The sequence below is a fragment of the Chryseobacterium pyrolae genome (assembly GCF_025153485.1).
Lineage (GTDB): Bacteria > Bacteroidota > Bacteroidia > Flavobacteriales > Weeksellaceae > Chryseobacterium > Chryseobacterium antibioticum.
The window spans coordinates 345,674-402,901 of sequence record NZ_JANZQH010000004.1 but is presented as its reverse complement, the minus strand read 5'-3'; the positions used below and the strand labels follow the sequence as shown (position 1 = coordinate 402,901).

At 37.4% G+C, this 57,228-nt stretch carries 57 protein-coding genes and 1 tRNA gene (1 of these 58 running past the window's edge); 16 read left to right on the top strand and 42 right to left on the bottom strand.

The genetic code is table 11. The features are described 5' to 3' along the window. Positions 1-466 precede the first annotated feature (466 nt). The 9 genes from NZD88_RS11560 to NZD88_RS11525 all read right to left on the bottom strand — a co-directional run bounded on the left by NZD88_RS11560 (position 467) and on the right by NZD88_RS11525 (position 13,916). Positions 467-877, bottom strand: a complete 411-nt coding sequence (locus NZD88_RS11560) for a VanZ family protein (protein ID WP_259829277.1) — start codon at positions 875-877, stop codon at positions 467-469. Next, on the bottom strand, positions 819-1,196 hold the full coding sequence (gene gcvH, locus NZD88_RS11555; protein WP_169236838.1) for a glycine cleavage system protein GcvH: 378 nt from the start codon (positions 1,194-1,196) through the stop codon (positions 819-821). The genes NZD88_RS11560 and gcvH overlap by 59 nt, the downstream gene beginning before the upstream one ends. Before the next feature lie 130 nt (positions 1,197-1,326). Beyond that, entirely contained in the window at positions 1,327-2,154 is an 828-nt protein-coding gene (locus tag NZD88_RS11550; RefSeq protein ID WP_259829276.1) for a cell wall anchor protein, read from the bottom strand. Positions 2,155-2,285: 131 nt separating this feature from the next. Continuing rightward, positions 2,286-9,254, bottom strand: coding sequence for a T9SS outer membrane translocon Sov/SprA (gene sov / locus NZD88_RS11545; protein WP_259829282.1), 6,969 nt, complete (start codon positions 9,252-9,254; stop codon positions 2,286-2,288). Between the two features lie 57 nt (positions 9,255-9,311). Next, the gene (ruvA, locus tag NZD88_RS11540) at positions 9,312-9,896 is read right to left on the bottom strand and encodes a Holliday junction branch migration protein RuvA (RefSeq protein ID WP_259829275.1); all 585 of its coding nucleotides are present in this window, start codon (positions 9,894-9,896) and stop codon (positions 9,312-9,314) included. 180 nt (positions 9,897-10,076) lie between these two features. Beyond that, entirely contained in the window at positions 10,077-10,274 is a 198-nt protein-coding gene (locus NZD88_RS21365; RefSeq protein WP_423738663.1) for a bacteriocin-like protein, read from the bottom strand. Positions 10,275-10,420: 146 nt separating this feature from the next. Next, positions 10,421-12,709, bottom strand: coding sequence for an NADP-dependent malic enzyme (locus tag NZD88_RS11535; protein WP_259829274.1), 2,289 nt, complete (start codon positions 12,707-12,709; stop codon positions 10,421-10,423). 16 nt (positions 12,710-12,725) lie between these two features. Next, positions 12,726-13,577, bottom strand: a complete 852-nt coding sequence (locus tag NZD88_RS11530; protein WP_259829273.1) for a BadF/BadG/BcrA/BcrD ATPase family protein — start codon at positions 13,575-13,577, stop codon at positions 12,726-12,728. Between the two features lie 75 nt (positions 13,578-13,652). After that, on the bottom strand, positions 13,653-13,916 hold the full coding sequence (locus NZD88_RS11525; RefSeq protein ID WP_259829272.1) for a hypothetical protein: 264 nt from the start codon (positions 13,914-13,916) through the stop codon (positions 13,653-13,655). A gap of 504 nt (positions 13,917-14,420) precedes the next feature. On the opposite strand from NZD88_RS11525, the gene NZD88_RS11520 reads away from it, so the two are divergent. From NZD88_RS11520 to NZD88_RS11480, 9 genes are all read left to right on the top strand, one after another. Further along, positions 14,421-14,879, top strand: a complete 459-nt coding sequence (locus tag NZD88_RS11520; RefSeq protein WP_259829271.1) for a GtrA family protein — start codon at positions 14,421-14,423, stop codon at positions 14,877-14,879. Between the two features lie 3 nt (positions 14,880-14,882). Beyond that, entirely contained in the window at positions 14,883-15,611 is a 729-nt protein-coding gene (locus NZD88_RS11515; RefSeq protein ID WP_259829270.1) for a lysophospholipid acyltransferase family protein, read from the top strand. Between the two features lie 39 nt (positions 15,612-15,650). Further along, positions 15,651-17,096 (top strand): MFS transporter, encoded by a 1,446-nt coding sequence (locus NZD88_RS11510; protein ID WP_259829269.1) that lies wholly within the window; start codon positions 15,651-15,653, stop codon positions 17,094-17,096. 91 nt (positions 17,097-17,187) lie between these two features. Then, positions 17,188-18,144 (top strand): DUF3810 domain-containing protein, encoded by a 957-nt coding sequence (locus tag NZD88_RS11505; protein WP_259829268.1) that lies wholly within the window; start codon positions 17,188-17,190, stop codon positions 18,142-18,144. A 628-nt stretch (positions 18,145-18,772) separates the two neighbouring features. After that, positions 18,773-19,054 carry a hypothetical protein gene (locus NZD88_RS11500; RefSeq protein WP_259829267.1) on the top strand — a complete coding sequence of 94 codons (282 nt, stop codon included), beginning with the start codon at positions 18,773-18,775 and terminating at the stop codon, positions 19,052-19,054. A 171-nt stretch (positions 19,055-19,225) separates the two neighbouring features. Next, positions 19,226-20,770 carry a vitamin K epoxide reductase family protein gene (locus tag NZD88_RS11495; RefSeq protein WP_259829266.1) on the top strand — a complete coding sequence of 515 codons (1,545 nt, stop codon included), beginning with the start codon at positions 19,226-19,228 and terminating at the stop codon, positions 20,768-20,770. A 66-nt stretch (positions 20,771-20,836) separates the two neighbouring features. Then, positions 20,837-21,028 (top strand): bacteriocin-like protein, encoded by a 192-nt coding sequence (locus NZD88_RS11490; RefSeq protein ID WP_259829265.1) that lies wholly within the window; start codon positions 20,837-20,839, stop codon positions 21,026-21,028. Positions 21,029-21,187: 159 nt separating this feature from the next. Continuing rightward, positions 21,188-23,380 (top strand): peptidase domain-containing ABC transporter, encoded by a 2,193-nt coding sequence (locus NZD88_RS11485; protein ID WP_169234771.1) that lies wholly within the window; start codon positions 21,188-21,190, stop codon positions 23,378-23,380. 43 nt (positions 23,381-23,423) lie between these two features. After that, positions 23,424-24,722: an HlyD family secretion protein gene (locus tag NZD88_RS11480; RefSeq protein ID WP_259829264.1), complete on the top strand. Its 1,299-nt coding sequence runs from the start codon at positions 23,424-23,426 to the stop codon at positions 24,720-24,722. Positions 24,723-25,391: 669 nt separating this feature from the next. Here the strand turns inward: NZD88_RS11480 and NZD88_RS11475 are convergent. The 7 genes from NZD88_RS11475 to greA all read right to left on the bottom strand — a co-directional run bounded on the left by NZD88_RS11475 (position 25,392) and on the right by greA (position 31,254). Next, positions 25,392-25,465 (bottom strand) — tRNA-Met (locus NZD88_RS11475). A gap of 44 nt (positions 25,466-25,509) precedes the next feature. Then, positions 25,510-26,802 carry a peroxiredoxin family protein gene (locus NZD88_RS11470; RefSeq protein WP_259829263.1) on the bottom strand — a complete coding sequence of 431 codons (1,293 nt, stop codon included), beginning with the start codon at positions 26,800-26,802 and terminating at the stop codon, positions 25,510-25,512. A 61-nt stretch (positions 26,803-26,863) separates the two neighbouring features. Continuing rightward, positions 26,864-27,085 carry a signal peptidase gene (locus tag NZD88_RS11465; RefSeq protein WP_259829262.1) on the bottom strand — a complete coding sequence of 74 codons (222 nt, stop codon included), beginning with the start codon at positions 27,083-27,085 and terminating at the stop codon, positions 26,864-26,866. 5 nt (positions 27,086-27,090) lie between these two features. After that, complete coding sequence (locus NZD88_RS11460; RefSeq protein WP_259829261.1) at positions 27,091-29,031, bottom strand: T9SS type A sorting domain-containing protein; 1,941 nt, start codon at positions 29,029-29,031, stop codon at positions 27,091-27,093. Positions 29,032-29,106: 75 nt separating this feature from the next. Next, positions 29,107-30,297, bottom strand: coding sequence for an ATP-dependent Clp protease ATP-binding subunit ClpX (gene clpX / locus NZD88_RS11455; RefSeq protein ID WP_259829260.1), 1,191 nt, complete (start codon positions 30,295-30,297; stop codon positions 29,107-29,109). A gap of 60 nt (positions 30,298-30,357) precedes the next feature. Further along, complete coding sequence (locus NZD88_RS11450) at positions 30,358-30,747, bottom strand: HIT family protein (RefSeq protein ID WP_259829259.1); 390 nt, start codon at positions 30,745-30,747, stop codon at positions 30,358-30,360. 36 nt (positions 30,748-30,783) lie between these two features. After that, entirely contained in the window at positions 30,784-31,254 is a 471-nt protein-coding gene (greA, locus tag NZD88_RS11445) for a transcription elongation factor GreA (protein ID WP_169234777.1), read from the bottom strand. 109 nt (positions 31,255-31,363) lie between these two features. On the opposite strand from greA, the gene NZD88_RS11440 reads away from it, so the two are divergent. The 5 genes from NZD88_RS11440 (at position 31,364) to NZD88_RS11420 (ending at position 35,469) form a co-directional block, all read left to right on the top strand. Further along, positions 31,364-31,819, top strand: a complete 456-nt coding sequence (locus NZD88_RS11440; RefSeq protein ID WP_259829258.1) for a Rieske (2Fe-2S) protein — start codon at positions 31,364-31,366, stop codon at positions 31,817-31,819. A gap of 1 nt (position 31,820) precedes the next feature. Continuing rightward, the gene (gene dtd, locus NZD88_RS11435; protein WP_259829257.1) at positions 31,821-32,270 is read left to right on the top strand and encodes a D-aminoacyl-tRNA deacylase; all 450 of its coding nucleotides are present in this window, start codon (positions 31,821-31,823) and stop codon (positions 32,268-32,270) included. Positions 32,271-32,283: 13 nt separating this feature from the next. Next, positions 32,284-32,862 (top strand): hypothetical protein, encoded by a 579-nt coding sequence (locus NZD88_RS11430; RefSeq protein ID WP_259829256.1) that lies wholly within the window; start codon positions 32,284-32,286, stop codon positions 32,860-32,862. 437 nt (positions 32,863-33,299) lie between these two features. Continuing rightward, positions 33,300-34,955 carry a S8 family peptidase gene (locus NZD88_RS11425; RefSeq protein ID WP_259829255.1) on the top strand — a complete coding sequence of 552 codons (1,656 nt, stop codon included), beginning with the start codon at positions 33,300-33,302 and terminating at the stop codon, positions 34,953-34,955. Positions 34,956-35,076: 121 nt separating this feature from the next. Next, positions 35,077-35,469 carry an ACT domain-containing protein gene (locus NZD88_RS11420; RefSeq protein ID WP_259829254.1) on the top strand — a complete coding sequence of 131 codons (393 nt, stop codon included), beginning with the start codon at positions 35,077-35,079 and terminating at the stop codon, positions 35,467-35,469. 90 nt (positions 35,470-35,559) lie between these two features. Here NZD88_RS11420 and NZD88_RS11415 read toward each other — a convergent pair whose 3' ends face one another. The 13 genes from NZD88_RS11415 to NZD88_RS11355 all read right to left on the bottom strand — a co-directional run bounded on the left by NZD88_RS11415 (position 35,560) and on the right by NZD88_RS11355 (position 42,940). After that, positions 35,560-36,072, bottom strand: coding sequence for a hypothetical protein (locus NZD88_RS11415; RefSeq protein ID WP_259829253.1), 513 nt, complete (start codon positions 36,070-36,072; stop codon positions 35,560-35,562). 53 nt (positions 36,073-36,125) lie between these two features. Then, positions 36,126-36,665 (bottom strand): hypothetical protein, encoded by a 540-nt coding sequence (locus tag NZD88_RS11410; RefSeq protein WP_259829252.1) that lies wholly within the window; start codon positions 36,663-36,665, stop codon positions 36,126-36,128. Between the two features lie 5 nt (positions 36,666-36,670). Then, positions 36,671-38,044, bottom strand: a complete 1,374-nt coding sequence (locus tag NZD88_RS11405; protein WP_259829251.1) for a DUF4153 domain-containing protein — start codon at positions 38,042-38,044, stop codon at positions 36,671-36,673. A gap of 108 nt (positions 38,045-38,152) precedes the next feature. Next, complete coding sequence (locus NZD88_RS11400; protein WP_259829250.1) at positions 38,153-38,449, bottom strand: hypothetical protein; 297 nt, start codon at positions 38,447-38,449, stop codon at positions 38,153-38,155. Positions 38,450-38,458: 9 nt separating this feature from the next. Then, positions 38,459-38,944 carry a ubiquinone biosynthesis protein COQ4 gene (locus NZD88_RS11395; protein WP_259829249.1) on the bottom strand — a complete coding sequence of 162 codons (486 nt, stop codon included), beginning with the start codon at positions 38,942-38,944 and terminating at the stop codon, positions 38,459-38,461. A 6-nt stretch (positions 38,945-38,950) separates the two neighbouring features. Continuing rightward, on the bottom strand, positions 38,951-39,250 hold the full coding sequence (locus NZD88_RS11390) for a hypothetical protein (RefSeq protein WP_259829248.1): 300 nt from the start codon (positions 39,248-39,250) through the stop codon (positions 38,951-38,953). Continuing rightward, entirely contained in the window at positions 39,247-39,546 is a 300-nt protein-coding gene (locus tag NZD88_RS11385; RefSeq protein WP_259829247.1) for a hypothetical protein, read from the bottom strand. The genes NZD88_RS11390 and NZD88_RS11385 overlap by 4 nt, the downstream gene beginning before the upstream one ends. 11 nt (positions 39,547-39,557) lie before the next feature. Next, entirely contained in the window at positions 39,558-40,397 is an 840-nt protein-coding gene (locus tag NZD88_RS11380; protein WP_259829246.1) for a metallophosphoesterase, read from the bottom strand. A 31-nt stretch (positions 40,398-40,428) separates the two neighbouring features. Next, positions 40,429-40,719: a hypothetical protein gene (locus NZD88_RS11375; RefSeq protein WP_259829245.1), complete on the bottom strand. Its 291-nt coding sequence runs from the start codon at positions 40,717-40,719 to the stop codon at positions 40,429-40,431. A 66-nt stretch (positions 40,720-40,785) separates the two neighbouring features. Then, a complete protein-coding gene (locus NZD88_RS11370; RefSeq protein WP_259829244.1) occupies positions 40,786-41,076 on the bottom strand; it encodes a winged helix-turn-helix domain-containing protein in 291 nt (96 codons plus the stop codon). Then, positions 41,073-41,261 carry a hypothetical protein gene (locus NZD88_RS11365; protein ID WP_259829243.1) on the bottom strand — a complete coding sequence of 63 codons (189 nt, stop codon included), beginning with the start codon at positions 41,259-41,261 and terminating at the stop codon, positions 41,073-41,075. Before NZD88_RS11365 ends, NZD88_RS11370 begins: the two co-directional genes overlap by 4 nt. Before the next feature lie 19 nt (positions 41,262-41,280). Next, the gene (locus tag NZD88_RS11360; RefSeq protein WP_259829242.1) at positions 41,281-41,898 is read right to left on the bottom strand and encodes a hypothetical protein; all 618 of its coding nucleotides are present in this window, start codon (positions 41,896-41,898) and stop codon (positions 41,281-41,283) included. A 277-nt stretch (positions 41,899-42,175) separates the two neighbouring features. Beyond that, entirely contained in the window at positions 42,176-42,940 is a 765-nt protein-coding gene (locus NZD88_RS11355; RefSeq protein ID WP_169234793.1) for an enoyl-CoA hydratase/isomerase family protein, read from the bottom strand. Between the two features lie 311 nt (positions 42,941-43,251). On the opposite strand from NZD88_RS11355, the gene NZD88_RS11350 reads away from it, so the two are divergent. Both NZD88_RS11350 and NZD88_RS11345 read left to right on the top strand, forming a co-directional pair. Further along, a complete protein-coding gene (locus NZD88_RS11350; RefSeq protein ID WP_259829241.1) occupies positions 43,252-43,800 on the top strand; it encodes a phage tail protein in 549 nt (182 codons plus the stop codon). Positions 43,801-43,826: 26 nt separating this feature from the next. Then, the gene (locus tag NZD88_RS11345; protein ID WP_259829240.1) at positions 43,827-44,648 is read left to right on the top strand and encodes a T9SS type A sorting domain-containing protein; all 822 of its coding nucleotides are present in this window, start codon (positions 43,827-43,829) and stop codon (positions 44,646-44,648) included. Positions 44,649-44,755: 107 nt separating this feature from the next. Here the strand turns inward: NZD88_RS11345 and NZD88_RS11340 are convergent, their stop codons facing one another. The 13 genes from NZD88_RS11340 to NZD88_RS11280 form a co-directional block, all read right to left on the bottom strand. Then, on the bottom strand, positions 44,756-45,442 hold the full coding sequence (locus NZD88_RS11340) for an SMUG2 DNA glycosylase family protein (RefSeq protein ID WP_259829239.1): 687 nt from the start codon (positions 45,440-45,442) through the stop codon (positions 44,756-44,758). A 2-nt stretch (positions 45,443-45,444) separates the two neighbouring features. Continuing rightward, on the bottom strand, positions 45,445-46,218 hold the full coding sequence (locus NZD88_RS11335; protein ID WP_259829238.1) for a DUF4241 domain-containing protein: 774 nt from the start codon (positions 46,216-46,218) through the stop codon (positions 45,445-45,447). 45 nt (positions 46,219-46,263) lie between these two features. Next, positions 46,264-46,800, bottom strand: a complete 537-nt coding sequence (locus NZD88_RS11330) for an SMI1/KNR4 family protein (protein WP_259829237.1) — start codon at positions 46,798-46,800, stop codon at positions 46,264-46,266. 173 nt (positions 46,801-46,973) lie between these two features. Further along, complete coding sequence (gene paaZ, locus NZD88_RS11325) at positions 46,974-49,469, bottom strand: phenylacetic acid degradation bifunctional protein PaaZ (protein WP_259829236.1); 2,496 nt, start codon at positions 49,467-49,469, stop codon at positions 46,974-46,976. Positions 49,470-49,495: 26 nt separating this feature from the next. Then, positions 49,496-49,759: a hypothetical protein gene (locus tag NZD88_RS11320; RefSeq protein ID WP_259829235.1), complete on the bottom strand. Its 264-nt coding sequence runs from the start codon at positions 49,757-49,759 to the stop codon at positions 49,496-49,498. Next, on the bottom strand, positions 49,759-51,081 hold the full coding sequence (locus NZD88_RS11315; RefSeq protein WP_259829234.1) for a DUF6624 domain-containing protein: 1,323 nt from the start codon (positions 51,079-51,081) through the stop codon (positions 49,759-49,761). The genes NZD88_RS11320 and NZD88_RS11315 overlap by 1 nt, the downstream gene beginning before the upstream one ends. A gap of 19 nt (positions 51,082-51,100) precedes the next feature. Continuing rightward, positions 51,101-51,952 (bottom strand): alpha/beta hydrolase, encoded by an 852-nt coding sequence (locus tag NZD88_RS11310; protein WP_259829233.1) that lies wholly within the window; start codon positions 51,950-51,952, stop codon positions 51,101-51,103. A gap of 34 nt (positions 51,953-51,986) precedes the next feature. Then, positions 51,987-52,580 (bottom strand): acyltransferase, encoded by a 594-nt coding sequence (locus tag NZD88_RS11305; RefSeq protein WP_259829232.1) that lies wholly within the window; start codon positions 52,578-52,580, stop codon positions 51,987-51,989. A gap of 132 nt (positions 52,581-52,712) precedes the next feature. Beyond that, on the bottom strand, positions 52,713-53,918 hold the full coding sequence (gene pcaF / locus NZD88_RS11300; protein WP_259829231.1) for a 3-oxoadipyl-CoA thiolase: 1,206 nt from the start codon (positions 53,916-53,918) through the stop codon (positions 52,713-52,715). An 82-nt stretch (positions 53,919-54,000) separates the two neighbouring features. After that, the gene (locus NZD88_RS11295; protein WP_169234805.1) at positions 54,001-54,414 is read right to left on the bottom strand and encodes a PaaI family thioesterase; all 414 of its coding nucleotides are present in this window, start codon (positions 54,412-54,414) and stop codon (positions 54,001-54,003) included. Between the two features lie 72 nt (positions 54,415-54,486). Next, on the bottom strand, positions 54,487-55,620 hold the full coding sequence (locus NZD88_RS11290; RefSeq protein ID WP_259829230.1) for a 3-hydroxyacyl-CoA dehydrogenase NAD-binding domain-containing protein: 1,134 nt from the start codon (positions 55,618-55,620) through the stop codon (positions 54,487-54,489). Between the two features lie 89 nt (positions 55,621-55,709). Then, positions 55,710-56,510 (bottom strand): enoyl-CoA hydratase/isomerase family protein, encoded by an 801-nt coding sequence (locus NZD88_RS11285; protein WP_169234807.1) that lies wholly within the window; start codon positions 56,508-56,510, stop codon positions 55,710-55,712. A 310-nt stretch (positions 56,511-56,820) separates the two neighbouring features. Beyond that, positions 56,821-57,228, bottom strand: the 3' end of a protein-coding gene (locus tag NZD88_RS11280; RefSeq protein WP_259829229.1) for a hypothetical protein. Its footprint extends 1,341 nt past the window's final position; the window shows 408 of its 1,749 coding nt (coding positions 1,342-1,749); the start codon falls outside the window, past its right edge; it ends in the stop codon at positions 56,821-56,823.

Sequence of the window (57,228 nt, the reverse complement as noted above, 5' to 3'; positions counted from 1 at the left end):
GTCGTTCTGTTCCCTATTTGCGGTTGCAAAAGTAATTATTTATTTCTAAATGACCAAATGTTTTTTGAAGAAAATTTATAAGTTTTTAACCAACCTTAAACCCCTTCTATAACCTCAATCTTTACTGCTTCTGCGCTCCGTTTAACCGGACTGCAAAGATACAAAATTTTTTAACTCCCGCAACTTTTATCTCTAAAAATTGTAAAAGCTTTTTCTATATATCCAAAAGCATTTTCTTAAATAGTATCGCTTATCTAAAAGCTCTTCTGTGCTACCAAATAACTTGCGTTTTTCAGTGGGGCAAAGATAACAACTTATCACAACGCAAAACAAACTTATTTAACATAAAGTTTACACCAATTTAATAATGGGGATAACTATCATCATAAACTTTTAATTTATAAAACGTTAGAAGGATTTTGTAGTTATCCACAAGGAACCAATGCGGAATAGTAAGAGTTCTGAGTTAGAAAAAACGCTTGATTAACGTCTTATATATATAGTATCCAATTAAACATCCTATAGTATCTGCTACGATATCTAGAGATTCCATGGATCTGCCTAAGCCCATCTCCTCCTGAAGGATTTCGGTAAGGAAAGCATATATAAGAATAATCTGAAAGAAATAAGAAAATTTGATTCTGGGGAAAGTGGCAATGAAGCAGAAACCTAACATTGCAAATATGCTCAGATGTAAAACCTTGTCAATACCATTGAACATAAACCAATACTCTTGGTTCTCTTCACCGGGCTTGAGGAGCATAAAAGTAAGAAATGCCCAATAGATGGGCAAAATCTTACTAAATATTTTTGAAATCTTATCCAATGATTGCCTGGTATTCTTCTGCCGTAAGCAGTTCTGAATGATCTGCACCATCAGCAAGTTCTAATTTAATGATCCATCCGTTTCCGTAAGGGTCTGTATTTAACAGCTCCGGCTGATCTTCCAATTGTGAATTAAATTCAATAACTTTTCCAGCAATAGGCAAGAATAAATCTGAAACAGTTTTCACCGCTTCTACACTTCCGAAAACAGCCGCTCCTTCAAGATCATCATCTACCGTATCTACATCTACGTATACAATATCGCCAAGTTCTCCCTGTGCGAAGTCTGTAATACCGATTGTAGCAACATTACCTTCAATCTTGATCCATTCGTGATCTTTCGTGTACTTTAATTCTGATGGTGTATTCATTTTAATTTTTATTTTGTACAAATGTATTCAAAATAATAAAAGGTTCAAAGAGGTAATGAATATCTTGAACGAATTTTAGAGTCAAAATAAAAAATCACTGCCGAAGCAGCGATTGGATCTATGATAATCATTATTTTTTTATTGCTTTTAGCTTGTCTATTTCATTCATGAGCTTGTCATTATTTTCCTGAAGCTTTTTCAGCTGTTTATTTTGCTCAATGGTATATAATGTAAGTTCTTCAATCTTCTGCAGAAGCTTGATCTGAAACTCTCCAATATTAACGCCTTCTTTTTCCATCTGTGCTGCTGATGCAATCTCCGGAAGGTGTTTTTTCTCCTTTATATGTTTTTCTACCTCTTCCAGTTTTGGTAAGTTATAATTTTCATTAAAAACAAAATCTGCTGTAGGAGTAAGAGTTACCTTTACTTCTTTTGCTTCAAATTTACCATTTAACAAAGCATTTCCATTCTCACCATTAATTACAAATGATTTCCCCCAATCCCAACCGTTGTTAGCAGTATTTCTTGGGGCAATATGTAAGGACCTTCTAGTATCATCTGGCGTGTGGAAAATCCAGGAATTAATTCCTCCACTTATAAAGTCACTAAATTTGGCATCTACATTCATATCTGTCATTAATAGTTGACTCCAACTGCCCCATTGACTATCCGCCTGAGAGGCGTTTCTATAGAAGATGCCCCCATCATTAAAATTAAGTTGGTGTATTTTATTACCAGAATTATCAACCCAAGGTGCTAGAGTAAGCATCGATGAGTAGTTCCCTATTCCTGGTACTTGTACTATATCTCTTAACTTAAATTCAACTTTTGCTATCTGGCTATAAGTAGATGGAAGAGAATTAACATCTCTTGTATCTGCAACACTTAAACTTGTAGCCTGCTGTGCATAGGTTATGCTTGAGAATATCAATCCAGAAATCAATAGTGTTTTTTTCATATTTTAAAAATTCTATTTTGCAAAAGTACTATATAGAATTGAAAACCTCTTTAATTTGTGAATTAAAACTAAAATCCCCTTCTTGTTCAGAAAGGGATTTTAGTTTTAGCAATTATATGTTAATTTTTTTCTTAGAAACCACCACCTGAGTCTCCAAATGTAAACGTTGCGGACAGACCTGCTCTAATAGTAGACAGCGGGAACGCCGTTGATATTTTATACTTGGAAGTCATTTGCTCGTAGAATACTCTCAGGTTCAGATTTTCAGAGACGTTGTAATCTGCGGAAATCTTTATATTCATGAGTTTCTGCCCTCCGGTGATCTGTGAGTCATTTAACAGGATATTCATGATAGAGGTTTTGCTATCTCTCAGTGAGATATCTCCCCTGATGTTAAGGTCGCTGCCTTTTCCTCTGGATCCTCTTGTATTGGCCATTCCTAATCTGAAGTTTTTCACAATATATCCAAGCCTTACTACATATTCTGAATTGGAATCTTCGGTAAGGGTATGGTTAACCAATCCTAACAACATCATTCTATTTCTGTTATACTGAAGTCCGAACTGCATATTGTTTCTCATGGTAACATCTATCCCGATAAGTGGTGAGAATGATTCTACATAACCTACCTGTGAGAATGTAAACGGATTGATATAATCATTATTCACATCAAATGCATTTCCTCCTGAAAGTCTGTTAAAATAATCAATACTTGACTGGATTCCGGTGGCTGTATACGTTGCCGTATATCCATGCAGTAAATCAAATTTCGAGAACTGACCATTAATAATCGGAATATTTCTTAAACCAGAGTAGGTGATCTTCCAGTTTGGAATCGGAATTCCAGCTTTCTTCGCATTTCCAATCTGCTTAACGGATTTCCCTTCTACGGCAGCTCTGAATGCCGGGATCAGTACATAAGCGTTGGCAATACTATAATGTTCAGCAAAGCCATCAGCTGTCAATATTTCCCCAATACCCAATTGCTGTGAAAGTATCATTGCATTTTGTCTGATCGCCTGATAAACGGCTTGCGTTTCTTTGAATGATGTTTTAAGAAGCATCACAGAGTTGGAATATGTCACCTGGTCATTGGCGAATGCATAATCGTGATTCGCGGTTCCAAGATTATTACGGTTATTAAATCCAGACTGTGAAAAGTTTCTATTGTAGTTATGGAGTGCGCTAAGGTCAATCCTGAAATCATTCATTGGAACGATCTGTAAATTGGCCCTTAATTCCCTGGTCGACATCTTCACATAAGGATCGGTCATATAAGGTGAGTCACTTACCCATCCATTTTCCAATACTGTTCTTCTGATATCAGCCTGAGATCCAAAAAGGAATCCCATGGTAGGACCTCCCAGCGTCTGGCCATACCCATACATATTCGGTGCTGAAAGCAATCCAGGAATTACTGTTCCGTTATTTTCAGTGTAGTTAATGTCTAACTGTTTAAATGATGTCAATACAAACGCTGCGCTCTGAAGTATTGTGAGTTTATTCTTGAATTTATAGCTCTTATATTTATATCTTTTTTTCTCCCACTGCTGCGTATACGCATTATTCAGTGAATCAATTTCCTGCTTACGTTTCTGCAGTTTTGCTGAAATATTCTTGAAGTACTTAAACTGTCCAAAGAATTTCGGAATATCTGCAGTAGCTGTAGCCTGAATCACATTTGTATTCTGTCCTACGGAACCTAAGCTACCTTCCGGACTTGAAAGAAGTGCGGTAGATCTGGCATTCCAGTTGTACGTAAGTCCATAGCCTACTTCTGCATCAATGAAATCTAAGTATGGAAGGTACTGGAATGGCAGTTTGTAGTTCAGCTGTACTCTGTGGTTGTACAATACCGGTCTACCTGCTCTGAATACATTTCCAAAAATGGATTTATCATTCATTCCATTCACATCTACATTATCGTTAAGAGTTCTTGTTGCAGAATTGATTTCAAGTTTTAATGATTTGGTGAAGTTGAATCCTAAACCGTACTGCCATCCGAAGAAGAAGTTTCTGTTCCTGATTGCAGCAAAACTGTCCCCTGTATTTCCACTTAAGATCGCTTCAACATTTCTAAATTCGAGCTCGTTGTAATTTCTGTCTACTTCAGTTCTGAAAGATAGTCTTGTAGGAACCGGATTGAAATTAAATTCTTTAACCCATTTCAGATATTTTGTAGATTTTGCCGTATCACTGATCATTTTATTGAAAGGCTTAATTACCCACGGCTTGAAGGTATAGTTATAATCAACATAACCTCTCAGATACTGTCTGTAGTTTCTTGAAGTGTAGATATCTCTGAAATAATCATCGTTATACACCGCAGTTACGGAAACGTTTTCAATATCGTAGAACTTAGGTTTTTTATTTGGATTTACCCTTTCTTTATGCATATTGACAACGCCAATACTTCTTTGCTGTGTATAAGTTCTTGCTACCTTTTTCAGCTGTTCTTTATTGGCAGCCTTACTGAATTCCACATCAGTATCAAGCGGATTGTATTTCGGATCCTCGATTGTCTGTGAATAGGAATAGTTTAATGGAATTTTAACCCCACTTTTTTCAGGAAGGAATTTATCTACATTAATAGCGGTATTGATACTGAAGGCTGATTGTGTAGACTGATTTCTTTCTGCTGGTTTTGAATCTATATTACCAAAACCTACTGAAGTATAAGAAGCACTTGTATTTACAGTTGCAAAATCTCCAAGGTTAAAGTTTAAGCTTGCATTACCTGCATACCCGCCATCATTTTCAATTTCTGAAAGACGGATCTCATTCACCCAAAGAATTCTGGTTATGGAGTTGGAACGGTTTGTATTTCTTACCCCAATCATAATAGTCGTGATATTCCCTAAACTCGGGCGTCCTTTGATATAAATTCTTTTGGAATTATCTCCAAAAACATTATCCATTATTCTATCAACAATATTCGAGGAGCTTTTATCTCTTCTGATCTTCGCATCTACAAAATTCTGGATTTCAAAATCAACGTTGTTTTCAACAGGCCATATTTCTAAGGGAGTGGTTGCGGTGCTCTGAGTCAGCATCATTTCAGATTCATACTCATAATAGTTATCTGTAGCATCACTTCCGAAACGGATAAAGAATTTAGATTCCTTATCAATACCCTGATCTCTACTGATTGGATCCTGAGCATGTACAAAAAGTTTAAGCTTTTTATATCTTCTCATGTCCAGTGTTGTATTTTTGAACACCCCTCTTGCTTCTCCGGCAAGTCCTTCTACTTTCATATAAAGTGAAGCTTCATTCTGTCTCTGTGCACCAGCATTTCCACTCAACACCTGTCTGTCGATTCCCGGAGGAAGTACGTACGGAGGCTGGTTTAAGGCATTCTCTTCAATGTTTACACTTCCTACTTCGAAGTTATTATTTTGAGCTAATCCTGCACCTTCCTGTTGTGAACTCACTGATGGACTGGCAATCTGATTTGGATATCTTCTCCAGTCAGATCTTACAAGGTCCATCGTACCGAATCTTAACGTGGAAGTATTCTCAAAGCCTGCAAGCATTAATCTGGCAAATCTTACGTTGTTCAGTACAGAGGCGCTTCTCTCTCCTTCTGCATCAGTTTCAGCATATTTTGAAACCGGGATTCTGAACAGGTACCATTTCACATCTGAGCTCTGTCCGTTCTGGAAAGTAGCTTTTACCGTTTTCACATCTACGATATTATTCTGTCCTAATGCAAGGCTCGGTTTATCTAACTTTACAACATATTCATTATAGCTTTCTGTCTGGTCCAGGTTATAATCTTTGTTGATATCTTCTGCATCCGGAGTCTGTGAAGCCACTTCTAAAGAGTTGGCCTGAGAGTTTCCTTCCGGGTTTCTGAAGTATTTATATCTCTGAACAAGAGATGCCGCCTGGTTACCTGTGAATTTATCGGACATAAAAAACACAAAATCATCTACCGCAGGGTCAACGAAGTTGGTTACCGGGTTAACGAATGTATTTCCGAATCTCATAGATTCCTGATCGGAGCTTAAACCGTCATATCCTAAATCCTGGGATCTTCTGTCGTCACCTTCGCTTGAGAATGCATAAAGGATAGGTGGTTGCTTCGGCTGTACTCCCCAATTTGAGGTAGAGGTAGTAGAAGGTGCTCCAGGTGTAGGAAGACCATTTTCATACTGCATCTTGCCGTCTTTCAGGATATCTTCGGAAACGTTTCCTAACTGAAGTAAAAGCCTTGCTCTGCCTCCCAGCGTCGTTCCATCCGCATACGGATCCATCATCCAGAATTCAACATATTCAATATTTGAATTAACGAAGTTGGAAACACTGATAGGCCTCATAATTCCCGCCCATCTTGCTGCTGCTGTTTCGGATCCCGGGTTGACGTTGTAAGGTCCTTTTTCCTGAGGATAGTAAGATATATCTAAGGTATTTGTGAAGGTCTGTTCACCTGCCACAAAATCTCTGTTATTGTAAATTTCGGAATACTGAACTCTTCTAGATGCGTGGTTGGAAACTGACTGTGCCGTAATTCCTGCAGGTGCTCTTCCTCCTACTCCCCAAAATCTCGGATCAATATTATACCAGGATAAGAGTCCTCTTCCGTAACCACTTGTCAGGGCGTCATCAGCCGGTGCTCCGTTAAATGGAGCTGCAAGATTTTTTTCAGGTCTTGAGGCAAGACTCCATGCTGTAGGCTCTTTTAAGGAAATTTTAGAAGTCGTCTGTTCGAAGTCATCTACATAAGACTGGTCATTTGTCCCTTTATTAAGTCCCGGAAGCAAATAAGCGGCTTCCATTTTGAAGTTCAGGTTTGACGGAGCTTCTGTATTGACAAATGGGATCTTATCTGTCAGTCTGGTCAGGAAAGGAACCTGATTGTTGTACATCATATTGATCCCGGCCATTGTATTATTAACAGCCTCCTGCCCATAATTTACTTTCTGGGTAAGCGGAGATTCTGAATAGTTTACAACGGTTCCACCTAATATAAAGTTTTCGTTGAATCTTCTTTCTAAGTTTAGACCCAAGAATCTTTTTCTCTGTGTATTAAATGTAAGCTGATTTTCCAATGAGATGTTGATAGCCTGTCCTGACTGTTTCACATTCTCGTTGATCACCGTTACTGTACCGAGCATGTAGTCTACGGTATAGTCTACTCCTTCTGTCAGCTGAACACCGTTTGCAGAAACTTTTACAGATCCCTGCGGAACGTTTACGGCTCCAAGAGAAATCCCTTGTCCTTGTGTTCCTTTGTAACGACCTTCTATCGTGTAACGCTGTGCAAGATTACTTGAAGAAGCTACCTGCTTTTGTTGTTTGTAAAGGTCCGTAAAGACAAATTGAGGATCGTTTCCGACCTGATTCTGCATAAAACTTCCGAAAGGCTGTACCTTGGTGAAAATAATCCTACCTGTTTCCGGCCGTATCGTGATTCCATTAACAAAGTCAAAAATACCATCTCCCAGTATCCCACTACTAGCCTGAATGTCACCATTCATGTTAAGGCGGTCCCAGTTAAGTAATTTTAGTAAATTTTTGTCCTGAACACTGGTTCCCGGAAGGTAGTTTACTTTACCTCCGGTTTTTGGATCTCTATAGAAAACATTAAGGATAAACCCGTCCTGTGCTACCTGTCCTGCATCCAGAGAATAGATGTTCTTCATCATCAGGTCCCACATTGGAGACGCTGTATTCACTTTATTGTTTACTCTAAGAACTTTGGTTACCAACACCGGACTTTCTTCGGAGAATTCTCCTACTTTATACACCTTATTGGTACCGTCCGTATAGGAATATGAAACGGCTAAAAGCTGATTTTCGTTCAGCTTCTGGTTCAGTGAAACATATCCTAACTGAGGCTGTAATGTATATTCATTAGAATTCAGTCTTCTTGCTTTTGTATTGAAAATGAACTGCTCTCCGTTATCATAGGGCTGTAAGCTTCCTGGAAAACTTTGCCCCTGAAAAGTTGTTGCATAGTTTTTACCGGCTTCTCTTGGTCCTATCGCTGCATTAATAGATGGATACAATCCATTCTGGGAATTGTCCGGCAATCCTGAAACTCCTTCTCCCAAATCTCTAATACCAATAATACTTTTCTGGTAAGCCAGATTACTGTTCCCCTGATCGAGTACCCAGACTTCTAATCTGGTAATGTTTACTCTAGAATTGATCTGTGGATAATTGGCCAATGACTGGTCATAATTATTCAGGAAGTAATGCCCCAGGAAGAAGTGTTGATTGTCTTCATAATCAATCGCGTTGACTTTAAAGTTATTCATAACACCTCCACCCTGTACTACGATATTTCGGGCTTCTCCCTGCTGTTGGGAAAGAACTACAGTTCCGTAAGTTTTTCCAAGCTGGAATTCTGTCTTAACCCCGAATAATGACTGCGAACCACGGATAAGACTTGTGGAAAGCGGCATATTAACGTTACCGAACTCTACTCTTTTTATGATTTTATCTTCTCCTCCGGCACTGGGTTTATCCAGATCTCCAAGACCTTTGGACTGAAGATCTTTCCAGTTTCCTTTTGCCTGCCACACGAGGTTCATTCTATTTTCAAATGCAAAACCACTCTGGGTATCGTAATTGGCTTTCAACTGTAAGTTTTCTCCTACTTTACCTAATAACCCCAACTGTATCCTCTGATCAATATCAAAAGTAAAACTGGTCCTGTTTTGAGGCAGAATCAGTGGGTTATCAATTTTTTGGTAGAGTCCTGCAAAGTCTAAAGAGGCATATCCTGAAGGAATGATCTCAATTTTATTGCTTCCGAAAATAGTTTCAAACAGCTTGTTGTTGATCATCAGAGACGGGATGAGCCCTTGTTTCCGGGCATCTGTTCTGTCTCTTCTGAAAAGAAGGCTGTATTTATCAGATTTCTCTTTGTAGTAAGCTTTTGTCTGGGTGGCGAGCATAAATTCTTTATACTCTTCAGGAGACATCGCTGTGGGAGGGCCGGTATAGGTATTTCCAATTTTAGGATATACATAATACATTCCGGTTTTTATGTCGTAAAAGGCCTCATACCTTGTGGGGTCGGCCAGTTGATAATCTTTCTTTATGATCGCAGTATCCCGTACCTGTTGTGCAAAAGCACTTACTGACATGCACAGGAACGACAGGAACAAAAATATGTTGAGATGCTTATTATTCGCCACCAAATGTTAAATGTTTTTTAAAATTTGTTTTATCAATTCTTCTACAGTGATCTCCGGATTCTGCTTCATCATTCGGTCTGCTATCTTCTCGCTCATACGTTTCGGGATCCCTAAAACTTCTAATGCAGATAACGATTCTTCTTTGACTTTATTATCTACGAACGCAGAAATATTTTCCGCGTCAATGCCGAATTTCTGGACTTTATCCTTCAAATCTACAATGATTCTTTCTGCGGTTTTGGCCCCTATCCCTTTGGCTTTTTGGATCAGTGCACTGTTCTTGGAAAGGATGGCTGTAGCAATCTCTTCCAGGGTTAAAGTGGAAAGAAGTATAAGGGCAGAAACAGCCCCTACTCCGTTAACGCTTATTAACAGATTGAACATTTCTTTTTCTGAACGAGTGTTAAATCCAAAGAGAAGATGTGCATCTTCCCGTATGATCTGCTGAATATATAAAAATGCCGGCTTATTCAGGGCCAGTGCCTGGGAGGTCATCAAACTGATACCTACATAGTAACCAACTCCTTGTACGTTGATCACTGCGTAAGTGGGTGTAAGTTCTTGAACGCTGCCTTGTAAGGAAAATATCATTATTAATTTTTAAAACTCCCAAATATAGTAATTTAAACTAATTAATATTTTCATTTCAGGCACGAATGGCTTTTAACTTAAATTTTGACTGTAAATTCAATGAATTCAAATAAATAGAGTAAATACAAAAAACCTATCTGAACAGATAGGTTTCATCATTAAATGAACTTAATAAATATTCTAAGGGTTTATATCCAAACACATACTTATATTACATGCACCATTCACGCAAGTTGGTGTGCAGCCTACTAAGCACAGTTGCCCCTGAGATGGAAGGCAATAATACCCTCCTTCCGGAGATTGGATAGGTTGACTTCTTGGTCCACCTCCATTGATTTGTTTCAAATTTTCTCTTGAAAGTCTTGTGATGTTTTTCATAGTAAATAGTTTTTTTGATTTGTATAAATATATTTATTTTTCTATAAAATCATCATACCTATTTAAAATTTACTACAAATAATAATAAAAAAGCAGTACACAAGGTTTAGTGTCCTGCTTTTTATTCACAAAAGATAGATTCTTTATTATTTTTTGTTTTCTCTTCTTTGGGCATCAAGCACTGCTACTGTCGCTAAGTTTACGATTTCGTCTACGCTTGAACGCATCTGTAAAACGTGTACCGGTTGTTTCAGACCCATTAAGATTGGTCCGATCACCTGAGCGACTTTCATTCCTCTGATAATCTTGTAAGAAAGATTGGCACTTTCAAGATTTGGGAAAACGAATGTATTGGCAGGAGTTGTTCCCAATTTTGAGAATGGATAATCACTTAAATGATCTGCGTTCATTGCAAAATCCGGCTGAATTTCACCATCAACCACCATTTTAGGGTATTTCTCGTGAAGGATGCTCACTGCTTTCGCTACTTTTTTGGAAGTCTCAGAGATTGCTGCAAAGTTTTCGAAACCAAGCATGGCGATTCTAGGTTCTATCGCGAAAGATTTCACTGTAATTTCTGCCATTTTAGCAATATTTACAAGATCTTCTGCTGTAGGATTCTGATTGATAGACGTATCGGCAAAGAAAATAGGTTTCTTTTCTGAAAGGATCATCATCATAGCCGCTACTTTATCTACTCCCTTATCTTTCTCGATCACTTCTAAAACAGGGCGAAGCACTGAGGTATAGTTTTTAGAGAAACCAACGATAAGACCGTCTGTATCTCCATGTCTCAGCATTAAAGGACCAAAATAATCTCTCTGACGTACATATCTTTTCGCTTTGTACTCGTTCATTCCTTTTCTCTGACGAAGTTTCCAAAGTGTTTCTCTGTATCTTTTTCTGTTTTCCTTCTGATCGTCATCGCTAGGATCAATAATCGGGATATCCAGATTGATACCGAAACGTTCCATCTGTTCTTTGATGTATTTTTTATCTCCTAAAAGACTTGGGAAAGCAATTCCTTCTTCGTAAAGAATCTGTGCTGCTTTCAGTACGTTGTATTCTTCAGCATTTCCTAAAGTGATTCTCTTAGGATTCGATTTTGCACGGCTCTGCATCATTCTTACCAGCTTCTCGTCTCTACCCATTCTGTCCAGCAGCTGGTTTTCGTATTCTTCGAAGTCTTCAATGGTTTTTCTGGCAATACCGCTTTCGATAGCTGCTTTTGCTACCGCGCTGGATACTTTGGTGATTAGTCTGTTATCAAACGGTTTTGGAATGAAATATTCTCTTCCAAACTGTAAATTCTGAACATTATAAGCCAGGATTACCGCTTCAGGTACCGGTTCTTTTGCAAGATCTGCGATGGCGTGTACGGCAGCCAGTTTCATTTCTTCATTGATTCCTTTTGCCTGAACGTCTAGTGCACCACGGAAGATGTAAGGGAATCCCAATACATTGTTCACCTGGTTAGGATAGTCACTTCTTCCTGTTGCCATAATCACGTCTTTACGTGTTGCAAGGGCAAGGTCGTAAGCGATCTCAGGATCCGGATTAGCCAAAGCAAAAACGATAGGATTCTCCTTCATGCTGGAAAGCATTTCCGGAGTCATTACATTTCCTTTTGACAGACCGATGAAAACATCTGAACCTTTTACGGCATCTTCCAGTGTTTCAATATCTGTATGGGCAATAAAGTCTATTTTTTCAGACGTAAGGTTTTCTCTTTTGTGATTGATCACTCCTTTACTGTCGCACATCAAAACATTTTCTCTTTTCAGACCTAAAGAAATATATAAATTGGTACAGGCAATAGCAGCTGCTCCAGCTCCATTGACTACCATTCTTACTTCTTCGATCTTTTTATTAGCGATCTGAAGTGAGTTGATCAATGCAGCAGCCGAAATAATGGCCGTTCCGTGCTGATCATCATGCATTAAAGGAATATCTAGCTCTTCTTTTAGTTTCTGCTCAATATAGAAAGCTTCAGGCGCTTTAATATCTTCAAGGTTGATTCCTCCGAATGTAGGAGCAATCCCTTTTACAATCTGAATAAATTTATCCGGATCTTTTTCATCAATTTCGATATCAAAAACATTGATATCTGCAAAGATCTTGAATAAAAGACCTTTCCCTTCCATTACCGGTTTTGAAGCTTCTGCTCCGATATCACCAAGTCCAAGCACTGCGGTTCCGTTAGAAATTACAGCTACTAGGTTTCCTTTCCCGGTGTAGTCGTAAACCGTTTCCGGCTTATCGTGGATCTCCATACAAGGAACTGCCACCCCTGGTGAGTATGCCAATGATAAATCTCTTTGAGAAGAGTGAGGCTTCGAAGGAATAACTTCGATCTTTCCTTTAGGTTCGGCTTTATGATAATCTAACGCGGCCTGATTAAAGTTCTTTTCGTCGCGGTGGGTTTTACTTGACATAGAATTTTGGTTTTTATTAAAGTATATACTTAATATGGTAGTCTACTAAACTTTCGATTGGTTTCTGGACCACATGTCCAACATTTAAATGAAATTCTTCCGCAACAGAGCGTAGAATATCTTCATAATAATAAGCGATAGAGCCGATGAAATTGATCTCGGCATCTTTTGATTCTTCGTAGGGAATCACCTGATATTCAAAGAAATCTTTCATCTCTTTGTATACCATATCTTTAAAGTAAGGATGATCCTTTCTTTCGATGACAAATTTGTTGAAATCAGCCAGATAGGCGTTTGGTCTCGGGCTGTGATACATGTTTTGCAATGCGTCTTCCACAGTCAGTGTATAATTCTGCTCAAATTCTGCAAGAAGATCTGCCGGCAGTTTTTGCATAAAATATCTGCGCACCAGTTGTTTTCCAATAGCACTTCCGCTTCCCTCATCTCCTATGAGAAAACCAAGGGAAGGCAGTTTTATTTTAAGGTTTTCACCGTCGAAATAGCATGAATTTGAGCCTGTTCCTAAAATGCATACTACAGCAGGTTTCCCACCATATGCGGCATATGCTGCGGCCATAAGATCTTCTTTCACAACTATTTCAGCTTTTGTGAATATCTTCTTCAGTTCTTCTTCAATGGTTTCGCAGTTTTTTTTCACACCACATCCTGAACCATAGAAGAAAATCTTCGTTATGGAATTTTTGACCAATATAAGGCTGCTGTTCTTTTCTATTTCAGGAACAATAAGTTCCCTGTTGATAAAGTTTGGATTAAAGCCGATAGTTTCTGTTTTTAAAAACACTTTTTTGAAGTCATCAAGTATCACCCAATCTGATTTGGTAGAACCACTATCAACAATAGCAACCATATTTTACATTTTAGTTTAAGGATGCTAAATTATGAATTTATCTTTACATAGCGTTTAAAAACAGACTGGAAGCTTCTAATGTTTTATATCAGCTTTTTGATTATTGAACTTTATTAACCAATCTTCAATTTCGTCCTCAAGATAAGAGCTCTGAAGCATGATGGCATTAATAAAATCATCTGGTACAGGTTGGTCTGTAGAATTTTCAAGGTTCCACAATTCGTCCTCCATATTTTCATATTCTGAATACACTCTTTTGAAGCGGGAATTTTCTCTCTCAAGAGCCTCAATATTTTTTTGCTGAAGCTGGAATTTTCTGTATTTGTTTTGACTTTTCATACAAATATTGTTATAAATTGGGTCGTAAAAATTAAGGTAGTATGCGGTATAGCACGCATTACAAGATAGAAAAAACCATCAACACAAGAAGTTGAAAATGAATTTATTATCAGGTTATAATTACATCATTCTGAATACTAAATTTAGAAATTATTTTGATTCAAAAAAAAAAATTAACAACTTTTTTCATTGTTTAACATATGTTTATCACCATAGTGTTGAGCTAAAATTTTCGCACTGTTGGTAATCCCTTTAGCCTACAACGATTGTCATTATGTTTGATCAAGTTCTAAAATAATCATAAAGTAATTTTTCATTATTATCAGAAACTGTTCAAAAGACAAAATCTACATGTACCTCATAGAAAATTACCCTATCCACTCCTAAAAAGCAGACGTATCTAACTAAAAACCAATAAAATAAATTGAATTTTCATTTTAAAATAATCTTTTATTCTTACATTATTAACATATAGTTATAAATTTGCACCTTCATATCTATTGAATGAGAGAATTACTAATACGCCAGAAACAGGTTTTGTTCTTCATTATAGCCGGAGGACTCAGTGCTGTTGTAGAAATTGGAAGCTTCAAGGCATTCAGTACTTACCTGCCCCATTTTTTTGCCAGAGAAACTAATTTCCATGGCATCCACTATCCCTTGAGTAATATTTTCTCCACCAGCTGTGGGATCATCACCAATTACTTTTTAAGCATCTGGTTTGTTTTTGAAAGAGGAAAGCATTCCAAAAAAAGGGAATTTGCTTACTTCATGGGCGTTTCATTCGTTTCCACTTTATTAAGCTTAGGCTTTTTCCAGATTTTTTACAGCTTTATATTTAAGGACAATATCAATTTAATTTTTTATACCTTAAGCCCTGAAATGATCAGTAAGATCGCTGCGATCCTGCTGGTTTCCATTCTTAATTATTCAGTGAAAAAGAAAGTAATTTTTAACGGTTAAGCTGTGAGAAAAATTTTAAATTATCTCTGGAGATTCTGGCTGCTGCTACTGGCATTTGTCTTAACTGTTACATTGGGAATCCCTGTCTATATTTTATCCTTCAATAAAAAGCACTACAAATACGCTTACCAATTTATCCGCATCTGGTGTTTCGGAATGTTTTACGGGATGGGCTTAAGATACGATCTCGTTAATCTTTCCGACCAGAAAAAAGACAAGAACAAGCCCTATGTTTTCATTTCGAATCATACATCTATTATGGACATCATGCTTACCTGTATCCTTATGCCTGATCACCCGATCTGTTTTGTAGGTAAAAAAGAGCTTATGAAAATCCCCATTTTTGGGACCATATATAAAAGGATATGTGTAATGGTAGACCGGAGCAGTGCCAGAAGCCGTGCAGATGTCTACAGAAGATGTGCAGAAAAAATGGAAGAAGGTAATAGTATTGCCATATTTCCCGAAGGTGGTGTACCGGACGACACGACGATTATTCTCGATGAATTTAAAGACGGAGCATTTACTTTATCTTCCAAACACCAATCCCCTATTGCTGTTTATACCTTTGTGGGTCTTAAGGAAATTTTTCCCTTCGACAGTTCAAAAGGCTACCCCGGACGTGTCAAGGTATATTTCAACGGAATCATGCAACCATCAGGTTCTCCGAAAGATTTAAAAATAGAAGCTTATCAGGAGATAAAAAAAACGCTGCTGGAACATTCTATATAAAAGAAATAGTTATATTTGTTTGCGAAATTTTTAACAAACATGTCAAATTATTCTAAACAAACCAATTGGGGACAGTTTATTCCTCTGGTTACTGTGTTCTTTTTCTGGGGATTCGTTGCTGCAAGTAACGATATTCTGATCCCGGTTTTCCAAAAAGCCTTTAAATTATCCCAAACTGAAAGTATGCTCGTACAGATCTGTTTCTACGTAGCTTACACCGTTGGGTCTTTGATTTACATGGCCGTTTCAAAAGGTTTGAAACAGGATTTGATCAATAAAATAGGGTACAAAAATGGCTTAATCATTGGCCTTCTTATTTCTGCAGCGGGAACTTTACTGTTCTATCCGGCAGCAAATATGGCTTCGTTTCCATTAATGATCTCCGGACTGTTTATTGTAGGACTCGGGTTCTCTTTACAACAGATTGTTGCCAATCCGCTAGCGATTGAAGTAGGGCCTAGCGAAACAGGGTCCCAAAGACTGACTATGGCTGGAGGGATTAATAACCTGGGAACCACCATTGGCCCCCTTATCGTATCATTTGCTATTTTTGGCGCCGCCTCTGCGAATAATACAGAAGCAAGTATTGAGAGTGTGAAGATTCCTTATCTGATGCTTGGAGCTGCGTTTGTGCTTGTAGCGATTATGCTTAAGTTCTCCTCTCTCCCTGCCATCACTCCTACCAATACGAAGGATACAGACGATGCGATTCCCGGAGATCACAAAACTTCCGCTTTTCAATATCCTCAATTGGTAATGGGTATGATTGCCATCTTTGTCTATGTAGGTGTAGAAGTATCTACAGCCAGTAACCTTCCTGCTTATATGGAAAAAAGCTTAGGTTTTGAAACCAAAGATGTAGCTCCTTATATTTCATTATACTGGGCATCTCTTATGATTGGCCGTTGGACAGGTGCTGTAGATGCATTTGACGTCAATGCCGGGTTTAAAAAGATCTTACGATTCCTTGCCCCTTACTTAGCATTCGGTGTGTTCTTATTGGTGAATGCCATTGCAAAACATGATCTTTCTCCTTTCTATGTTTACGGTGTTGTCATCATTGTAATGATCATCTGCGACATTATGAGTAAAGGAAATCCTGCAAGAATGCTTTTAATCTTCTCTGTGGCTGGTATTGTATCATTACTTACAGGGATGTCTACAACAGGGATGGTTTCTGTGTATGCGTTTACCAGTGTAGGACTGTTCTGTTCAACGCTATGGCCATGTATTTTCGCTCTTGCGATCAACGGTCTGGGGAAACATACCAATCAGGGATCAGGATATTTGATCATGATGATCATGGGTGGTGGAATTGTAAGTTTTATTCAGGGATATATTGCAGATAAAACAAATATTCACTTCAGCTATATCGTAGGTGTTGTGTGTTTTGCTTATCTTGCATTCTATGCAATCCGTGTCACCGGAATCTTAAAATCTCAGGGTATTGACTTGGATAAAATCTCTAAAGGCAGTGGTCACTAACAGTACAAAAACAATATATAAAAAAAGATTTTGGGCAGGTATTTTACTTGTCCAATTTCTTTTGTTCTATGTTTTCTCTAAATCGAAAACAATGATCTCTTTTTTTGATTGGTTCTTTGAATTTCAGAAAAAGACTCATCAACTCCTTTTCAGCTGGATCCCATTTTCTTTCGGGGACCTTATCTATATTCTTCTGGGCATTTTTATTCTCTACTGCCTTATTCTATGTTTTAAAAAGAAAAGCAGAAACAAGGCTATTTTACAGCTTCTGACTGTCATTAATATCTTCTACTTCATCTACCAGATCTGTTGGGGAATGCTGTACTTCCAAACTCCAATCATTAAGAAGCTTTCCAGCCAGAAAGATCCGGAAATCGGTAAAGCAAAGATCTTAGCACTCCGTTATCTGGAAAAATGCAAAACGACCAGACAATGTGTACGGGAAGATAAAAACGGAATTTTTATTATAACTGACCTGAACTTTGTACAGACTGAAATTCTCCGCCAACAGGCTCAACTTCCAAAGTATATTTCCAACAAAGAGGCACCGCAGATTAATGCTTTCAAGCCCAGTCTTTTTAAAAGTGTGATGAATTTCACCGGAATATTAGGTTACTACAACCCTTTTACGGCAGAAGCACAGTATAATGCTGAACTTCCTCACACCTTTATTCCATTCACTTCAGCTCATGAAAGTTCACACCAGCTTGGCTTTGCCAGAGAACAGGAAGCTAATTTTATAGGTTATCTGATCGGGGTGAATGCTAAAAATAATGATCTGAGATACAGCACTGAATATTTTACGTTAAAAAGCCTTTTAAGGTTTATTGTTGAGGAAGATCCGGAGTTTGTCAAAAACATTCTTAGTGAATACTCTCCAGCGATGAAAAGAGACAGAAGGTATGAAAGAAGTTTCATCTTCAGACATCAGGGCTGGCTTGATGATTTCTTTGGGTTTACGAATAACCTGTTTTTAAAGAGCAACCAGCAGGAAGGTGCGGTTACTTATTCTTACTTTATTGATCTCCTTTTGAACTACGAAAAGTAGTAAACAAAAAAAAGAATCGTATCAGGCGATACGATTCTAAAAACACAAATGATGAAAAAAAATTTATTACCTTGACTTGTTCCCTCATTCAAGGCGATGTAAAAGTACAACATATTTTATAAATACAAAAACATTTCCCTCCTTTTTTAAAACTTTAAGAAAACTTTATGATTTTATAAGTTTTTTTGAGTTCATATCCGAAAATTACAATTTCAGAAAAACAAATGATTGAGTAGCAATTCATCACTTAAACACTACACAAGCCATTAAAATTATATAAAATTAAACAATTGTTTAATGATATACCATTCCAATTCACCCCTATTTATTCGAATTAAAAAATTAGAGTTATTATCTTTTAAGGAACAAAAATGACTTGAAAAAAGGATCGCGTTTCGTCCATTAGAATATTTTCCTCTACCCTATTTAGATGATTTTTTCTTACTTTTAACTTCACACAACTAAAAAGCAATATTCTATGTCTATGTATTCAGAAAATAGTCAAAGCTATATTTCCTTTTCTTCCTTTTTTAAATTAAAAACATTTTGGATTAAAGCGATCATCTTGCTTTTACTTATACTCAACTTTAATATGCTGCAAAGCCAAAAATATAGGGGCACCTACTCTATGAAGTACAAGGAAGATTCTACAAAATCTGATTTGACCTCAAAAGAAATGCTTCTTGACATAGATGGGACAAGCTCCCGCTTTTATTCATACAAATTATTTAAAAGTGATTCTACCATTATAGCTAATGAAAAATCAGGACAGGCCAAAATGAAAGTAGCAGACCAGGACGGAAAGGAAATTACCCCAAACTTCCAGCAACTCACCAAGATCAGGCAGGAATCTTTAAGGAAAACCAATAATCCTATTGAACTTTCTGAAGCAATACGGTATCCACACTAGGGATGATCCAGATCAAATTTGATTGTGAAATCAGCTTTATTTTTTACTAAATAAAGTAAAAAATACAATAATATTTACACGTAATCAATCATTTAACAATGGTATATCACTAACAAAAGAAAAATATTTGTTTTTTTAAAACATCTGCGTATTTTAGTTAAAAATATTAACATGATTTTCGACAAACTCATTAACTATCTAAAACTCGATAAACAGGAATTTTCTTTCCAGTTCAATTCTCATCCAAACTACCCTTCTGCATTGGCTTTTAGTGATACGCTTAACTTTATGGGCGTAAAAAATGATGCTTATGAACTTGATAAGGAATATTGGGATGAGCTGCCGGAAGAATTTATCGCAATTGTGGATAATTCTTTTTCTCTGGTAAAGAAATCGGGAGCTAGTTATTCAGTTTACTCTGAAAAAGCTAAAACACTTAATAAAGAAGAGCTTCATCAAAAATCTACAGATTTTGTACTGCTGTTTGAAAAAAGTGAAAATGCAGAAAGCAAACTTGCCTTCAATTTTACACCTATTCTTTATGTTGTTTTTGCCATCATCACTGTTTATTCTTTTTTCACCCAAAATTTATACGAAGCTTTTTTTAATGTCCTTTCCCTGGCAGGAGTTTATATTTCTATGGAGATTTTCAATCAGAAATTCGGAAATACATCTACGGTAATTGGAAGTATTTGTGGGGATACCTCTGCCAAACAGACTACCAACTCATGTGATAAAATCATTAAGCAGGATAAAACAAGTATTTTTGGTTTAAAGTTTTCAGACTTTTCTCTGATTTATTTTGCCGGGCTTGCCATACTGGGACTTTTCCTTCCAGCCACAGCGTATATCGTCAAAGGATTTACTTTGGTTTCTATACTTGCCATTGGGTATTCATTATACATCCAGGCTTTCGTAGAAAAAGCGTTCTGTAGAGTTTGTCTTCTGATCATTTCAATCCTTATCGGTCAGTTGGTCCTCAGCATCTTCTTTTTCCAGAATACACCACTCAGTATAGGAATGTTATTATTAACAGCTCTTTTGTGGATCCTTGTTTTCTCTGCCGTTTTATATTTCAGCAACATTCTTTCTCAGAAAGAAAGCCTTCAGAAATCAAATGCTAAAAACCTCAGATTTAAAAGAAATTATGAACTTTTCAAAAGTCAGCTTTTGGAAAATGAAAAGATAGAATTCCAGAATACCGAAACTTTTTCATTAGGAAATAAGGATGCTAAACTTCGCCTTTCCATTGTATCCAATCCTTATTGTGGCTTTTGTAAAGATGGTCATAAAATCATGGAGGGACTTCTTGAAAAATACCCTGACGATATTTCCGTACAGATCCGTTTCAATTATTCACCGGAAAGAGCTGATGAAAAGTACACCAAATTACTTTCAGCTTTTAAACATATTTACGATAATAAGCCACAGAAAGAGTTCCTGAAATCTGTAGAAGAGTGGTTTGAAACCAGAGACGAAAGTAAGATCGTGGCTTTGTCCGGATCATCTGCACCGGAAGATCTGACACCATTTGTTGAAATGTCAAAAGATAACAGCAACTCAGGACTGAACTTCACGCCTATTTTTATTCTTAACGGACATCAGTTCCCGGACAAGTATGATCGTGATGATATTTGGTTTTTCGTAGACGAATTAATGGAAGACGAGGACTTTCAACAAGAAAATGTTCACGAATTGAAAAATTCACTATCTTAGGAAAAAATATAAGCGGATTCCGAAAAGCTTTAAAAGAGTAGGAAAACAGAAAAACTAAATCACGCTATGAAAAACTTAAAAAAAATTTCAAGAGAAAGTTTAAAAACGATTAAAGGAGGGCTAAGACAATGTCCGCTGGATGGTGAATGTGGTGGTGACCAGTGCTGTGCCAACGGTGTATGCAGACCTATAGCAGGAGCAGGACCGAATACATATTATTGCACTCCTCCTCCAATGATTGATTTTACGCCTTTATAGGTTTACACTTTCTAAAATATTAAGCTAAGCTCACTTTTCAGAGAAAACGTAATCGAGCTTAAAGAGGTGCTATTATTAGCTAATGATCATTTAAGTACAACAATGAATAAAGTAAAAATGTCGTCATCTATTGGCGACATTTTATAATGAGTATAAATTTTGAAGAAATTTCCCTTTTATAAACAGCCGGATGCTAAAGACTGCGGCCCTACCTGCCTAAGAATTGTAAGTAAGTACTACGGCAGAAGTATCTCCCTGCAGCAGATCCGTACCCTTTCTGAAACGACACGTGAAGGAAGTAGTCTTTTAGGACTAAGTGATGCATCAGAAGACTTAGGATTCCGTTCCCTTGGAGTCCAGATCGATTTTAATACCCTTGCAGAAGAAGTCCCCTTCCCCTGCATCGTACACTGGAACAAGAACCACTTTGTTGTTGTTTATAAAATTGATAAAAACAATAAAGTTTATATTTCAGATCCCAGTTATGGGCTGATCACCTATACCCGTGAGGAATTTATCAAATTATGGATCGGAGAAAACGCCAACGAAAATACAGAAGAAGGAATTGCCCTTATTCTTGAAACTACGCCCGCGTTTTTTCAGACTGAATTTGATACGGCGGAAAGTAAAGCCAGTTTCTCTTTCCTATCCAAATATTTGCTTAAATACAAGTCTCTTGTTATACAGCTTGCAGTAGGTCTTTTGGCTGGAAGTTTACTTTCGCTTATTTTCCCGTTTCTTACCCAGAGTATTGTAGACGTCGGGATACAGAACCAGGATCTTAATTTTATTTATGTAGTCCTTCTTGCCCAGATCATGTTGTTCCTGGGAAGAATGGGTATTGAAGTGATCCGGAGCTGGATTCTTCTTCACCTTTCAGCAAGGATCAATATCTCTATCATCTCGGATTTCTTCATCAAACTGATGAAGCTTCCTATAAGCTTTTTCGATACCAGAATGACAGGTGATATCATGCAGAGAATCAATGACCACCACAGAATCGAACAGTTGTTGACGAGTTCCTCGTTAAACACCCTGTTTTCTTTGGTCAACCTGATTATCTTCAGTATTGTTCTATTGTTTTATGATTATAGACTGTTCGTCGTTTATCTTATAGGAGCAGCCCTGTACATCGGATGGATCAGCTTTTTCCTTAGTAAGAGAAAAGAATTGGATTATAAAAGATTCTCTCAGGTTTCGCAGGAGCAAAGCAAGGTAATCGAGCTTATCAATGGTATGCAGGAGATCAAAATGCATAATGCCGAGAAGCAGAAGCGTTGGGACTGGGAATTCCTGCAGGTAAAACTATTTAAAATAAGAATAAAATCTCTTTCTCTTGAACAGTGGCAGTCTGTAGGAGGAAATTTCATTAACCAGATGAAAGATATTCTGGTAAGTTTCCTTTCAGCTAAACTTGTATTAGAGGGAAATCTGACTTTAGGGATGATGCTTTCGGTACAGTATATTATCGGACAGTTGAACAGCCCGCTGTTACAACTTATCGATTTTATCAAGCAGACTCAGGATGCCAAGATCTCCCTTGAAAGATTGGGTGAAATCCATGATAAAGAAGACGAAGAAGACAAAAATGAACAGTATGCGGGTGAAATTCCGCAGAAAGACATTGATGTCAGCAATATATCATTCAGATACATTGGATCGGATGTTCCTGTATTTGAAGATCTCAGCCTTACGATACCTTATCAGAAAACAACGGCCATTGTAGGGGCCAGCGGAAGTGGAAAAACGACTCTTTTAAAACTTCTGATGAAATTTTACGAACCGACTTCCGGAGATATCAGACTTGGAAATACCCAGTTGAAAAATATTTCGCCCAGATTCTGGAGAGATCATTGCGGAGTGGTGATGCAGGAAGGATATGTATTTAATGATACGATAGCCAATAATGTAGCGGTAGGAGAAGATTATGTTGATAAACAAAAACTGAGACGTGCCGTGGAAATCGCCAATATTAAAGATTTCATTGAAAGTCTTCCGTTAAGCTATAATACGAAGATCGGAAACGAGGGTGTAGGCGTGAGTGGTGGTCAGAAGCAAAGACTTTTCATCGCCAGAGCAGTTTATAAATCTCCGGACTTTATATTTTTTGACGAAGCGACTTCAGCTTTAGATGCAAATAATGAAAAGGTCATTATGGAAAATCTGGAACAATTCTTTAAAGGTAAAACAGCCATTGTTATTGCTCACAGGTTATCAACAGTAAAACATGCCGATAAAATTATAGTTCTGGATAAAGGTAAAGTAGTAGAGGAAGGCAGCCATGCTGACCTGGTTGCTTTAAAAGGAGAATATTACAGGCTGGTGAAAAATCAACTGGAATTAGGAAATTAATTTGACTCCCTCTGAAACATGGGGGAAATTTTATCTTAGAAACATGAAAGAAGACATCTTAGACAATATTGAACTCCGCTCGGAAAGTGTTCAGGACATTCTTACCCAGCCTCCACATTGGATGATACGCTGGGGAAACAGCATTATATTAGTTATACTTTTGCTTATCCTTGCGATGAGCTACATCATTAAATATCCGGAATTTATTTCTGCTCCGGTGATCGTTACTTCACAAAATCCACCTGAGAAAATAGAAGCCAGAATGAACTCAAAAATTGAAAAGATCTTCATCAAAGATCACCAGGAGGTAAAGAAAAATGATGTCCTTATGGTCATGCAATCTGCGGCCAATTATAAAGATGTTTTGGAACTGAAAAAGCTGGTGGATTCTATTTCTCCGCAACAGCTTCAAAATTTTCCGATTGCACAGACCTCAAGATTCAAACTTGGTGAACTGCAGGGAGATTATAACAGTTTTGCCAAAGCTTTTCAGGATGAAGAACTTTTCACAAGACTTCAGCCGTATGCACCGGAAAATATCGCGGCCAATCAGAGTATTTCAGAATACAGAGTAAGAATCGCTACTTTAAGACAGCAAAAAAATCTGGAATTGGCGAAATACGAATTATCAAAGAAAAGTTATCAGAGATCTCAGGAACTGTTCAATCAGGGAGTGATTGCTTCCGTGGAACTTGAAAATGAAAAAATAAAATTTCTTCAGGCTCAGCAGAATCTTGAAAATCTCAATATTTCTATCTCCCAGATGGGTGAAGGGATTTCCAATTTAAATAAAACGAAAAGTGGAACTGCCATTAATACGGAAAAAGATAAAATCACTTATTCCTCTCAAACTTTACAGCTTTTCGAACAGCTTCGTAAATCTTTAAAACAATGGGAACAGAATTATCTGGTGATTTCTTCTACAGATGGTATGGCCAGTTTTCAGCAGTTTTTCGGTGAAAATCAGTTTGTAAAAGCGGCAGAGCCAATCCTTTCCATACTTCCGACAAACAAAGAAAAGCTGGTAGGCAGAATGTCTGTCCCTACCGTTAATTCAGGAAAGGTCCTTACAGGCCAAAAGGTATTGATCAAACTTGATAACTACCGTTTCCAGGAATATGGTATTGTAGAAGGAAAAGTACAGAATATTTCTCTTATTCCCGATGATAAAGGAAACTATTATGTAGATATAACTCTTCCTAAAGGATTAAAAACCAGTTACAATAAAAAGCTTGTTTTTGACAAAGAACTCAGAGGTAATGCAGAGATCGTAACACAGGATTTACGACTTATTGAAAGATTCTTCTATCAGATCAGAAAACTATTGGGATACCAGAGTTAACGTATTCCTTACAGATATCAAAAACCGCGGCTCTTATAAGCCACGGTTTTGCTTTTTATAACATGAATGTACTGTAAATAGATGTATTTTACATTTTATTTCCCAGGTTTAACCTTTAAGAATATAAAGCTGTAGTCCGTCGGATACTTCTGTGCTCCTACCGAAGTATTCTTATGGCGGTCCATGCCCTGTTTCTCCTTGATATAGGTTCCATGGTAACACTTACTATTTATTAGGAGTGATACCCCCATCCATAAGCGGCACTGTCTTATTATTGTTTCCGTCCTGAATCGGGTTTTCCGATCATTGTACATTAATCGACTAATAATATTGCTATCCAGATTTAGATCATATTGCTGATCTTCTTATTTAGATTTTGTATTTCCGGCGTAATGGCATTATTAGCTATAAGAAATACTCCGATATATGAAAAAGAGCATTCACCTTGTCTATGATCATGCTTAAAATTGCAGAGAAATAGATGTTGTTAATCAACAATTCATTTCTTCCTTGTCCTTAATTTGCTTAAAGGCTTGGCATCAAAATACGTAAGTAAAATCCCCAAGTTTCTCTGCCGGTTCTTTTTTAATTCATTATTTTAATCTCTGTACTGTAAGAATCCTTTAAATAAAAAAGGGAAAGTAATATGTATTACTTTCCCTCTTATTGTAGCGAAGACGGGAATTGAACCCGTGACCTCAGGGTTATGAATCCTGCGCTCTAACCAACTGAGCTACCTCGCCGTTTTGGTGGTGCAAATATAGAAAATATTTGTTTACCACCAAAATTATTTTAACTTAAAATATTCTAAAACATCTCCCACGTGGTCTGGTTTATTGATTATCTTATTGTTAGCATCTAAAATAAAATACGTCGGAGTTGCATGAACATTGTAGGTATCTACATAACTACTGTTCCATCCTCTTAATTCTGAATCATTGATCCAAGGAAATGCAGCAATCTTTTGAGTATATGAAGTCTTATCTGTATCTAAAGACAGACCAATAACCTGAATGTTTTTCGCTTTTAAATCACTGTATTTTGCTAAAATCTGTGGCAACTCTGTCTCACAGTGTGAACACGTAGATGACCAAAAAACAACCACTTTTTTATCTGCTTTCACATCATAAAGAGACTTAGCAGATGTATTGGTCGCGGACTGAAATTTAACGTTCGGAAATGCTGCTCCCATTTCAACATTCGCATTGGATTTTAAAGTCGTAGCAAGCCTGTCAGTGATAGTACATTTAAGATTCTTGGCAAGGGTCAGATACTTAGTCTTAAACTCTTCCATGTCATAGGCATCAAAAATGTCGATAAGTTCTGACAGAACAGTCTGCCCTCTCGGAGTTTCTACCTTTAAACGGTCTAATAGAGTATCTACTGAACCTGCAACATTAGTATTTCCTCCTGAATTAAGATATGAAACCAAAACAGGTCTCAAAAGAGATGAAGACTCAAGCATATCGTTAGACTTATCCAGGAAGTTGACAATATCGTCCTGAGTCACTTTTTTAGCAGGATCTGTAGAATTAGACAGGAACTTACTATAATTGGTATTATAATAAGAAACAAACGGATGTTGTACTGCATCAACACTATTACCCGTCCCTGAAAGTCTGCTTATTTCTGTTTTCAACGCTTTCCCGAATTCTGTATTGTCCTTATAATATTCTTTGATCTGTGCTAATGCCGGAAGAATAAGTTCTTTTTTCTGAGAACCTTCCTGCTGCTTGCTCATAAGATCATTAGCTTCATCAAGGTATGTTACGTCCTTGATCTTATTATTCTGAACATCAAGTTTTACACTTACATTTTTATTCTCAGAGATAAAGCTTACTGCATTATTTGAAGTAGGAAAATACACTTTCATCATTCCCATATAATGGCCTGGGTATTTGAAAGTCCATGTATTATTCTTGCTCTGTTCTTTGGTAACGATTATATCTTTCGACCCGTTTAATGTATATAGAATAGCATCTTGATCTTTAAATTCGGCAGGAGCCTGTACTGTAACTGTAAACTGGGCCTGCAGAGAAAATGCAGCTAATACTGCAGATAATATATATATCTTTTTCATAGAGTAAAAATAAAAAAACTCTCTGATTAATCAGAGAGTTTAATGCTATTTTAATAAAATTTTAGGCTTTTAGGCTTTTCAATTTCTTTGTATAGAATAAAATAAGTGCAATTGCAACTACAGACAGTACGTAAACATACATATCGATAGGTGATGCAGCTGCTCCCGGTCCAACTCCTCCGGTACCACCACCTCCCGGCACAGGTGGAACTTCATCATCTGCCTTGACCAGCAGAACAGCGAAGAGAAAAAGAGCGGATAATAGTTTACTAGTAATTTTCATAATATTTATTTTAAGATTTTAGTGTTAACAGTTTCTCCCTTATCAGAAACAATTTTTACAACGTAAGAATTTTTAATAGCGCCGTTAAGCTCAATTACAAAATCCCTAGATGCATCTACTGCTTTTTTAGAGATGACTAGTTTACCGCTCATATCATAAACTTCAATATCTGCTTTTTTCCAGTTTGGATCGAATCTAACAATGTAGTTGGTAATTTCTGGATTGTATACCACCATTGTTCTTGAAGGTGTAGTTGTATCTTTCGTTGCTAACACCACATTACTTGGTTCACCGTAATATAAATCATAAGATGAAACAGCGTTAGGTGCAATCCCTCCCTGTTTTGCTTGCTGTACAGTACCGTTAGATGCTTTATAGTAGAAGCCGATACCTGCAGAAAGTAGGTGAGTTCCTGCTGGAACTAACTGTCCGTTTTCTCTTATTTCAAATTTATAAGATTTTACTTTATCCGTCTTGTAATTTACAAGTTTAACATTTTTACCTGCAAAGTTACTTTCATTGGCTTCGTTGATATATAACCAATATTGACCTGTATAATTCGTGTCATATCCTCCATTTAAAGCTTCTTCAAATGTACCGATCATGTTTTCACTAGTAGACGTTGCCTGAACAGTAGTCGCTATAGAAGTCTGGTGACCTGTAGTAAAGTTAGGCGAAACTACATAGTAAGTTCTTGCTATTTCGTTTCCATTAGCGTCTAAACCAATTACACCAAGCTGTTTTACAGTTCCTTCAATGCTTTTACTGCCATTTTTTGCAGCAGTAACACTGTAGTCAGTTGTTTCAGCTCTTACGGTTTGGTTAAATCTTCTAAGGGTATTAAAATTCAGAGTCTGCGCAGCAGGAGTTCTTAACTTCAATACGAAAGTCTGCATTGGTTTGATAATCATTCCAATATCTCCAACAGGAACTCCTCCTGGAGTAGTGTAAGTCTGAATTAATGCTCCTGAACTGTATGCATTTCCTTGAGACCCTACAGTTACTGTACCCGGATCATATCTCACACCCCATATATTAGAGATGTTGTTTCCGTCACTAACTCCTCCGGTACCTCCTGCTTCTGTGTAACCTATTCTTGACAGGTCAAGATTAGTTAAGAAAGGGTTTCCAAACTGGTAAATATTTTTACCATATGTGTTGGCCCAAGGAGTAATTGAAACTTCGAACTGATCCTGTAAATAGGTGTTATACCTTTCATTGTAGCCATTGATCGTATTCCCACCTGCACCGAAACTAACATTACCTCCATTCTGAAGGGTTGTGCTGCTTGCTAATGTAGTATAAGGACGACCATTAATGGTATGAAGCGCGCTACTTGTGTCCAAATTATTATTGGCAGATCCCAGCATATAATATGCGGTACCATCACTTGTAGGAACAGTTAAATCCGTAAAATCGGCAACAGCTGCTGTGTTGTTCCATTTTAAGATTTCGTTTCGGCTTCTTCTTACAGTTCCGAATGTTTTACCAAGCTCAGTGGATAATGTACTCAAAGCTTTACCAGAGAACGGCATTGCCACCTGCTGATAAAAATTTCCATCACCATGCTTCTTGGTTCTGAATTCTTTACTTACGACACCAGTAATCTGTCCCTGGCTTAAACCATCAACATATAACTGTCCGTAAGTAGATACGTCGTCGGTAGCCGTAGGAGTATTAAGCCTTAAAATAATATTTCCACCATCGGTTTTATCTCCACCGCCAGTGTCAATTGTTTTAAAAGCATCTCCGGCTGCACCTACAACCATGACGTTTCCGTGCACGTCCAAAAGGCCATTACCTCTTGTCTGAACACCTCCACCACTATAAACAAGGGTGCCTTCGCTCACATACATATTAGCATTAGTGTCAACATGACATAGTATCTGCGCCTGAACAGAGTAACTAATTGCTAAAAGACCTATAGCAAATAAACTTTTTCTCATTGTATAAATTATTTGTGTGTTAATACAATCTTCACCCGCAAAGGTAAGATTTTTTTTGGTAGAAAAAAAAAAAATTTATTTATTAACAAAAATATTATCTTCTGTTAATATAATTTCTTTCTCTTCTCCTATTGAAAACATATAGTCCTCCAGTACTTTTTCCGTTGTTCCTCTTAAGCCTCTGGCGCCCAATCCCTTTTCAATAGTTTCTTCTACGATCTTTTCAATGGCACCATCTGTGAAAACCAAATTGGCACCGTCCATTTTGAACAGTTCTACAAACTGATTGATGATTGAATTCTTAGGTTCTTTCATGATTCTTACCATGGTCTCTTTAGTCAGTTTATCAAGGTAAGTAATGATCGGGAATCTGCCTAAAAGCTCAGGAATTAATCCAAAAGTACGAAGATCAATCGCATTAATATGGGTCAGGATATATTCCTCTTCATCAGTTTTATTGATCTTTTCAGAACTGAATCCTATCGCCTGTTTATTCATTCTTCTTTCGATGATCTCTTTGATTCCATCAAAAGCTCCTCCTGCAATAAACAGGATATTCTGAGTATTTACCTGAATGTATTTCTGGTCCGGGTGTTTTCTTCCTCCCTGAGGCGGAACATTGACAATACTTCCTTCCAGAAGTTTCAGTAGTCCCTGCTGTACACCTTCTCCAGAAACGTCTCTTGTAAGACTTGGGTTATCTGATTTTCTTGCAATTTTATCGATTTCGTCAATAAATACAATTCCTCTCTCTGCTTTTTCCACATCATAATCAGCCACCATAAGAAGTCTTGAAAGGATACTTTCCACATCCTCCCCTACATACCCTGCCTCTGTCAGAATAGTAGCATCTACGATACAGAAAGGAACATTAAGTTCTCTTGCAATGGTTTTTGCCAGAAGAGTTTTCCCTGTACCGGTCTCACCTATCATAATGATATTTGATTTTTCCAGCTCTACTTCCCTGTTTTCATCTTTAGCGTGCAGAAGTCTTTTATAATGATTGTATACCGCGATCGAAAGCTGTTTTTTTGCCTGATCCTGTCCAATAACATATTGGTTAAGAAATTCTTTGATTTCTTTCGGTTTCTTAAGTTCGTCTATATTTTCTGCAGGAGAAGAAGACCCTGTTTTAGAAACACTGTCTTTTACAATAACGTGTGCCTGTTCTATGCAGTTTTCACAGATAAATCCGCTCTGCCCAGAAATAAGCATCTGTACTTCATTTCTTTTTCTGCCACAGAATGAACATTGGTTTGAATTCATACTATATTATATATGTTAAAGAAAATCGTAAAAAATTTCTTTTTTACGATTTTATGCTTTTTAAGAATTAATAATTGAGTGTTGGATCTCTTTATATTCTTCGTCTGTTAATTTCAGTCTTTCATTTTTGAAGTTCATATCTTCCACCTTGTTTAAGGGAATAAGGTGAATATGAGCATGTGGAACTTCAAGTCCTACTACAGCTACTCCTACTCTTACGCAAGACACTGCATTTTTGATTTTTTTAGCGACCTGCTGTGCAAACCCCCAAAGGTTTTTATATTCTTCGCTTTCCAGATCGAAGATCAGGTCAACTTCTTTTTTAGGAATGATAAGTGTATGTCCTTTCACCAAAGGCATTGCGTCTAGGAATGCTATAAAATTATCATCCTCAGCAATGGTGTATGAGGGAATTTCGCCGTTAATGATTTTTGTGAATATACTGCTCATATTTTTAGAAGTTAAATTCCGGATTTCTTACTTAGATTATAGAGTAATTTCTAATACTTCGAAAGACAGTTTGTTTCCGTTTGGCAGTGTAATATCCGCTGTTTCACCTATTACTTTTCCAAGTAATCCTTTTGCAATTGGTGTATTCACAGAAATTCTTCCTGTCTTAAGGTCGCTCTCATTATCCGGTACCAATGTAAATACCTGTTCCAGGTTGGTTGCATTGTTTTTAAGTCTTACCGTGGTAAGGATGGAGACCTTTGAAGTATCTAATTGACTTTCATCTATGATCTTGGAAGTTGAAATAATATCTTTAAGCTTTGAAATTCTCATTTCAAGCATACCTTGAGCCTCTTTAGCCGCATCATATTCAGCATTTTCAGATAAATCTCCTTTATCTCTTGCTTCTGCGATCTGCATGGTAATTTTTGGTCTTTCTACAGTTTCTAACTGTTCCAGCTCAGCTTTCATTTTCTCTTGTCCCTCCTTTGTTACATAGCTTGCCATAATTTTCAAAATTTAGGTTTGGTATAAAAAAATAATCCGACATTTGCCGGACAATGTATTACGTGTTATATCGTTTAACTTTTACAAATATATAAAAATTTAAATTGAAATGAAAAAAACTTTTTCAATAGTCTCTATTTTAACCCTACTGATTTTCAGTAATTTAACTATAAACTCATGTGGAAGCAGAGAAGATACCGTCAGCTGCTTTCCCGACAACCCTATTAATGTAACCTTAAACCTGAACCTTCCTGCTTACAACAATCTCAACTATGACGGAGGCTGGATTTATGTAAACGAACAGCAGGCCGGAACAAGAGGACTGATCATCGTACGTGCTGGAGACACCTTCAAAGCCTATGACAGAAATGCCCCACATATCTGTCCTGATGCCAATACAACCCTTGAAGTTAAAGACAACATCAGCGTTTTTTGTCCTAAAGACAATACCAGATGGATCCTGAGAACAGGTCAGCCGGAGACGGGAGCCAAAACTTCCCTTCCGCCTAAAACATATCCTTATAATTATGATCCTGCCACTAAAACTTTAAATATTTATTACTAAAATGAAGATCGTTATACAGAGAGTTTCTGAGGCCAGCGTAAAGGTAGATGGAAAAATTGTCGGGCAGATTGGAAAAGGACTGATGCTGCTGACAGGGATTGATGAGAATGATGAAAAAGCCGATGCAGACTGGCTTGTTCAGAAGATCTTAAACTTAAGAATATTCGGTGATGAAGAGAATAAACTTAATCTTTCTGTAAAGGATATTTCGGGAGGAATCCTTTGCATCAGCCAGTTTACCTTGATTGCTGACTATAAAAAAGGCAACCGCCCATCTTTCATCAAAGCTGCCAAGCCTGATAAAGCGATTCCTCTATTCGATTATTTCAAAGAAGAAATAGCCAAATCCGGATTAAAGACCGAAAGCGGAATTTTCGGGGCAGATATGAAAGTTTCTCTTATTAATGACGGACCGGTAACAATCGTCATGGATTCCATCACAAAAAATTGAAAACAGGCGGACAATGAAGAACAAAATCCTGTTCAGTATGTATATTGCATTAACCGCTATTTTTATAACCGGGATTGTTCTAAGTTTTAATCGCTACAGTTTTGCGGGATATTATACTGATAAAGCAATCAATGTCCTATGGCTTTTATCTACTATATTGACAGTCATTGGGTTCTGGAGAGAGAAAGCCGCCAAAATATATGGTATATTGCTTGTGACTTTGGTGCTCCTAAGTATCATTCCTATGATGATCCCGTTTTTTGGAATCGTCTATTATTTTTCTACGACTGACGATTTCCAGCAGATCCAGCTTGATAACACCTACAGAATTGAAAGAACAAGACCTGGAGCCCTGTCTAAAATCAAGATCCAGGTCTACAAAAACGAAGGTCTTATAGAAAAGCAGCTTTATGATACACCATATCAACAGGTTCTGAAAAATACATTAGAAAATCAGCATGATCCGAATCCTCCTATTCAGAAAGCAAAACTTGTTAATCTCTCAAAGGACAGCATCGGTATTGAATATTTGATTCAAGGCTACAGGAAAGTATTTTACCATAAGGAGAATGATGATCTTTATAATTTGTAGACTTCATAGGCTTAAAAAACTCTATTTATGCTTCAGTATTTTAAATTAATATCAGATATCAGGACTTTTAAAATCCCACCTCATCATGATCCCTGAAAAAAATATCTCTATTATCTAGCTGACCAACAATAATAAGTTCATTACCACCATATCAGGAGAATCCTTCTTCAGATGAAATAGTGACTAAACAATCTTAGATTTTCAATATTCTCTTTTTTCTTTATTATGATTTTGGGTATCGTAAAGACAGTATAGAGAATATTTCATCATAAATTTAATTTCACAAAATCGTGATTTAAATTAATTTTATTCATATTTTCACTAATTTTCATTTACAATAAATAATCTCGCAATAAAATTCATTTATTATTATTCTTATTTGATATTTTTCGTGTTTTAAATTATATATTTGATTTACAACCATTTAATAAGATATTATGAAAACAGAAATTAGACTTTTCACATTATTTATTTTCAGCTTTTTCCTCTCTTTCGGTCAGGATCCGTCAGGTAGAAATGATAAGCTTAATTCAAACATTTATGTATGTTTTTCAAAAAACATTACTTCTGAAAAAGAAGCACTCAGCCGAAATACGGAATTGGCTGAGTTTGTTAAAATCCATGAGATTTCTTTTATCAATGATCTTGGTTTTAGTGACCGAAAACTAGACGAAATGATCAAAGACAGCAGAGCCAACGGTAATTCCGGTGAGTCTGTTGAAAAACTAAAACGAATATTTAAAGTAAATATTCCTTTGCAAGACAACGGGACCGCTGAAAGACTGGCCCGTACTCTTGAAAAATTTCCCGAAGTAGAATATGTCTCTGTCATGAGCAGTGTTCCAATCGAACCTCCATTTGTCAAAGCATTTGTGGCTACTCCTGATCTGGAAAGTCTTCAAACCTACCTCAACGACAATCCTGGGATCAATGCCAAATATGCATGGTCAAGAGGAATTACAGGGCAAAATATCAGAATCCGTGATGTAGAATATGGTTTTTACAAAACGCACGAAATGCTAGCCAATCAAAATTCTATACAACTGGAGCCGGGATATACTCCAAATTCAGGTTTATCGGGCAATAATTACCGTGATCACGGGACGGCTGTGGTGAGTATTTTAGGTTCCGTAAAAGATAACGTCGGACTTTCCGGGGCTGCTTACAGTGCTTCACAGATAAAAGGCTACATGGAATGGACCACTGTTGGGTATAACAGGGCTTCCGCGGTAAGCAGATCGATCAATGCGTCGCAGGCCGGTGATATTATTTTATATGAAATGCAGACGGGTGGAAAAGACGGCCAGTATTGTCCTGCTGAATACGACAGTGTGATCTGGGATTTAACCAAAGCGGCAACCGACTCCGGAATTATCATTATTGCAGCAGCAGGAAACGGAAATCAAAATCTTGATGACCCTTTTTATGCAGCCTATAATGCAAGAGGAAACAGCGGAGCTATTATTGTAGGTGCTGGCTCTCCCAATACGACCCATTCCAAACTGAGTTTCAGTACATTCGGAAACAGAGTGGATGTACAGGGCTGGGGAAGCAATGTTCTGGCAGCTGGATACGGCTCGTATCAAAAGTATGACAACGACAATAACAGAACCTATAATTATTTTAGCGGAACAAGTTCTGCAACTCCTGTGGTAGCTTCTGCAGCGACATTGATTCAGTCTTATTACTACCAGAATACAGGTCAGTATCTGACTCCTGCGGCGATGAAAAACTTATTGATCTCTACAGGAATTCCTCAGGGTGGTACTGTTGTCAATCAAAAAATAGGACCTTTCCCTAATGTAAAAAATGCCATATTACAACTGGAAGGTAGTTTTGTAGCCAAAACCAAAATTAAGGCTCCTTTAGAAATTAAGATCTATCCTAATCCTGCTACCAGCTCTATTGCGATTCACAGCAATGATGCTAAAAATCTTGATTTCGAAATTATCAATATGCATGGACGAATAGTGGCAAAAGGTTCTGTTTCTCCTGATGAAAAGATCAATACTTCAAATCTTCCGGTAGGCCAATATATCATTAATATCACTGAAGGACCAAGAAGAGTGGTTGAAAAATTCACCAAATTATAATATAAATACACTCAGATATATTTAAGAAAAGTAATGAGGCGGCCTAAAATAAGGCCGCCTCATTTTCATTAAGAAACGCGAAAATAGCTGTATCTTGCTTTCTTTTTAATGTAAATAAAAAATGAACGGGGAAAAGGATTTAGATAAGCTTTTAAAAAGTATGAAGCCAAAGCATAATGCTGGTGATTATGTCTTTTGTACAATGAAAAATGCCGAAAATTTTGATTTAACGAATATTGAAATGTTCTTCAGAGAAGATGAAGGATTCACCGTTATTCTAAAAAAGGAAATCGCAGACAGACTACATCTGGAGTATTCCGTCATCATGTCGTGGATAACGCTAACCATACACTCTTCACTGGAAGCTGTAGGATTAACGGCTGCTTTTTCCAAAGCTCTTTCTGAGAATGGAATCAGCTGTAATGTGGTAGCCGCTTATTATCATGATCATATTTTTGTGAATAAAAAAGATACTGAAAAAGCCATCGACGTGTTAACAAAATTATCAGAATAAATACTTGTTGTATAAAAAATGCTTTTAAAACCGACAAAAACAAGAGACTGCCTTTTCAGACAGTCTCTATTATTTTAATAGGTACAAAAATTATTTCGCAGGAATACTGCTGAAATTAAGAGCTATTTTAAGATTCATATCTGAAGTGGTCTGATTTTTCAGTTCATACACAGTTCTTACCGTAAGCCCTGAACTTTTCACTACCTCATCTAAATATCCTGTATCATTCAGATCCAGATTTAAGCTGGAAGAGTCCGTTGTTATATTGGAACGTGATGCTACCAACTTCTCTCCTGTTCCACCAGATGAAACATAAACTTTCACGGATTTTACAGCACTAAGATTTCCACCTGAAGGAGAAACTACAGAAATTTTAGCATCTGAAATTCTTACATCCTTAATCTTTGCGTTATTATTTCCTCCAAACCATGTCTGCACATTTGTAGCTGTAGAGGTGGAAGAAACTTCTTTATCTGCCGGCACTCCCGTGGATACCAAAACATTGGCCGTATACGGAAATGTATTCTGAACCAGCGACTGTACTGTTCCACAGCTTACTACTACTGCTGAAACTGCCGCGGTCATTAGAAATATATTTTTCATAATTTTAAAACTTTAGTAATGAGTTTGCAGAAACTATACCAAATAGGCAAAACTTATTCTACACTTACATTAAAACTTCCTATTGTATTACCGGAAGCCATGTTACTTTTCCCGATAATCAGCCATACTTCACCTTTTCCTTTGGTCTCGTAAGTGATTTCTCTACTGAAAGGACCGTCGTAATCTCCGTTGGGAAGTTTGATCTGATTGAATCTTATATTAAAGTCTTTTTCATTCGTTGAAATCTTAGCTTTAATAGTAGGTTTGTCATAATGGGTCAGTTTTAAAACGAGTTCCTGACCATCTTTTGTGAATTCTTCTCCCAGTGTGAAAGGAAGCTGAGACGCATCTGCCGTTCTTATGATCTGGCCTTCTTTCTCGCTTCTCATCACCCCTTTTCGCAGTACTTCTTTGGTAACGGGAGCATTGTTAATGATTGAGTCTTTCTTTCTAAGTTCAGCGGAATCTGCTTTTGCAGATGCATCCGGCATTTCTGTGACCACAGCAGAGTCCATATTCGGAGTATCTGATATGTTCGCTTCTTTTTTACACGAAATAATAATCAATGGAATTAACAATAAGGATTTTTTCATAATAATTAATCTTTTAATGTTTCATAGTAAAGGATTTTTGAAAGGAAAGACTTGCCTTTTTCTCCTTTAACTTTTTCAAGTACTTTCTTTTTAAGCTGCGAATCATTTTTTTCATCTGCATACTTCAGCAGCCCTCTTTCACTGAAATTGATTTGCTCAAGGTGATAGTTCACGGCAAAATCTTTACGTTTCATATTCTGGGAAGTAATAATTCCGCCCCAGTTGACATAACTGCAAGCCAAAATTGTTCCATAAAAATACCAGGGCACCGCATTGAACAGGAATGCATTTCTTTTTTTCCTTTGAATTTTAATGAAAGTAAGAGCCAGCCCAATCAGAGCCAACAAGAGAAAAGCAAACACCCCAAGCCTTTTGTAAGTAAATCCGTAACTGACAATATATTCGTAGTTTTTTACTGCTGCAGAAAGGACAAGAATGGCATTCAGGATGATCCAGATTCTGGCCAGCATTTTCATCAGCTTTGCTTTAGGATCAAAGTTGAATCCTGATTTAAAATAAAACATAATCACCAATACGGCCATCACAATGGACATGATCACAGCATTCACTCTTTCATGGGTTTCTTCGGAAAGCTGAACCGGAGTTTTTGACACTTCATAGAACTGTTCGTAATTATAGGTGATAATAAAAAATATCAATAAAATATTCAGGCAGAAGAAAGAAATAACGCCACTTATCCTTTCTGCATCAAGATCAAGGAAAGAATAGGTTGCCTTCTGGATTTTAGATGAGTCCAGAAAGTCATCATCCAGCAAATGATTCTTTTTGTAAATGAATCGTTCCACGGCATAGTTCCAGTAATTGAATGCGATAAAAAAGCCCAGAACCGAAAGCGCCAATAGCTGCCACACATTAATATCCAGCTCATAATCCCTGAAAAGCGATGCAAAGTGATCACTCCCCGCAGAATAGATCCCAAAAAATATAGAGATAAAAACGAGCGGAATAACGATGAATGCCAATGTTTTCTGCCAAACGCCGGAAATATTTTTTTTAGGCAGCCATTCATCAAAACTGAAGAACCTGAAAAGGGAGGTAAAACTGTTGATGATAAAAACTGGGACCAGGAAAAGTATTTTCAGTTTCCTGTTTCTTGAGCGGTAGCCCAGTAAAAGAATGGAACTTACAACCGCCAGTAAGGAAGGAAAATCTCTGTACCAGATAAAAGCAAGACTTGACAGGATACTTGTAACGAAAAGTATCAGGAAGATTCTTGTTCTGTTTCTTTCGGGTGTTTTGAACAAAGTCAGCAATGCGTAGACGATACCCAAGATACCGAGATTCATTCCAATATCCTGATCATAGAATAGAATGACGAACAAAGCGGCTGTAAGGAATATATGATGATGTGTTTTCATGATGGAAAGGTTTAAGGTTTAAAAATTGAAGCATTTAAAAATTTAGAGGATCTTAATGGTTTATGGTAATGTGTTATTTTTGATTTAATGATCCCGGAATTGAAAAATTTATGGATTGGAATTAAGAATGATAAACATGTAGAGCATTGTGATGGGAATATTGACCAGGAGCAGCAATACAGAATTTCCGGAGGATTTCTTATCAGAAATATCTGTAAGGAATTCTAAAAGTTCATAGAGCAAAACAAGCATATTCACTACCGCAGTGATGATCACAAAATAAAACCCTAATATCAGTAGAAAGTCTGCTTTTGTTATCAGATACAATATTAACAGCAAAGTCCCTGATAGAAACGAGGTCAGAAAAGTGTTCCGGCCGAGTGTACTGTATTTTATTTCCTTCATGATTCTTCGTTAATAGAGTACTGCCGGTTCTTTCTGCTGGATATAGTCTTTCAGGTGGTCGAAATTCTGCCACAGTAAGCTTTCAAAATCCCAGTGATAGAAAGGCCGCATGCTCTGCCCTTTTCTGTATGCGTTTATATATAATTTCAGATATTCAGGAAGAATCAATGTTCCCAATACGACTGCTGCCAGGAGATGGGCATTAAGCTTACCGTTTCCCAGGAGAAGGTATTGCATAGCGATTTCGTCTTCAAACTGGGTCCCGCATCCGGTGATCAGATGATGAACGTCATGGTCTTCCATTTTGGGGATCATAGAAAATCCGTGTTTTTTATAAAATTCGCCCAGTTTCCTTCCCAGGGAATCTTCCTGGAATTGCAGCAGCTGTTCTTGATTGAACTGCCATTGTCTTTTTTTCTTTTTAAAATATTTTCTGTAGAGTTTCTGGGTTTTATCGTAGACAAAAAGCAGAAATTGAACACGTACTTTTTTCATAATGTATTATTTAAATATTAGATTAATGCCTAGCATCACATAAAGGAAACCGATTGGGATATTGAACATAATGAGGCCAATTGCTTTTAAACAGGCATTCATTTTCAGCTTTGAGGCAAAACCGTACAGAAGAAGACCGATAACCGCCAGCAGATTAGCCATTATCCCATAAAAAAGAAAAAAAATTCCCCATTCTACAAACCAACCGCTTTCAGTGATGAAATATCCTGAGAAGAAAATATTCCCAAGTAGAAAACACAATCCAAAAATGTATTTTCCAATGTTTACAATTTTATGATCTTTCATAGCCCGTTTAGATTAAGTCCTATTGCAGCATAAAGAATTGCGATTGGGATGTTGATCATGAGTATACCGATAGCTTTGAGGCAGACATCAGACTTTGACTCATGAACAATTCCATAAATCAATAGTCCCAATGCGACAAACATGTTTAAAGCTGTTCCGAAGACAAGCAGAAGAAAACCGTAGTAAGCAAAGTCATCAATCTTTGTGATCAGATAACCGAAAAGGCAGATATTTCCCAGCGCAAAGCACAATCCGAAAATATATTTTCCAATGTTTATAATTTCATGATCTTTCATACATAATATTATTAAGCTTGAGTTAAAGTAAAGACGGTAATTTCGGGACGCACCATAAACCTTATCTGGAAAGAATGGCCAATAGCCCGGTTGATGTACAACATTCTTCCATCCTGAAGATCTATTTCCCCTGATACATATTTTTTATTTTCAACAGGAAGGATCGGGGTAATGATCCCCGGAATTCTGCATTGTCCTCCGTGCGTATGGCCGCTTAAGATCCAACCTTGATATCCGTTCCATATATCTCTGTCGCAGGCGTCCGGATTATGACAGAGGACTATATTGGCTTTTGAAGGATGGTAATTTTTCATCACTTGTGTTGGATAAAAATTAGGTGACCACAGATCTTCAAATCCTATAAAATTCAGTCCCTGGCTTTCTTCACTGCTATTTTTAAGCATATGGATTCCAAAATCCTGAAGAATATGGCAGATATTTTCTGAGCATTCTGTATCATCCCAGTTTTTCCCGTAGTCATGATTTCCGAGGATTCCAAATGTCGCCAGCTTTCCATGGACTGCATGTTTCATTACTTTCTTTAAATCTTCCAGCTCCTGTATGGTTCCATGATTCACAAAATCTCCGGTGTAGACTACAAAATCCGGATTAAATTGCTGTGCTTTTTGAAAAGAATCAATTAGGAAATTCCAGTCGAAACGATCGCCAACATGCAGGTCTGATATCTGCATCAGTGTCTTTCCCTCTAATGTTTCCGGGAGATTTTTAACCGGAAGTTTTCTTTGGACAAATTCTACCCAGAAAGGTTCTACCTGCCAGGAATACAGTGCGGGGAATGCTCCTATCACAGAAAGCTGCGCCAATCTTTTAATGAAATTTTTTCTTGTCATCACTGAAACCTGTATGATTTAAAATCTTCGTTTAATTTCCTGCGAATGGACTTCCGAAAATCCCTACCGCCAACTCGGCCCAGATCAAGGCCAAAACGATCAATACGAAAACGCAGATCAGGATTCTATGGCTTTGTTTTTTAATTTTGTGTCTCACTAAATTGATGAGGAATGTAGTGCTAAAGAGTAAAACTCCTGCGATCAGAAAATCTGTAGCTGACCAATTGACCTCCTTAGAAATTATATTCCCTACCAATGGAATACACAGCAGAACTAACGGAAGAGCATAAATCGTGAGTGTTTTTTGTTTTTGTATCATCATTTTATTTAATTTTAATATTATAAAGTACTTTGTATTTCAAAGTTAATTTTCAAAAAAATATAGAGTTTATCTTCCCAATAATTTTTCAAGAGCATCCAAATGGTCATTAAAAGCCTGTCTTCCGTTTTGCGTCACACGATATGAAGTTTTAGGTTTTTTGCCTACAAATTCTTTTTTCACTTCAATATACGTTGCCTTTTCCAAGGCATTGCTATGGCTGGCAAGATTACCATCTGTAATTTCTAAAAGTCCTTTCATTTCAGAAAAATCAACCCAGTCGTTGACCATTAGAACGGACATGATGCCCAATCTTACACGGCTTTCGAATTCTTTATTGAGTTGGCTGATTTTAATCATTTTAATGTTATCTTATCTATACGGAAATAATCGTATAGTGCCGGATCTACGGCTATTGTTTCTTTATTATGGTAGAGAATTCCCCTTTCCTTTATAATTTCATACCTGAAAAACATGTTAAACAAAAAGCTTCTTCCGAAAACTGCTGCAAAAATAAGGATTAACAAGATGACAAGCTTTTTCATTTCCGGACAAGGACAATTTTTATTTATATTTTTTATGCATGATCAATCCATACACAATATGTAAAATTCCAAAACCGATAGTCCAGAATAGGAGCCCCCAGCCTAGAAAGAACAGAGAAATCAATCCTAGTATGATCTGGCAGTATCCAAGATATCTGATATCTGTCAACGTATATCTTTCTGCACTGACTAACGCAATTCCGTAAAAGATAAGCGTAGCCGGAGCCACCCATACAAAAAGGTGATGAAAAAGAAGGGCGAGGCAAAATATCCCGCCTGTTACCAAAGGAACAGCAAAAGTTAACAGCAGACGCTTCGTTGTCGCATCCCAAATCTTTTGTCCTTTCTTTTTGCTTTTGTTGGCTGTGAAAATATAACCACTAAGAATTGCCGTTAATAAAATAACAGTTCCAATAAGGACCAGTTCTTTCACCAATGCCGGACTGAAAATATTCCTGGCGCCATCAAAATAATCAATTCCTTCTCTTTTAAAAACAAAATACACATATCCTGCACCTATTAATGCTGCAAGGCCGGCAACAACCCCAGACAGTCCACTCAATGAAATGAATCTGGAAGACCGCTCCATCATGGAACGGATATGAGATAAGTCTTCGTGATAGTTTTTTGAATCCATAAAAAGAACTTTGAATTACAAAGTTATAATTTATTTTGAATCTGCCAATTTATTTTTAAAAATTTTACACTTATTTTTTTACCATCGAATTCATGCAATCCCTAATTTTAGGAAAACAGAGTTGGACTGGTATTCATCTAAAAGAATTATCCGGACATTTAAGGAACTTACTATGGCAGATATTTTAATCGTTCTTTCCATTCGTGAATTTTGAACGGACCATCACAAAAAAACCGCTGAAATGATCAGCGGCTGTATCATCATGATCAACAAAAAATTATTTTGCTCTCAGTCTTTCTTTAATAGATTCAATATTTTTCTTTGCAGAGTCTTCAAGAATCAAACTTGCGCTCATGTGGATTCTCGCAGGCATCAGTTCATTGAAATGATCTGTTCCTTCCCAGGATACTTTTTTAATTAAAGCTAAAGCGTCACTGCTTCTGGAAGCCAGTGTCTGCATAAATTGGTCTAGTTTGGAATCCATCTCTGCAATGTTTTCAGATACGGAATGATAGACATTGTGCTGTTCTGCCCATTCTGCCGATCTGAAGTCAGCATCAATCGCCATGGCAGAGAACTGTGATTTTCCGATCTTTCTTTCTACGTATGGCCCGATCACGAATGGCCCGATTCCTAAATTGATCTCAGTAAGCGCCAGTGCTGAATCTTTAGTGGCAAAACAGTAATCTGCCCCGCAGGCAATTCCTACACCTCCACCGGTTGTTTTTCCCTGAACTCTTACAACGACTATTTTTCCGCAGTTTCTCATGGCATTCAGAACTTTGGCAAAACCTCCGAAAAACTTTGTGGAAGCTTCTAATTCTTCAATGGCCAAAAGCTCATCAAAACTTGCTCCTGCACAGAACGCTTTTTCGCCTTCACTTTTTACCAGGATCGCTTTCACTTCCTCTTTAGCTCCTTCTTCCAGGATGGTTTGAGCAAGCTTTTCTAAAATGGCACCCGGAAGTGAGTTGCTCTTCGGTGTTCCGAAAGTAATTTCGGCGATATTGTTTTTAATTTCTGAGGCTACGAATTCGTTCATTTTTATTTTAATTGGATTCTTACAAAAATACTAAATACCGCTCTTCCGAAGAAAATTATGAGAGATAAATTACAGATTAAACTGTACGCCTAACCTGCGTCTGTTTTTCGCCATATAAAACCTTTATAGATCAGTGATAGAAATAACCCCATTACGTATAAATACGGACTCTCCAATTTGGTATTTTCTACTCTAGTAACGCCTTTTAATATGTTGTTCCTTTGACTTATCAAAAAAACTCACAACCACCGGCGGAATCCGAAAAGCCCAAAACAGAGTAGGAAAATTTAATAACTGAAAAAACTATTATCATGGAAGAGTACATTGGAATTGTAAAATTATTTGCAGGCAATTTTGCCCCTAGAGGCTGGTTATTTTGTGACGGAAGCTTATTAAGTATTTCAAGCAATTCTGCATTATTTTCAATTTTGGGAACCACTTACGGCGGTGACGGAGTCACTACTTTCGCCCTTCCAAACCTAAAGGGAAGGATGGCCATAGGCGCCGGAAATGTGAACAGTAATGAATATTATCCTCTGGGAGTAATGGCAGGAACTCCTCAAAATACGATCATGGCACAAAATCTTCCAAGCATCGGGTCCGGCTTTCAGCTGAAAGTGGCCAATGCCAATGCAACTTTGCCTGCTCCGTCAGTTAACACATCTATTGCTATTACAGGGAACCAGGTAGGGAGGGATTTTACGGCGATTCCAAGCTTTGTGCAGGCTGATCCTGATACCGCTCTTAATGCAAGATCTATATCCTACATCGGACAGAATATTCCGATGAATAATATGCCGCCTTATTTAGGGCTTAATTACATCATTTGTGTAGAGGGAATTTATCCTCCACGCAGCTAAAAAACAACCTATTTAAAACCTAAATCATGAAAAGAACTATTTTTTTAACCATCTGTAGTCTGCTCATATCTTTATTTTCATTTGGACAGACGAGTACAGAACAATTTGAAACTGAATCAAATGCAAGTCCAACCTTCACAGATAACGGCGTAATATTCAATGTTATCTCTTATGTAGGAACTTTTGATATTCAGGCCAACTACCCGGGGACAGGCTGGAACGGGACAGCTAATGATAACAGATATATTGATAATTCCGGATCTGTTGCCACTGATGCTTCTTTTAGTATCAAGACAACAGGGAACTTATTTAAAGTAAACCGATTTTGGATATTCCTTTCTAATAATGCATTAAATCAAAATGTTGTTGGAAATCTTACCGTAACCGGAAAGTTATCAGGGGTCACTAAATTCACCCAAACCAAGACGACTGGTTTTGTAACATCTCTGGGTTCAACGAATGGGTATACTTTAATTGATTTAACCAATCTGAATGGACAAAACTATTCGAACATTATTATTGATGAGCTTCGGATCACTTCAGGCGGGGCCTATACCTATGTAGGTCTGGATGCATTTACTTGGGTAAAAGATACAGGTATTGTACTGGCAACTGATGAAGTTAAAACAGCCAAAAACGAACTAGCCGTTTATCCTAACCCTACCAACGGACCGCTTTCGATTAAAACGGAAGAAAATACAAAGGCGGAAATTTACAGCCAGGATGGCAAACTGCTTAAAAGCTTTGAAATGAATAAAGGAACTAATCAGGCCGACATCTCGGAACTTTCAAATGGCGTTTATATTCTCAAAACACCATCAGGATCTTCCAAGATTATCAAAAAATAAAATTTTTCATAAGATTTGTGCCCCGAGAAGATTCTAATGCATAAATGAGAAATCCCTTGGTTATTCAGGGGATTTTTGTTTTTATCTGGTCCATTTATGAAGGTACTCTATTTTTTTAATGCTAAAATATATTTGTCGATGTACAGCTGCTTTTCTTTTGATTTATACTGCTGAATATATCTTGGATGTTCAAGAACGGTCATCTTTTCAAATAACTGAGCTTCTTTATTGAGTGCTGAAATAAATTCTGAATTCTTTTTTCCGAGAACAAATACTTCGGAAGTATCCACGCCCAGGCTGATATGCTTCTTCAGTGAATCTATCATAAAATCTTTTACGGCTTCAAAGAGTTTTTTATCATCATAATAATTCGCATTCAGCCAACCGGTCTTTGCTTTTCTGACAATGGCTAGCGGAAACGGTGAATTAATATAAACGTCTTTATAAAATTCTTCTGCTCCACCATATTCAGCGATCATATCGTACATAAAAACCGAGGAAACTTCATGAGTACGGGCCGACTGCATTTTAATTCCGCAGACAGCCTCCAACCTTTTGGTATCAGTAAACGGTACACCTGTCACTCCTGCTCCATGCCGGCTGGGATTGATCCCGATGATGAATTTTCTCCGGTTCTGATCATTATAATATTTGTGATAAAACTCCCGCATGACAGTCATGGTTTCCGGATTGTCCAGATAAGGATTTAATGCCTGAAACGTTTCAGGAAGTTCTCCAGTATATTCCAGATTTTCATTAAACTGAATGACTTTATCAGCAAAAGTTTTATACATATTTAGTTTTTCAGAAAAATAAAATTTTCAGGTTGATCATCATCTTTATAATCTTCCTCGTCCCCTTCTTCACTTAAAGCCAATTCAATATCAATAAATTGAATATACAGGCCACAAATTTCTCCATTGACATCATAAGCAAAGTAAACAGGATAACTTCCGTCACCAAAACCACTTGCAAACATCGGAATCTGATAATTGGTACCCGGAACAGTCCAATTGATCCAGTCTCCTGCTTCTCTCTGATTGTTGGGATGGTCATTATAGCTTTGTGCAAAAAGTTCAGCAAAATAATCATCGTAAATATTGCCGAAATCTTTTTCATCTATAAATTGATCTACAAAAGGAAGCACTTCTGCATCGGTAATACAGCCTAAACCGGCATCCACTCCGAAACCAAAAAAATCGTCTTCTGTTACACCCTCCAACTCTTCAATTCCGATAAGGGCTTCTCTGTAAACAACAGGTTTTTCTTTAGTAAATTCAACTTTTACAACAGCATATCTGTCTCCCCAGTCTTCAGATTTCACTACGGCAATGGTCACAGGGAAATTTCCTTTCGGAGCCTGAATAAAATAAGGTGATTGATTGGCATTCAGAGAAACCAACGGATCTCTCACCACCACTTTTCCGGAAGGGAGAGAAACATTTCCAATCTCCATTACTTCCAATTTCTGCTCCAGAATTTCATCTGAAGTGAAATAGGTTTCCAAATCTACGGGGCATGTAAGTACATCTTTTACCTCTTCCCATTTTTGAATCCAGTTTTCGTTCATTTTTTTATTTTATGCTTTGATTAATGTTTAAAAGTATCTGTTTAATTATTCACTATCAAATTCATCTTCACTTTTCAGTCCTTTTATGAAAGTTTCAAAGTCTTTCGCCAGAAATATTTTTTTATAATTATCTTCCTGATCAATGTGAACCACTTCGGGTTCTCCATCTTTTCCACAATTAGAATAATCCAGCAAAACCATATCATGCCCTGCCGAAGGACAATCGCAGATGTAAATCCCAATTGCCGGATATCCCCATTCATCAATCATGAACTGGCTTCCCAATTCTCCGCAGATGGAATAGGTTTTCTCTCTCCCGATTCCCATTATTCCGGTAATGGCAATATGATCATCTGCCCAGGAATTCTCTTCTGATGTAGGGAAACATGATTTTTCTACCAGTCCGCCGTTGTGTAACCTCATCAGTTCGATATAAGAAGCCGGAAGCTTGTAGCCTAACTCTTCTTCTACAGAAGCAATAAGATCATCATCCGGAAATGGTTCTTCATAATCTCTTACTGAATAGCTGCTCGCATTCCAAAAATCCGTAAAGTCATAGTCTTTGAAAAATTGTAGTTCCATATTTTGATTTAAATAAATGAGATTCTGATTGTACTGTAAAAGTAATTATCATTTTTAATAAAAACCCTTTCCTAAACCAAGATTTTTTATACAGCAAAACCTTGACAAGAATTATGAAAAAATCCCTTTCGGTAAAAACCAAAAGGGACTATAAATTTATATTTTATTTTGAATTAAATCAATCCAAACTGCTCAAAATGGTGTGTAAAATGCTTTTTGTGCATCAGTTCCCACATTTCTTTATTCAGTTTTCCGAACACAAAATTCATATGTTCAGCCTGTGAATTTTCCTTGTAATACACTGAAAATCTTTTTAAGTTATCCAGGAAAGACTGTTTGGCAGCCTCAAGATTTTTATGCTTTAATTCCAGCAAAGTTTCATCTTCAGCTAAGAAAGGAGCCGGGAAATCTTTAGGCATTTTTCTGTGGTTATACAGTGAATCCTGCCATTTTTCCAATTGTTCTTCCGGTGTGAAACACTTGTCGGCTTCCGGTTCACCTAAGCTTACCAAGACTCCATGCTCCAGGTGCTCGATCATTTGTTGAGGAGACATTTTACCCCAGTTTAGCGAAGTGGTTTCTGTCAGTCCACCCAATATTTTCTGAACATTTTTCACGTTCAGATCAATGAAAGGAGAATGCTTTGCCACCAATGTTAAGATGGTTGCTACACAAACAACTTCCTCTCTCTGGTTAACTACTTCCACCAACCATTTTACAACACCGGAAGGAATATTTCTTCCTTTTACGCCTCTGTTTATTTTTTCTTTAGCCGTTAAATAAACTGTGATGGTATCTCCCGCATAAACAGGTTTAAAAAATGAGCAGTTTTCCAATCCATAGTTTGCGATAACCGGACCTTTTTTCCCTGAAACAAACAGTCCTGCTGCTGCTGAAAGAATGAAATATCCGTGAGCTACTGTTTTATCAAAAATAGTTCCCGTTAAGCTTGTAGCATCGGTATGTGCATAGAAGTGATCCCATGAAACGTTGGAAAAGTTAACGATATCTGCATCAGTAACCGTTCTTCCTGCTGTTTCTAATGAATCTCCCACTTCAACATCCTCGAAATATTTCTGGAACGGATGTTTGTCCGCATACTTTTTCTCTGCACCCTGCTGATAGACTTTGGTAATAGCGGTCAACACATCCGGAGAACCTTGAATGGCTGTTTTCTGAAGGAAGAAATGAAGACCGTTCAATCCACCCATTTCTTCACCTCCACCAGCTCTACCAGGACCGCCGTGCATCAATGTAGGTAACGGCGAACCATGACCTGTACTTTCTTTGGCATTATCTCTGTTCAGAACAAAAATTCTTCCATGCTGGGAAGCCATTTTCCATGAAGTTTCTGCGATAAATTTTTCGTCGTGTGAAATGATAGATCCTACCAGACTTCCTTTTCCTCTTTTTGCCAGAGCTGCCGCTTCTTCTGCGTCTTTGTATGGCATCAAAGTGGAAACCGGTCCGAAAGCTTCTACATCATGAGAGATATTTTTCTCAAACGGCTTATCGTTTAAGAATAGTTTCGGGCTCATAAATGCTCCGTTATCGTAATCTGCATCTATAAGTTCATGTTTTCCGTCGTAAACTAATTCTGTTTCTGATTTTAAGATATTTACTTTTCTTACCACCTCATCGTACTGCTGCTTTCCTACAAGCGACCCCATTCTGGTTTCTCTGCTTAGCGGATTTCCAATTTTGGTTTGGTCTAAAGCTTTAGATAAAGCGTTCTGAACATCCCCGATGAGGTGCTCAGGAACAATGATTCTTCTGATCGCTGTACATTTCTGACCTGCTTTGGTCGTCATTTCTGTACGTACTTCTTTAATGAAGAGATCAAATTCCGGAGTTCCCGGTTTTGCATCCAGACCCAAAATTGAACAGTTCAGAGAATCTGCTTCCATATTGAATCGTACTGCATTTCCAGCGATGGAAGGCATTGATTTCAGTTTTCTTCCTGTATTGGCAGATCCTGTGAATAGTACAGAGTCACCGTCCTGAACGTAATCCAGGATATTTCCAGGTTCACCGCAAACCAATTGAAGCGCTCCTTCCGGAAGGACGCCACTTTCGATCATGTCCTGAAAAACGGCATTGGTTAGATAAGAACCGTAAGGAGATGGTTTTACAATGGAAGGGACACCCGCCAGCAGTGAGGTGGATAATTTCTCCAGCATTCCCCAAACCGGAAAGTTATAGGCATTGATCTGTATAGAAACGCCTTCACTTGGTGTCAGAATATGAGTGCCCAGAAAAGTTCCGTTGGCAGAAATTTTCTGGGTTTCGCCATCTACCCAAAACGGAGTGTTCGGAAGCATTCTTTTGGCTAATCCGGAATAGGTAAAGAAAGTACCGAAACCTCCTTCTATGTCTACCCATGAATCTGCATGAGTAGCTCCGGTTTTATATGATAATTCGTAATATTTTTTCTTTCTTTCCAAAAGATAAAGAGCCACTTTTTTCAGCATCTCCCCTCTGTCATAGAACGTCATGGAAGAAAGGTTCTTGTAGCCTACTGTTCTTCCGTAGTCAAGAGCCTGCTCAAAATTAAGCCCTTCTGTATCTGAAACAGCGACCTGCTCGCCTGTAACGGCATTGTACAAAGGCATTCCGTTTCCGGTACCTTCTACCCATTCTCCGTAGATGTAATTTTTCAGTTTTTCCATATTATTTTTAACTTTTTACCTGACTATTATTTTTTAATGAGTTTTACTATTTTCCTTCCTGCCATAAACAGCAAGAACAGAATAAGGGAAAAATCCAGAATCAGGACTGCATCTACAAACAGAGTGTAGAGAAAGTCCTTCTGCTTCAATTTTCTGATCACGGTCTCTGATTCTACATGTTCCAATGCATCAGAAATACCCACTGACTCCCATAATAGATAGAACCCAACACAATTGGATCCAATAAGAGCAATGAACAGGAAAATCCAATATTTTTTCAGAAGATCCATTATTTCTTTTTTTGAAGCTCCAGCGCTTCTTTCAATGTATATTTTTTATATTCGATACCTCCCGCATCTTTAGCGTAATCTTCTATGGTCTTGCCAAATCCTGAATTCTTTCTCAGCTCGTTGACATGGACCGGATCTTTTATAGGCCACACAAATGATAGCGTTTCCATTTTCCCGTCTTTTGTCGAAAAAATAGAGCGGATCTGTGTTCCATAGATCTGTTCTTTGTTGTCGTACATCAGCTTTCTGTCCAGCATCATGGCGTAGAGTCTGAATGGCAATTCTTTTTCGTCTGTTGCTTTTTTGATCAGAGGAAAATATTTTTCAATTTTAGGGGAATGCTGGATAACATTCCATACGGCATAATTCTCAGGTTCGCCCACCATAGATTTTCCTGGGTACCCATATTTTTCAATGATTTTCTCTACTTTAACAAGGTTCTCCCGATCCTGATCGTTCATCTTTTTGGTGAGTCCGCTACCAACATCTTCCTTGGACAGGTTTTTCTCTTTTATGATCTCGGCCTTTCTTTCGGGCGTAATATTGGGTTGCATCAACTCCCGGTAGATCTGGTCGTCTTTATAGATCTGTGCTAGCTCTTTCTTAAGTTCGAGATTGAGTGATTTTTCTTCAGTTTTCTTATCACCTCCGAACTTTAACACTTCTTCCAAAGTATAGTTTTTAAAAACAAATTCCTTTCCGTAGAGACGTTTAGCATTATCTTCTACCGTTTGATCAAAACCTGCTTCTTTCCTGAGTTTGTTTACGTTTTTAACATCTTTAATAGGCCAGATAATAGGCTCGCTTTCTTTCTCTCCGTCGTGAGAAGAAAATCCCTGAGTTCCGTAGATCTGCTCTTTTCCATCATGCATTAACTGTCTGTCCAGCATCATGGCATACAGTCTAAACGGAATTTCTTTATGATCAGCAGCCGTTTTAATAATTGGCATATACTGATCTATTTTCGGAGAATGCTGAATAACCAACCAAGCTGTTTTATTCTCGGGCTCTCCTACCAGAGACTTCCCCGGGTAGCCATTTTCTGCAATAATTTTTTCAACTTTTTTGAGATTTTCATCATCCTGCTCGTCCATTAGCCTCCATATTCTATCCGTAACATCTTCCTTTGTAAGATTTTTTTCTTTCATTACCTTTTCCCTTTGCTCCTGTGAAACATTCGGTTGTATCAGCTCACGATATATTTGATCATCTCTATGAATCTGTGTTAATTCATTTTTAAGCTTCAGATTCATTTTCTTCTGCTGATTTTCCTGAGCATTGATCATAATTGAAAAGAAAACGGCTGTCAATAAATATCTCATGATTTGTGTTTTTAGCTCTTTATTTTTTTGGTTCTTTATACGGAAACAATTTCACCAAACCTTCATACAAACTTCTGTGAAGAATCGTTGCATGATTGTCTCCTTCCATCATTTTATATTCTACCGTCCAGTTTTTTTTATTTGATTTTTTAAGCGTATCATATAGATCTTCTGCGTCTTTGACCATTACCGGATGTTCACCTTTTCCTACAGACACATAAACGAATTTTTTGGTATCCGGAATTGTAGACAATAACTTATTCGCCTGTTTCAAAAGACTTTCATCATCCCACCATAAACTTGGACTGATGATGAAATAATTATTAAACATTTCAGGTTTTTTCAACAAGATTTCTGTTGCCAGAAGTCCGCCAAGAGATTGACCGAACACATAGGTATCAGTAGTCTTAAACTGATTTTCGATATAAGGTTTTAATTCTTTTTCCAGGAAATTAATAAACTTATCAGAATGTCCCGTTGTAGGATAATCTTTCTGTAAATCTTTTAAATCAGTATGAAAAGTGAAATCTCTTTTTCTGTCTATATTGGCAATTCCAACCACAATGGTTTCAGGCATCGCATACATTTGATTAAAAAACTGTACTAATCCTGAAACGTGAATAAAGTCTTCATTCATTGAGCCATCCAGCAGATAGATAACCGGGTATGATTTTGTTTTATCAAAACCTTGTGGCAGATAAATATTTAAAGTTCTGTCTTCATTTAAGATCTTAGACTTGAGTGTTCTGACCTCTCCAATAGTTAACGGTTTTACTTTCTCACTCTGGGCTAAAACCATGAATTGAAAAGCAAACAGCATACTACAGGCAATGAGCATCTTTTTAATCATCTTCTTTTTCGTTTGTATCATACAACCTTATCCGTTTTGAATAAGGTTTAAAAATTTATTTTAAATCTGCCCAGATGCTGTAATCAACAGTTTTGGTAGGAATCTGCTCTACATATTCAGAGAACGGTTCACATGGCAGAATAGCATCTTTTCCTTCTCTTGCCAACTGTTGGTAAAGCTTGGTTCCTTCCGTTTTCCAATGGATCATTTCATCGGAAACATCGCGGATAATCTTTGCAGGGCTTCCTACGATCAGTTTTCTGGGTCCGCACGTAAAATTAGCAGGAACAAATGCCAGAGCCCCAATGATGCACTCATCTCCGATGACCGCTTTATCCATTACTACGGAATTCATTCCCACAAGACAGTTTTTACCGATATGTCCTGAATGGATGATCGCGCCATGTCCGATATGGGCCGATTCTTCAAGTATGGTTTCGATATTCGGGAACACATGAAGGGTACAGTTTTCCTGGACATTGGCTCCGTCTTTAATAATAATTTTTCCCCAGTCACCGCGGATCACGGCGTTGGGCCCGATATATACTTCTTCACCGATCTCCACATTCCCAATAATCACCGCCTGCGGATGAATATAAGCAGAGGGTTTGATGATGGGACGGATACCGTGGTATGAGTAGATGTTCATAAAATTTTTGTTAAAAACTTAATTTAACAATGTATCAATCTAACAGTTTACCAATTGAAATGTTTCGACAGATTCGGCATTGCGGGAATTGTTACATTGATACATTTTTATATTGTTACATTATTGAAAAAATTATACTTTTTCGATCACCATTGCATAGCCTTGTCCGACACCGATACAAAGGGTACACAATGCATATTTTTTATCCTGCTTCTGAAGTTCCATAGCGGCAGAACCTATGATTCTTGCTCCTGAAACTCCCAGTGGATGGCCAATGGCAATAGCTCCTCCGTTGGGATTCACTCTTGAATCATCATCGTGTAAACCTAAGCTTCTGGTCACGGCTAAAGCCTGTGCTGCAAATGCTTCGTTCAGTTCAATGATATCCATATCATCAAGGGAAAGGTTTAATCTTTTTAATAATTTTTGAGTAGCTTCTACAGGTCCGATTCCCATAATTCTGGGCTCTACTCCAGCTACGGCAGATCCTAAGATTTTAGCTTTTGGTTTTAAACCATATTTTTTCACGGCTTCTTCGCTTGCCAGGATAAGAGCTGCTGCTCCGTCATTCATTCCTGAAGCATTTCCGGCAGTTACGGTTCCCTCTTTTCTGAAAGCGGGGCGAAGTTTTCCTAAACCTTCCATGGAAGAGGTTGGTTTGATAAATTCATCCTGATCAAAAATTTTAGGCTCACCTTTTTTCTGAGGAATTTCAACTTTTACAATTTCTTCTGCCAGTCTTCCGCTTTCCTGAGCTTTTGTCGCTTTCTGCTGAGACCATAAAGCAAATTTATCCTGATCTTCTCTGCTGATATTGTGCATATCTGCCAAGTTTTCAGCGGTATCACCCATTCCGTCAACTCCGTACATTTCTTTCATCTTCGGATTAACAAAACGCCATCCGAAAGTGGTATCAAACATCTGGCTGTCTCTTCCGAAAGCAGCACCGGGTTTAGACATTACGTAAGGCGAACGAGTCATGTGCTCTACTCCACCTGCAATATAAATTTCACCTTCTCCTGCAGCAATGGAACGGAAAGCATTAGCTACCGCCGACATTCCCGAAGCACAAAGTCTGTTGACCGTTTCACCTCCGATTTTGTAAGGCAGTCCAGCCAATAGAAGAGCCATTCTTGCTACGTTACGGTTATCTTCCCCGGCCTGGTTGGCACATCCGAAAATAACGTCCTCAATTTCCTCCGCAGGAACTTCAGGATTTCTGGCCATAACTTCCTTGATAACCACGGCTGCGAGATCATCAGCTCTTACTTCTGATAATCCGCCCTGTAATTTTGAGATTGGGGTTCTGACGTAGTCTATAATGTATACGTTGTTCATTTTTTATTAGATTTTTAGATTTCAGACTTCAGACTTCAGACATTTTTTAATCTAATATCTGGCATCTGATGTCTTTATCTTTTTATAGTTCTGTTACTTTTTTTCCAATTTTATAGACGGTTCCAACGAATTTTGCGATCAGGTCATTATTTTGATTGGTGATCTTGATGTCGTAAACGGCTGTTTTTCTGGTATCATTGACCAGAATACTTTCTGCTCTGAAAACATCACCTTCTTTTCCAGCTTTGGTAAAATTGATGATACAGTTTAGGGCAACAGCTGCATCTCCGGTGTTGTTGGACGAAAATGCCAGTGCAGAATCTGCAAAAGCGAACGTCACACCTCCGTGAACCGTTTTAAGCCCATTAATCATCTCTTTCTTGATGGGCATTTCTATTAAGCAATAGTTTTCTTTAACTTCGATCATCTTGATATTCATCCACTGGGAAAAATAATCCTGATCGAACATATAATCTGCAACTTGTCTCGGCGTCATAATTTTTTAATTTACCAATGTAACAGTGTAAAAATGTACCAATTATTGTTACACTGTTAAATTTTTATATTGTTACATTTTACGAAGTAAAGGACTTTGTCTGTACCTTTCCTCCTGATATTCTTCATAAAGATTTTGAAGGGTTTCGGAAATTTTTGAATAACCGATTTCTTTTCCCCATGCCAATAATCCTTTTGGATAATTGACTCCTTTCTGCATAGCCAACTCAATATCTTCCTCGTTAGCAACGCCTAATCTTTTGGCTTCTACAGCTTCATTGATCAGCATTGAAATAATTCTTAAAAAAATTTGCTGATACAATGCATCGTCTTTCTGAGCAACAGGCTTTTCTGCACCTTCAGAGTAATCATAGAAACCTTTTCCGGTTTTTCTGCCGTGAAGTTTGGCTTCAGACATTCTTTGCTGAAGAAGAGACGGTTTGTATTTAGGGTCGTTGAAATAATCTTTGTAAACGGTAGTGGTTACGGCAAAATTAACATCAACCCCAATTAAATCCATTAATTCAAAAGGTCCCATTTTGAAGTTTCCTACCGTTTTCATAGCTTCATCAACCTGTTCCGGTGTTGCAAGGTTTTCTTCAACAATTCTTAATCCTTCCCCATAGTAAGGACGGGCAATTCTGTTAACAATAAATCCAGGAATATCTTTGGCAATCACAGGTGTTTTTCCCCAATCTTTCATAAGACTGTAGATTTTTTCCGCTAATGATTTTTCTGTTAATAAGGATGGAATAACCTCAACTAAAGGCATCAATGGAGCCGGATTGAAAAAGTGAATTCCGATGAAGCGCTCCGGCTTCTTTAATTCTGCACCGAGAGAGGTGATAGAAATGGATGAGGTATTGGAACCGATAATACAGTCTTCGGAAACATAGGTTTCCAGCTCGGTAAATACTTTGGTTTTTATGTCTTTGTTTTCGATGATAGCTTCGATCACGAGATCGGAATCTTTCAGATCCTGTAAAGCTTCACCTTTAACGATATTGTTTCTGATTTCTGTGGCTTTTTCCTGAGAAATTTTAGCTTTATCCACTAATTTCTGAAGTGTTTTCTCTAAGCCTGATAGTGCTTTATCAATCTGCGGAGTATTTGCATCGAATAAAACGACTTTGCAGCCCGCTGTTGCAGCCACCTGAGCAATTCCTACGCCCATGGTTCCTGCCCCAATAATTCCTATATTGTTCATGTTCTGTATTATGTAAAATGTACAATGTAAAAAGTATAATGTACAAGGTACGTTGCCATTATCATACTTTTTACATTGTACAAAATCTTTTATTTTCCTTTATAATCAGGTTTTCTTTTCTGTAAAAAGGCGTTTACCCCTTCGATGAAATCTTCTGTTTGTGCAGCCTCCTGCTGTAGATCGCCTTCCAGTTCAAGTTGTTCTTTCAACGTGTTATTGTACGATTGAGCAAAAGCTTTTTTAGTCAATTTAATAGCAGCTGTTGGCATATTGGACATTTTCCCAAGGATCTCCATAGATTTAGGAGCGAATTCTTCTTCTGTGAAAACTTCAGCCACTAAACCGTAAGATTTAGATTCTTCAGCGGATAATCTTTTTCCTGTAAATGCTAAATAATTGGCCAATTGTCTTCCTAATAATTTGGGAAGGAAATACGTTCCTCCCGTATCAGGAATCAATCCTATATTAGAGAATGCCTGAGCAAAATAAGATTTATCCACAGCTAAAACAAAGTCACAGATCAAAGCTAACATAGCACCGGCACCTACTGCAGGACCGTTTACCAATGCCACAACAGGTTTTTTACAACGTGTGATTTCTGTTACCAAAGGATTGTAGTAATCTACTACGATTTTTCTGATGATATCGTTATCATGGTGCTCGTTGCCCTGTACGAAAGCATCATCTAGGTTCTGACCAGAGCAGAAAGCTCTTCCTCTTCCTGAAATTGCCACACATCTTACTGTAGGGTCTTCACTACATTCTTTTATAAAATCTTTCAGATCTGATAAAGATGGCTTTGTAAGCGCGTTCATTGTTTCCGGCTGATTGAGGTAAGCAATTTTCAGTTTCCCGTCAAAATGCGTTTCGATATCGAGTTGTGTATACATGGTTTTAAATTTAAAAATTAAATGATTAAAGAATTAAAAAATTACACTGCTCTAATTTAACAATATAAAATAATGTGGCAATCTCTTTCATATAACAATCTAACAGATTAACGATGCAGCAAATAATTTAACAATGTAGCAGTTTACCAATTATTCTGGCATTGGTAAACTGTACATTGATTCATTGTTACATTAAATACCCAGTTCCACAACATTGATCACCGGAATTTCGGGATCGGGAACCTGGGATAGTATGTTTAAAATATTGTTTTGCATGTTTTTTATCTAGAAGAAAATATTATTTAGGTCATTAAATAAGTACGTTGTTATAAAAATTTTCGTGAAAAATTGTACCGACAGCTTGATCTAGAATCGCCTCAATTGATGCATTATAAATCAAATTATCTTTAACCAAAACTCTTTCGCTTCGTATATATAAACCTCGTTCAATATTTTCAATAGTATTAGCAGTAACGCTCACAACATTATCAAGTGAAGTACCTGTATTTATAATAATTCCGTATCCTTTATTATTACTTGATATAAAATTGTTATTAATGAGTACTCTTCCCATAAATTTAGAATCTACATCCAAACCATTTATCTGAACCCCTACAAACCCATTAAAATTGAGTTCTGGTCTTCCATTAAGATGATTATCGTTGATATAAATTTTTTCTATTTTTTTAGGTTTAAGTGGAGTATTATTAAATCCTGT

Coding starts and splice junctions, on each gene's coding strand:
- NZD88_RS11530 (WP_259829273.1), bottom strand. CDS start 13,577: ATGGTTGCTATTGTTGATAGTGGTTCTACCAAATCAGATTGGGTGATA.
- NZD88_RS11510 (WP_259829269.1), top strand. CDS start 15,651: ATGTCAAATTATTCTAAACAAACCAATTGGGGACAGTTTATTCCTCTG.
- gcvH (WP_169236838.1), bottom strand. CDS start 1,196: ATGAATACACCATCAGAATTAAAGTACACGAAAGATCACGAATGGATC.
- NZD88_RS11355 (WP_169234793.1), bottom strand. CDS start 42,940: ATGAACGAATTCGTAGCCTCAGAAATTAAAAACAATATCGCCGAAATT.
- clpX (WP_259829260.1), bottom strand. CDS start 30,297: ATGAATTCAAACCAATGTTCATTCTGTGGCAGAAAAAGAAATGAAGTA.
- NZD88_RS11535 (WP_259829274.1), bottom strand. CDS start 12,709: ATGTCAAGTAAAACCCACCGCGACGAAAAGAACTTTAATCAGGCCGCG.
- NZD88_RS11470 (WP_259829263.1), bottom strand. CDS start 26,802: ATGAAAAAGATATATATATTATCTGCAGTATTAGCTGCATTTTCTCTG.
- NZD88_RS11525 (WP_259829272.1), bottom strand. CDS start 13,916: ATGAAAAGTCAAAACAAATACAGAAAATTCCAGCTTCAGCAAAAAAAT.
- NZD88_RS11430 (WP_259829256.1), top strand. CDS start 32,284: ATGAAGAACAAAATCCTGTTCAGTATGTATATTGCATTAACCGCTATT.
- NZD88_RS11335 (WP_259829238.1), bottom strand. CDS start 46,218: ATGAACGAAAACTGGATTCAAAAATGGGAAGAGGTAAAAGATGTACTT.
- NZD88_RS11295 (WP_169234805.1), bottom strand. CDS start 54,414: ATGACGCCGAGACAAGTTGCAGATTATATGTTCGATCAGGATTATTTT.
- NZD88_RS11520 (WP_259829271.1), top strand. CDS start 14,421: ATGAGAGAATTACTAATACGCCAGAAACAGGTTTTGTTCTTCATTATA.
- NZD88_RS11375 (WP_259829245.1), bottom strand. CDS start 40,719: ATGATGATACAAAAACAAAAAACACTCACGATTTATGCTCTTCCGTTA.
- NZD88_RS11380 (WP_259829246.1), bottom strand. CDS start 40,397: ATGACAAGAAAAAATTTCATTAAAAGATTGGCGCAGCTTTCTGTGATA.
- NZD88_RS11420 (WP_259829254.1), top strand. CDS start 35,077: ATGAACGGGGAAAAGGATTTAGATAAGCTTTTAAAAAGTATGAAGCCA.
- NZD88_RS11450 (WP_259829259.1), bottom strand. CDS start 30,747: ATGAGCAGTATATTCACAAAAATCATTAACGGCGAAATTCCCTCATAC.
- NZD88_RS11505 (WP_259829268.1), top strand. CDS start 17,188: ATGATCTCTTTTTTTGATTGGTTCTTTGAATTTCAGAAAAAGACTCAT.
- sov (WP_259829282.1), bottom strand. CDS start 9,254: ATGTCAGTAAGTGCTTTTGCACAACAGGTACGGGATACTGCGATCATA.
- pcaF (WP_259829231.1), bottom strand. CDS start 53,918: ATGAACAACGTATACATTATAGACTACGTCAGAACCCCAATCTCAAAA.
- NZD88_RS11360 (WP_259829242.1), bottom strand. CDS start 41,898: ATGGATTCAAAAAACTATCACGAAGACTTATCTCATATCCGTTCCATG.
- NZD88_RS11385 (WP_259829247.1), bottom strand. CDS start 39,546: ATGAAAGATCATGAAATTATAAACATTGGAAAATATATTTTCGGATTG.
- NZD88_RS11305 (WP_259829232.1), bottom strand. CDS start 52,580: ATGAACATCTACTCATACCACGGTATCCGTCCCATCATCAAACCCTCT.
- ruvA (WP_259829275.1), bottom strand. CDS start 9,896: ATGATATTTTCCTTACAAGGCAGCGTTCAAGAACTTACACCCACTTAC.
- NZD88_RS11395 (WP_259829249.1), bottom strand. CDS start 38,944: ATGAAAAAAGTACGTGTTCAATTTCTGCTTTTTGTCTACGATAAAACC.
- NZD88_RS11410 (WP_259829252.1), bottom strand. CDS start 36,665: ATGAAAAAATCCTTATTGTTAATTCCATTGATTATTATTTCGTGTAAA.
- NZD88_RS11560 (WP_259829277.1), bottom strand. CDS start 877: ATGGTGCAGATCATTCAGAACTGCTTACGGCAGAAGAATACCAGGCAA.
- NZD88_RS11290 (WP_259829230.1), bottom strand. CDS start 55,620: ATGAACAATATAGGAATTATTGGGGCAGGAACCATGGGCGTAGGAATT.
- NZD88_RS11340 (WP_259829239.1), bottom strand. CDS start 45,442: ATGTATAAAACTTTTGCTGATAAAGTCATTCAGTTTAATGAAAATCTG.
- NZD88_RS11345 (WP_259829240.1), top strand. CDS start 43,827: ATGAAAAGAACTATTTTTTTAACCATCTGTAGTCTGCTCATATCTTTA.
- NZD88_RS11310 (WP_259829233.1), bottom strand. CDS start 51,952: ATGATACAAACGAAAAAGAAGATGATTAAAAAGATGCTCATTGCCTGT.
- NZD88_RS11415 (WP_259829253.1), bottom strand. CDS start 36,072: ATGAAAAATATATTTCTAATGACCGCGGCAGTTTCAGCAGTAGTAGTA.
- NZD88_RS11400 (WP_259829250.1), bottom strand. CDS start 38,449: ATGAAGGAAATAAAATACAGTACACTCGGCCGGAACACTTTTCTGACC.
- NZD88_RS11500 (WP_259829267.1), top strand. CDS start 18,773: ATGAAGTACAAGGAAGATTCTACAAAATCTGATTTGACCTCAAAAGAA.
- NZD88_RS11365 (WP_259829243.1), bottom strand. CDS start 41,261: ATGAAAAAGCTTGTCATCTTGTTAATCCTTATTTTTGCAGCAGTTTTC.
- NZD88_RS11460 (WP_259829261.1), bottom strand. CDS start 29,031: ATGAGAAAAAGTTTATTTGCTATAGGTCTTTTAGCAATTAGTTACTCT.
- NZD88_RS11405 (WP_259829251.1), bottom strand. CDS start 38,044: ATGAAAACACATCATCATATATTCCTTACAGCCGCTTTGTTCGTCATT.
- NZD88_RS11350 (WP_259829241.1), top strand. CDS start 43,252: ATGGAAGAGTACATTGGAATTGTAAAATTATTTGCAGGCAATTTTGCC.
- dtd (WP_259829257.1), top strand. CDS start 31,821: ATGAAGATCGTTATACAGAGAGTTTCTGAGGCCAGCGTAAAGGTAGAT.
- NZD88_RS11425 (WP_259829255.1), top strand. CDS start 33,300: ATGAAAACAGAAATTAGACTTTTCACATTATTTATTTTCAGCTTTTTC.
- NZD88_RS11495 (WP_259829266.1), top strand. CDS start 19,226: ATGATTTTCGACAAACTCATTAACTATCTAAAACTCGATAAACAGGAA.
- NZD88_RS11480 (WP_259829264.1), top strand. CDS start 23,424: ATGAAAGAAGACATCTTAGACAATATTGAACTCCGCTCGGAAAGTGTT.
- NZD88_RS11390 (WP_259829248.1), bottom strand. CDS start 39,250: ATGAAAGATCATAAAATTGTAAACATTGGAAAATACATTTTTGGATTG.
- NZD88_RS11490 (WP_259829265.1), top strand. CDS start 20,837: ATGAAAAACTTAAAAAAAATTTCAAGAGAAAGTTTAAAAACGATTAAA.
- NZD88_RS11315 (WP_259829234.1), bottom strand. CDS start 51,081: ATGAGATATTTATTGACAGCCGTTTTCTTTTCAATTATGATCAATGCT.
- NZD88_RS11550 (WP_259829276.1), bottom strand. CDS start 2,154: ATGAAAAAAACACTATTGATTTCTGGATTGATATTCTCAAGCATAACC.
- NZD88_RS11285 (WP_169234807.1), bottom strand. CDS start 56,510: ATGTATACACAACTCGATATCGAAACGCATTTTGACGGGAAACTGAAA.
- NZD88_RS11370 (WP_259829244.1), bottom strand. CDS start 41,076: ATGATTAAAATCAGCCAACTCAATAAAGAATTCGAAAGCCGTGTAAGA.
- NZD88_RS11440 (WP_259829258.1), top strand. CDS start 31,364: ATGAAAAAAACTTTTTCAATAGTCTCTATTTTAACCCTACTGATTTTC.
- NZD88_RS21365 (WP_423738663.1), bottom strand. CDS start 10,274: ATGAAAAACATCACAAGACTTTCAAGAGAAAATTTGAAACAAATCAAT.
- NZD88_RS11330 (WP_259829237.1), bottom strand. CDS start 46,800: ATGGAACTACAATTTTTCAAAGACTATGACTTTACGGATTTTTGGAAT.
- greA (WP_169234777.1), bottom strand. CDS start 31,254: ATGGCAAGCTATGTAACAAAGGAGGGACAAGAGAAAATGAAAGCTGAG.
- NZD88_RS11465 (WP_259829262.1), bottom strand. CDS start 27,085: ATGAAAATTACTAGTAAACTATTATCCGCTCTTTTTCTCTTCGCTGTT.
- paaZ (WP_259829236.1), bottom strand. CDS start 49,469: ATGGAAAAACTGAAAAATTACATCTACGGAGAATGGGTAGAAGGTACC.
- NZD88_RS11320 (WP_259829235.1), bottom strand. CDS start 49,759: ATGGATCTTCTGAAAAAATATTGGATTTTCCTGTTCATTGCTCTTATT.